Here is a 57,671-nt window from a genome sequence, read left to right on the forward strand (position 1 = left end):
TATCGTCCGGGGACGTTAAGAATCCATGTCACTTTGAGTGCCCACACAGATTGTCTGATAAATTGTTAAAGAGCAGTTGCAACGCGGCTTTCGCTCACCGTTGCGAGGTGGCGTATATTACGCTTTCCTCTTTCAGAGTCAACCCGTTATTTCAGGATTTTTTCTCTTCAACCGACCGGGTTGTTTGTGAAGTGATTCACATCTGCCGTGTCGATGGAGGCGCATTATAGGGAGCCGCCGAGGAATGACAAGCGGAAAAATGCATTTTTATTTCAACCGCTCACCTTTTCATCAAAAAGGTTATTTTTGGTGCTTTTTGATCTCTTTCGGCAGCTCAGCCAGGCTATTAATCACCCAATCTGCTGCATTCTCTGCTTCTGGCGTCACTGGCTTACCGGTGCGTACTAATATTTTGGTGCCTACACCAGCTGCGGTTGCCGCCTGCATGTCTTCCAGTTTATCGCCCACCATAAAGGAAGCAGCCATATCAATGTGCAAAAATTCCTGCGCAGAGATAAACATCCCCGGATGCGGCTTACGGCAGTCGCAGGTCTGCCGATACTCTTCGACGGTACCTTGCGGATGATGCGGACAATAATAAATACCGTCGAGATCAACACCGCGATCGGCCAGCGACCAGTCCATCCATTCTGTCAGCGTTTCAAACTGCGCTTCGGTAAATTTACCGCGAGCAATACCAGACTGGTTGGTGACAACCACCAATGCATAGCCCATCTCTTTCAGCTGACGCATTGCATCTATTACGCCTTCGATAAACTCGAACTCATCAATCTCATGGACATAACCGTGATCTACATTAATAGTGCCATCACGATCGAGGAAAATTGCGGGTACTGATTTTGCCACCGGTTTGCTCCTGAAAAAGGCATGTACGGCTAGTATCTCATGAATCGCAGCGCAATAAAGTGCTCATCGTACAGAGTTGGATTGATTTAGACGTCTGGATGCCTTAACATCCATTTTGTTTACGGTCATCACCCGTATCTGGCAGAAGAAAATGCCACGGCTAACTTACATACGATAAAAATAATCTAATGATTAAACTTTCCAATATCACCAAAGTGTTCCAGCAGGGGAACCGAACCATTCAGGCGCTGAACAACGTCAGCCTGCATGTACCTGCTGGTCAAATTTATGGCGTCATTGGCGCATCAGGTGCGGGTAAAAGTACGCTGATTCGTTGTGTTAACCTGCTTGAGCGCCCAACTCAGGGCAGCGTAGAAGTTGGCGGACAAGAACTTACCGCCTTATCGGAGAAAGAACTCACCAAAGCGCGACGTCAGATTGGCATGATTTTCCAGCACTTTAACCTGCTGGCATCCCGCACCGTTTTCGGCAACGTCGCCCTACCACTTGAGCTGGATAACACGCCAAAAGAAGAAGTGAAGCGTCGCGTCATCGAACTGCTCGACCTCGTGGGTCTGGGCGACAAGCATGATAGCTACCCGGCCAATCTGTCCGGTGGGCAAAAACAGCGTGTGGCCATTGCCCGTGCGCTGGCCAGTAATCCAAAAGTACTGCTGTGTGATGAAGCCACCAGCGCATTGGATCCCGCCACTACACGTTCAATTCTGGAACTGCTGAAAGACATTAACCGTCGTCTGGGCCTGACAATTCTCCTTATTACGCATGAAATGGACGTGGTGAAACGCATCTGTGACTGCGTCGCAGTGATCAGCAACGGCGAACTGATTGAGCAGGATACGGTAAGTGAAGTGTTCTCTCATCCGAAGACACCGCTGGCACAGCAATTCATCCAGTCCACACTGCATCTGGATATTCCGGAAGATTATCTGGAACGCTTAAAAACAGAACCGACGGTAGATAGCGTCCCGATGCTGCGCATGGAGTTCACGGGTCAATCTGTCGATGCTCCCCTGCTTTCCGAAACTGCGCGTCGATTTAACGTGAACAACAACATCATCAGCGCGCAGATGGATTACGCCGGTGGTGTGAAATTCGGCATCATGCTGACGGAAATGCATGGGACACAAGAGGAAACCCAGGCGGCAATTGCCTGGTTGCAAGAACATCACGTAAAAGTAGAGGTACTGGGTTATGTCTGAGCCGATGATGTGGCTGCTGGTTCGCGGCGTTTGGGAAACGCTGGCAATGACCTTTGTATCTGGCTTCTTTGGGTTTGTGATTGGTCTCCCGGTCGGCGTGCTGCTGTATGTGACACGTCCGGGGCAAATCATTGAGAACGCGAAACTATACCGCACGCTCTCTGCGCTGGTGAATATCTTCCGTTCTATCCCGTTCATTATTCTGCTGGTATGGATGATTCCATTCACCCGCGTGATTGTCGGTACCTCTATCGGTCTGCAGGCTGCCATCGTTCCCCTGACTGTCGGCGCTGCGCCGTTTATCGCGCGTATGGTTGAAAACGCCCTGCTGGAAATCCCGACAGGTTTGATTGAAGCCTCCCGCGCAATGGGGGCCACACCGATGCAGATCGTACGCAAGGTTCTGCTGCCGGAAGCACTGCCAGGCCTGGTCAACGCGGCAACCATTACGCTTATCACCCTGGTGGGTTATTCCGCGATGGGTGGTGCAGTTGGCGCTGGCGGTTTAGGTCAAATTGGTTACCAGTACGGCTATATTGGATATAACGCTACCGTGATGAATACCGTTCTGGTATTGCTGGTTGTGTTGGTTTACTTAATCCAGTTCTCTGGCGATCGCATCGTCCGGGCTGTTACGCACAAATAACGTTACACACAACACAAACTCTACGAGTTAAGGATAAAACATGGCGTTTAAATTAAAGACCTTTGCAGCAGTAGGCGCGCTAATCGGCTCTCTGGCACTGGTGGGTTGCGGTCAGGACGAAAAAGATCCAAACCACATTAAAGTGGGCGTTATCGTGGGTGCAGAACAACAGGTTGCTGAAGTCGCGCAGAAAGTAGCAAAAGAGAAATATGGCCTCGACGTTGAGCTGGTGACCTTCAACGATTACGTTCTGCCGAACGAAGCGCTGAGCAAAGGCGATATCGACGCTAACGCCTTCCAGCATAAACCGTACCTGGATCAGCAGATCAAAGATCGTGGCTATAAACTGGTAGCTGTGGGTAACACCTTCGTTTATCCAATTGCGGGTTACTCCAAGAAAATTAAATCACTGGACGAACTGCAGCCAGGCTCTCAGGTTGCGGTACCTAACGACCCAACCAACCTTGGACGCTCTCTCCTGCTGTTGCAGAAAGTGGGTCTGATCAAACTGAAAGACGGTGTTGGCCTGCTGCCGACTGTTCTCGACGTGACCGAGAACCCGAAAAATCTGAAAATTGTTGAGCTAGAAGCACCACAGCTGCCACGCTCTCTCGACGATGCGCAGATTGCACTGGCTGTTATCAACACGACCTACGCCAGCCAGATTGGCCTGACTCCAGCGAAAGACGGTATCTTCGTTGAAGATAAAGACTCCCCATACGTTAATCTGATCGTGACTCGCGAAGACAACAAAGACGCGGAAAACGTGAAGAAGTTCGTTCAGGCCTATCAGTCTGATGAAGTTTACCAGGAAGCGAACAAAGTGTTTAACGGCGGCGCTGTTAAAGGCTGGTAATCTCACCTCAGTGTAATATCATCAGGACGGGCTTATGCCCGTCTTGTCATTTGTGCAGTCAACTGATTCAATATCTGACGTTTTGATTATCCATTGAGGAACTATTATGCGTGCTTTACCGATCTGTCTTTTAGCACTCATGTTGAGCGGCTGTTCTATGCTAAGCAGATCTCCCGTTGAACCTGTTCAAAGCACGGCAACCCCGCCAAAAACAGAGCCTGCGAAACCGAAAGTGGTTCGTCCTGCACCGGTTCGCATTATCACTAAAGCTGATGAGCTCGTCGGTAAACCGTTCCGCGAACTGGGTGAAGTGAGCGGCGAATCCTGCCAGGCGACCAACCAGGACTCTCCACCGAATATCCCGACAGCACGTAAACGCATGCAGATTAATGCCGCAAAAATGAAAGCTAACGCTGTTCTGCTGCACAGTTGCGAAGTGACCAGCGGCACACCGGGCTGCTATCGTCAGGCAGTATGCATCGGTTCTGCGCTGAATATTACGGCGAAATGAGTGTATTTCAGTTCGAGCAGATAGGCGTTATCCACTCGCCTTATAAAGAGAAGTTCGCCGTACCTCGCCAGCCGGGTCTCGTCACCAGCGGAAGTGGCGAACTTCACCTGATTGCACCTTACAATCAAGCCGATGCGGTACGCGGACTCGACGCATTCAGCCATTTATGGGTGGTCTTCGTGTTTCACCAGACGATGGAAGGTGGCTGGCGTCCTACCGTGCGCCCTCCCCGGCTTGGTGGAAATGCGAGAATGGGCGTATTTGCGACTCGCTCAACCTTCCGTCCAAACCCGGTTGGAATGTCGCTGGTCGAACTGAAAGGTATACGTTGCCAGAAGGACCAGGTGATACTGGAGTTAGGCAGTCTTGATCTTGTGGATGGCACACCAGTCATCGACATCAAACCCTATTTGCCTTTCGCCGAAGCTCTTCCGGATGCGCGCGCAAGTTATGCTCAGGACGCCCCACAGGCGGACATGCCGGTATATTTTACGCCTGAGATAGCAACGCAACTGAGCCAACTGGAGAAACACTATCCTCGTTTGCAGAATTTCATCAGCGAAGTTCTGGCACAGGATCCCCGTCCCGCTTATCGCAAAGAAGAGGAAGCCGGGAAAACCTACGCTGTCTGGCTGCTGGATTTTAACGTTCGCTGGCGCGTCACAAAGGCAGGTTTTGAAGTGTTTGCCCTGGAACCCAGGTAATTTTAATCTCCTCTCTTTTGGCATCTTTGCCACACTGGTAAACTAAACCACTTTTTTTGTGTCAGGTTGACCTTTCAGCCTGTCTCACTAGTCGAAACGGAACCGTAACAACATGCGTACTAGCCAATATCTGCTCTCTACTCTGAAGGAGACGCCTGCCGACGCCGAAGTGATCAGCCATCAGCTGATGCTGCGCGCCGGGATGATCCGCAAGCTGGCCTCCGGGTTATACACCTGGCTGCCGACCGGCGTGCGCGTCCTGAAAAAAGTCGAAAACATCGTGCGTGAAGAGATGAACAACGCCGGTGCTATCGAGGTGTTAATGCCGGTTGTTCAGCCCTCTGAGCTGTGGCAAGAGAGTGGTCGCTGGGAGCAGTACGGTCCGGAACTGCTGCGTATTGCCGATCGCGGCGATCGTCCGTTTGTCCTCGGCCCAACGCATGAAGAAGTCATTACCGACCTGATCCGTAATGAGCTGAGTTCATACAAACAGTTGCCACTGAACTTCTTCCAGATCCAGACAAAGTTCCGTGACGAAGTTCGTCCACGTTTCGGCGTCATGCGTTCTCGCGAATTCCTGATGAAAGATGCCTACTCTTTCCATACCTCTCAGGAATCTCTGCAAGAGACCTACGACAAAATGTACGAGGCTTACAGCAAAATCTTCTCCCGTATGGGCCTGGATTTCCGTGCTGTGCAGGCTGATACCGGTTCTATTGGCGGTAGCGCATCCCATGAGTTCCAGGTACTGGCGCAGAGCGGTGAAGACGATGTGATCTTCTCTGACTCCTCAGATTACGCGGCAAACATCGAATTTGCAGAAGCGCTGGCACCAAAAGAGCCACGTGCTGCTGCAACACAAGAGATGACGCTGGTTGATACGCCAAACGCAAAAACCATTGCCGAGCTGGTTGAGCAGTTCAATCTGCCAATCGAAAAAACAGTGAAAACGCTGCTGGTGAAATCCACCGAAGGCAGTGCTTATCCGCTGGTAGCCCTGCTGGTACGTGGCGATCATGAGCTGAACGAAGTGAAAGCAGAGAAGCTGCCGCAGGTTGCCAGCCCGCTGACGTTCGCTACGGAAGCTGAAATCCGCGCTGTGGTCAATGCTGGTCCAGGCTCTCTGGGCCCAGTAAACATGCCTGTGCCTGTTGTTATTGACCGTACTGTAGCGGCAATGAGCGATTTCTCTGCAGGTGCCAACATCGACGGTAAACATTACTTCGGCATCAACTGGGATCGCGATGTGGCGACACCTGAAGTGGCTGACATCCGTAACGTCGTTGCTGGCGACCCAAGCCCGGACGGACAGGGTACGCTGATGATCAAACGCGGTATCGAAGTCGGTCACATCTTCCAGTTGGGTGATAAATACTCTCGTGCGATGAACGCTGCCGTTCAGGGCGAAGATGGTCGTAACCAGATCCTGACCATGGGTTGCTACGGTATCGGGGTAACACGTGTTGTGGCCGCAGCGATTGAGCAGAACTATGACGAGCGTGGTATCGTCTGGCCGGACAACATTGCACCATTCCAGGTCGCGATTCTGCCAATGAACATGCACAAGTCTTACCGTGTGCAGGAACTGGCTGAGAAGCTGTACGCTGAGCTGCGTGCTCTGGGTATCGAAGTGCTGATGGATGACCGTAAAGAGCGTCCAGGTGTGATGTTTGCTGATATGGAACTGATTGGTATCCCACATACCATCGTCATCGGCGACCGTAACCTCGATAGCGACGAAATTGAATACAAATACCGTCGTAACGGCGAGAAACAGATGATCAAGACCGGCGATATTCTTGATTACCTGGTGAAAGCCATTAAAGGTTAAGAAACAAAAAACCCCGCTCCGGCGGGGTTTTTTAATGGGGCTATGTCGGCTTACTTGCTGTTGCAGTCTTTACCCGCGACAAACTTCGCGTCTTTATCTGCCACCAGCGTTTTCACCATCTCTCCGCTATCCGGGTTTGGCTCCAGCGTAAAGTGACCGTCGACCGTCAGCAATACCGGCTTACTGTCATTTCCGCGCGCAACAGCGTAATCACGTTCTAGTTGTGCGTTGTTCGCCACGCTGACTTTTCTGCCGGTTGCACAGTCGGTAAAGATCGCCGCATCAGCCATATAGAAATACATACCCCGCATTGCCATCGGCGTGGCAGGCAGGGCCGCCTTTACCGGTGCCAGCGTGTAGTTGAACTGGGACTCAATCGGATTACCTTCGCGGTCGAGCATCTCCATCCCCTCGCCCTTAGCGCGGAAATAGGTTTTCTCACCTGTGCTATCCGTCAGGACCAGCTTCTCAGCCGTACGCGCCCATGTCCCGTAAGTCGCAAAAGAAGACGGTTCTTTAGCGCCCTGATACCGCTGATTCATCACCCAGGTACCGTCTTTTTGCAGGAACAGAGACGTTTCAATGCCCTCACAGTCTGCGCAAGGCAATACGCCGCGCCAGCTCTGTTGCATGGGCTTTAACTCTTCATTCTGCGCGGGTTGCAAAACCTGCGTTTCAGAACGGTTGTTACACCCGAAAAGCGCAAACAGCGTACTCACTGCCAGCGCTGATAATAATGCTTTTTTCACAATGAATTCCTTCTGAAAATTGTGTTCCTTTTCGTCACTCCATGGGGCGACGAACTTTACCGCGTAGTGCTTTCACTGTGGATTTTTGGGCCTTCGACGACAGCCGACGCTCTTTCGATGCGCGAGTGGGCCGTGTTGCCCGACGGCTCTTTTGTACCGCGGTTAATTCTTTGATTACCGCCACCAGCCTGGCTATTGCCGCTTCCCGGTTCAATTCCTGGCTACGGTACTCCTGGGCTTTAATCACAATGACACCATCGCTGGTGATCAGGTGATGGCTGGCTGCAAGCAGACTTTCTTTATAATACTCTGGCAGGCTTGAGGCCCGAATGTCAAAACGCAAGTGGATAGCCGTGGAAGCCTTATTGACGTGCTGTCCACCGGCACCCTGAGCACGAATGGCGGTTATCTCCAGCTCATTGTCAGGAATGCTGACGTTACGGGACAAGACGATCATGAGGCGGGTTGCCACGCCGTCAAATGAATTTCCAGATTATTCTGAGAATCAGAGAGCCAGATTGCGCCATCCTGAATCGTCGCCTGCAGGATCATGGTCCGGCTGGCAAACTCACTCAACTGCGCCAGTTGCTCATCATCCAGATACCAGACGGTAAGATTGGCAAACTGCCTGCATTTGCTCTTATTTTGCTGCCACCAGATCTCCGCAGCACGCTGATTATACGCAAATAATGCAACTTCAGCAGACTGAGTGCAGGCCTTTTTAATACGACGTTCATCCGGCAGACCAAGTTCAATCCACAGATCGATACCCAGATGATCATTGCGCAGCCAGGCTTCTGGCTCGTCCTCTGCACTTAAGCCTCGGGTAAATTGCAGTCGCTCGTCAGCATACTTAATCCACGCCAGCAGGCGCAGCATCATGCGTTCCTGGGTTTCTGAGGGGTGGCGTGCCAGAGTAAGCGACGCATCCAGGAACTGGTTGCGATCAAGATCGGCCACATTGACCACTGCTTTATAAATTGTCGCTTTCAGCGCCATGAGAGAACTCCATTCGAATCAGGCGCACATTGTAGCGAAAACAGCGGCAAAAGGCTGTTACGAGGTGATAAATACACCACTATCAAGGCTCTGATATTGCTTAAATGAGTATGGTATAGTCACCTTGCTAAACCGAGTTTATCTTCGTAGGCTTAATGATATCTCACAGTAAGTCAGTGCGCTGGCGGGAGGGGATGTGAATAATTATTGTGAGTTAATTCGCAAACGGTATGCGGAAATCGCCAGCGGGGATCTGGGGTATGTCCCGGACGCGTTGGGCTGTGTATTGAAAGTGCTTAATGAAGTGGCCTCTGATGAGAGCCTTTCAGAGTCGGTCAGGGAGAAAGCAGCGTATGCTGCGGCGAATTTACTGGTGAGCGATTATGTCGATGAATGATACTTATCAACCCATCAATTGTGATGACTATGACAACCTCGAACTCGCCTGCCAGCATCATTTAATACTGACGCTGGAGCTAAAAGATGGCGAAGTGTTGAAGGCGAAAGCCAGCGATCTGGTTTCGCGTAAGAATGTGGAATATCTGATCGTGGAAGATGCCGGTGCGACGCGTGAGTTGCGTCTGGACAAAATAGCCAGCTTCAGCCACCCACAAATCGGCACCGTTGTGGTGAGCGAGTCCTAATCATACTAACGGGCAGTCAAACTGCCCGTTACGCTTTCTGCCATTCAAAACTGCCCCCCTCTTCTGCCCATCCCTCTTCCGTGATGAAAACCCCTGCAGCAGCAATCAGTGTTTCGCCGTAGAAAAGGAGTGGTGTTGTATCGCGCAGCCACGGTGGCACGTTACACTCCTGCCATATTTTCTTCAGCTTCCGCCCCCCGTTGCGCCCGACGATATGCAGCATGCCGCCAGCCTTAAAGCGCACGGTGATCTGTTCACCGGGCTCCGGTAGGCGCACATGGCCAGACGGTACCAGAGAGACTCGTCCTGCATCACAGGGTAATATCAGCGGTAATTCGGGTGACGCCCAGTTGAGTACGACATCGGTAAAAGAGGGGGTAGATTTTATCCACCAGAGCTTCCCTTTATAGCGCCTTACATCAAAACCATTCAGATGTACGCACGGGGACGCATCCTCCCGCGACTGAGCAACTTCGTCCCAGATACGGCTCAGCATTGCCCGCGATGGCATCGCTGCGCGATGAGTAGCCAGCCAGCGTCGTAGCAGTGCCGCCCGACGCATTGGGCTCATCGCTTCCAGCGGCGCGATCGCCAGTGCTCCGTCTTCAGAGATCAGTTCAGCCAGATCTTCACTCAACAACTCATCAAGCAATGCTTCCTGTTCGGCGCACAGCATGGCGCTTCTTGCTGTCGCGTCAGCAAAATGCGGCCAGCGCTCGCTCAACAGCGGAAGGACACGCAGACGCAGAAAATTACGGTCATAGCTGTCATCCTGATTGCTCTCATCTTCAATCCAGCTCAGCTGATATTCCCGTGCCCAGGCCTCCAGCGACGCGCGTGTCTCACCCAACAGCGGACGAAGTAATGTCGTCCCGGCAAATTCAGCTCGTTCGGGCATGGCAGAAAGCCCCGCAGGCCCGCTGCCCCGCTTAAGCGCCAGCAAAAAGGTTTCGCACTGGTCATCCAGATGCTGCGCCGTAACCAGCGCTTCGCCAGGCTGTAATACGCTGGTAAAAGCGGCATAACGCGCTTTACGCGCTTGTGCCTCAATCCCCAGCCCTTCATCCTGAAGCGTGACGCGTTCAGCAATGAACGGGATTGCCCACGCGGCACACAGCGCCTCGCAGTGTGCCACCCAGGTATCGGCATAAGAACTCAATCCGTGGTGGATATGTATCGCCCGAAGCTGAACATCAGGCTCCAGATCACGCCAGAGCTTCAAACGATGGAGCAGAACGGTAGAATCCAGGCCACCGCTAAACCCCACCAGCAGCTGGCGGTACGGTGAAACGGCTTGCGCGATAGCGGGTAAGGTCATAGGTGATTACACATAAAAAATGCCCGAACTGAGCGGGCATTATCACACAGGAAAATCATTACTGCTGATAAAGCTCCAGCGGCAGGCCGTCCGGGTCGCTGAAAAAGGTGAAACGCTTGTCGGTGAATGGATCGACGCGTATCGCTTCGCACGCCACACCGTGCACTTCCAGATGTTTTACTGCGCTGTCCAGGTCATCTACGCTGAAGGCAAGATGGCGCAGACCACAGGCTTCCGGGCGTGACGGGCGCGCAGGTGGGAAAGGAAAGGAGAACAGTTCTATCACATATTGCCCGTTTAACGCGAGATCCCCCTTCCAGGAGTCACGCTCCTCGCGGTAGGCCTCGCTCAATAGCGTAAAGCCAAGGATATCGCAGTAGAAAGCCTTACTTTTCGCGTAATCGGTCGCAATGATCGCAATATGGTGAACCTGTTTTAAACCCAGCATAGCTTCTCCTTTTTATGATCCCTGAACGTTACAACCGAAAACCCACACCTGGCAAGTGGCCATCTTTATTTTAGGACTCGCACCCAGTAAACGCCGTTCTCATCGCGCTTCGCACCGTGGATATCCGTCTCAAATCCGGGATAGTGGCGTCCTACCGAACAGAGCATCAGCAGGAAATCGAGCACGGCCCGACTCTCCTCGGTGATCATCTCTCCTGGCATCAGGAGCGGGACACCCGGCGGATAAGGCAGGATCATATTGGCTGAAACGCGCCCGACCAGATTTTCCAGCTCAACGGTTTCGACCTCCCCTTTCACCTGGCGCTGCCATGCCTTGTGCGGGGTAAATTTCATCTCTGGCAACACATCAAACGCCTGCAGCATCAGACGCGGCAGATCGTGCTGCCGAATAAGCCGATGGATCCCCTGAGCGAGATCCTGAATACGCATATTGCGATAGAAGTCAGGATCCTCCGCATAGAGATCCGGCAGCATGTTTTTCACACGCAGGTTGAGATCATAAGCGCGCTTAAACTCCATCAGGCCGCGCAATAGCCCCATCGCCCGGGTTTTATCAATGCCAATGCTGAACAGGAAGAGCAGGTTATAAGGACCCGTTTTTTCAACCACCACACCCCGTTCATCAAGAAATTTCGCGACCAGCGCGGCCGGGATACCTTCATCGCTCATCTTGCCTTGTTCATCCATACCCGGCGTCAGGATCGTGACTTTTACCGGGTCGAGAAACATATGATCGCTATCCGCTTCGCGGAAACCATGCCAGTTTTCACCGGGTGAGACGGGCCAGCATTCTGCTTCATCAATCTCTTCCGGTTGCCAGATATCGAAGAACCAGCCATCAGCTTCATCTTTAAGTCGCTGAACTTCTTTACGGAAATGCAGTGCTCGTTCAACCGAGCGGTTAATCAAACGCTTACCCGGATTGCCACGCAGCATCGCCGCTGCCGTTTCAATGGAGGCCACCAGCGGATAACTCGGCGAGGTCGTGGTATGCATCATAAAGGCTTCGTTAAATGTCTCTTCGTCGTACTCGCCTTTTATGTGAATCAACGACGCCTGAGAAAACGCTGCCAGCATTTTGTGCGTCGACTGCGTTTCAAAAAATACTTTACCCGGCACACGTTCACCACTCATCCCGCTTTTCCCTGCGTAAATCGGGTGGAAATTGGTGTACGGCACCCAGGCGGAATCGAAATGGATCGAGGGAACGTCCAGCGCCTGTTTGATCCAATTGGTGTTGTACAGCAAACCGTCATAAGTGGAATTGGTGATCACCGCGTGGACAGGCCAGCTTGCGCCTGGAACAGCCCCAACCTTTCTTTCAATGGCTTCATGTGCAAACTCCCGGCGTGGAATACCGCCGAGGATACCGAGCGCGTTACGCGTAGGTGAGAGCCAGAGCGGAACGACGTCGCTCATCATGAGCAGGTGCGCCAGCGACTTATGGCAGTTCCGGTCAATCAACAAGGTGCTGCCAGACGGTGCGGCGTACATCCCGACAATTTTGTTCGAGGTCGAGGTGCCATTGGTCACCATATAGCTTTGCTCAGCGCCGAACGTGCGGGCAATGTACTCTTCGGCTTCCAGATGCGGGCCAGTATGGTCAAGCAGAGATCCCAGCTCTGTGACCGAAATCGACACGTCCGCTTTTAACGTATTGCCACCGAAGAAATCATAGAACAGGCAGCCCACTGGACTTTTTTGATACGCCGTTCCCGCCATATGTCCGGGTGTACAGAAGGTATATTTGCCTTCTTTCACATAGGTAAACAGCGCACGGGTAAACGGTGGCGTGATGTTATCGAGATATTCACGTGTGTACTGCTGAATACGGGTCGCAATATCGTCCGCGACGCCAAGCGAATATTCAAAGAACCAGAGCGCCATACGCATATCATGGGCGCTGACGTCCATCGTCGAATGGGTATTGATAAACGCGTACAGCGGGAGATATTCGTTCAGCTTGTTGATATCGCTGCACAGCTCGAGGTCGTACTCATCCCAGTCGAAGATTACCCCACAAATACGCGGGTTGTGCTCAATAAATTTCAGCAGATCGGCGCTATTGTGTGGCCAGATCAGCTGATACCCGCGCGACTGCAGGGTTTGTTCCAGCTCCTTGATGGGCTCGTCTTTATAAAAGACGCCGTGCGGCCCCATAATGGCAATAATGTTCACGGTTTACCTCCTTGAAAAATATTAGCTAAGCATAGTTAAGGTAAACGGCAGGTATAAAAAAAGCCGCAACATTGTGCGGCTTTTCAGATAATTGTGAAGCTTATGCGTAACCGTAGGTCATCAGGCGCTGATAACGACGGTTCAGCAAATCTTCTTTGCTCAGTACATCGAGGTCCGCCAGGTCTGCCAGCAGCTGTGCTTTGAGGGAAGCCGCCATCACTTCAGGCTTGCGATGCGCACCACCCAGTGGTTCCGGGATAACGGTATCGATCAGTTTCAGCTCTTTCAGACGTGGGGCAATAATACCCATCGCCTCTGCGGCCAGTGGCGCTTTGTCGGCGCTTTTCCACAGAATAGACGCACAGCCTTCCGGAGAGATAACGGAATAGGTGCTGTATTGCAGCATGTTAACTTTATCGCCAACACCAATCGCCAGCGCACCACCAGAACCACCTTCACCGATAACGGTACAGATGACCGGCACGCTCAGGCGAGACATCTCACGCAAGTTACGTGCGATAGCTTCAGACTGGCCACGTTCTTCCGCGCCCACACCCGGATATGCACCCGGCGTGTCGATAAAGGTGATGATTGGCATGTTGAAACGCTCAGCCATCTCCATCAAACGCAGGGCTTTACGGTAGCCTTCTGGTGCTGGCATACCAAAGTTACGACGGATTTTCTCTTTGGTTTCACGACCTTTCTGATGACCAATGATCATCACCGGACGCCCATCCAGACGAGCAATACCACCGACGATAGCTTTGTCGTCGGCATAAGCGCGATCGCCAGCCAGTTCGTCAAATTCATCAAACGCCAGGCGGACATAATCCAGGGTGTACGGACGCTGTGGGTGACGCGCCAACTGGGCAATCTGCCATGCGCCGAGATCGGCAAAGATTTTGCGCGTCAGCTCTACGCTTTTTTCGCGCAGACGATGCACTTCTTCGTCGATGTTAATATCCAGTTTTTCATCCTGACGGCTTACCGCTGTCAGAGAATCGATTTTCGCTTCCAGCTCAGCAATCGGCTGTTCGAAATCAAGGAAATTCAGACTCATAGTATTCCTGTATTAGTCAAACTCCAGTTCCACCTGCTCCGAACCAATGAGGCCACGGAGATCGTTAAGTAAACGATCGCTCGGAGAGACACGCCACGTTGCACCAAAGCGCAACCGCGCACGTGCATCCGCCCTCTGATAGTAGAGATGTACTGGAATTGTCCCCGAGCGGTGGGGTTCCAGAGACTGACGGAGTCGGTTTAAAAGCTGGTCATCAATTTGCCTGTCCGTCAGCGAGATAGCAAGCCCGCGAGCATATTTTTCCCGGGCTTCGTCAATGTCCATCACTTCGCGGGCGGTCATTTTAAGCCCCCCGCTGAAGTCATCAAAGCTGACCTGTCCGCTGACGATAAGTATGCGGTCTTTTTCCAGCAATTGCTGGTATTTATCCAGCGCGTCGGTGAACAACATCACCTCCAGACGCCCGGAACGGTCATCCAGCGTACAGATGCCGATACGATTGCCGCGCTTGGTGACCATTACCCTTGCAGCAATCACGAGCCCCGCAGCCGTGGTGATTTTACCACGTTCTGTCGGATGCATGTCTTTCAGCCTGTAGCCTCCGACATAGCGCTCAATTTCTTTGATGTACTGGTTGATCGGGTGTCCTGTCAGGTACAAACCTAACGTTTCACGCTCGCCATCCAGCACCACCTGTTCTGGCCACGGCAGGCAGCTGGCGTATGACTGCTCGATCTGCTCTGGCTCTTCTGCCAGCACACCGAACATATCCGCCTGGCCAATGGCTTCCGCTTTCGCATGTTGATCAGCTGCTTTCAGCGCATCGCCGAGCGAGTTCATCAGTGCGGCGCGGTGCGGCCCCAGCCTGTCGAATGCGCCGGACATGATCAATTTTTCCAGCACGCGGCGGTTCAGTTTTTTGGTATCCGTACGAGCGCAAAGATCGAACAGCTCACGGAAATAACCACCGTTGTTACGGGCTTCGATGATCGCTTCGATCGGACCTTCACCCACACCTTTGATCGCGCCGATCCCGTAAACGATTTCCCCGTGTTCGTTAACGTGGAAATGGTACAAGCCGGAATTGATATCCGGCGGCAGGATCTTAAGCCCCATGCGCCAGCACTCATCCACCAGGCCAACCACCTTCTCGGTGTTGTCCATATCAGCAGTCATTACCGCCGCCATAAACTCGGCTGGATAATGCGCTTTGAGCCACAGCGTCTGATACGAGACCAAAGCATAGGCGGCAGAGTGAGATTTGTTAAATCCGTACCCGGCGAATTTCTCCACCAGGTCGAAAATTTTCATCGCCAGTTCGCCGTCAACGCCGTTCTGTTTCGCCCCTTCCTCGAAGGTGCCGCGCTGCTTGGCCATCTCTTCCGGCTTTTTCTTACCCATCGCACGGCGCAGCATGTCCGCGCCGCCAAGGGTATAACCAGAGAGCACCTGGGCAATCTGCATAACCTGTTCCTGGTACAGAATGATGCCGTAGGTCGGCTCCAGTACTGGTTTCAGGCTTTCATGCTGCCACTGAACGTCCGGATAGGAAATCTCTTCGCGCCCGTGCTTACGGTCGATAAAGTTATCTACCATCCCTGATTGCAGCGGACCCGGGCGGAACAGCGCCACCAGTGCGATCATATCTTCGAAACAGTCAGGTTGCAGACGTTTAATCAGATCTTTCATGCCGCGGGATTCAAGCTGGAAGACAGCAGTAGTCTCCGAGCGCTGCAGCATGTCGAAACTTTTCTTATCATCCAGCGGGATAGCGGCAATATCCAGCGGCGGCTCACCGTTCTTCTCACGGCGGGCGTTGATCATCTCCAGCGCCCAGTTGATGATGGTCAGCGTACGCAGGCCGAGGAAGTCGAACTTCACCAGCCCGGCATATTCCACATCGTTCTTGTCAAACTGGGTAACCGGATGCTGACCTGCTTCATCACAGTAAAGCGGCGCAAAATCAGTGATTTTGGTTGGAGCGATAACTACCCCACCCGCATGCTTACCGGCGTTACGCGTGACGCCTTCCAGCTTACGCGCCATATCGATCAGCGCTTTGACTTCTTCGTCAGCTTCGTAAATTTCCGGCAGTTGCGGTTCAGCTTCGAACGCTTTAGCCAGCGTCATCCCCGGATCGGGCGGGACCAGTTTCGAGATACGATCAACAAAGCCGTACGGATGTCCCAGCACACGGCCTACGTCGCGGATAACCGCTTTTGCCGCCATGGTACCGAAAGTAATAATCTGCGATACCGCATCACGGCCGTACATGTCCGCCACGTGCTCGATAACCTGGTCACGTTTCTCCATGCAGAAGTCGACGTCGAAGTCGGGCATTGAGACACGTTCCGGGTTAAGGAAACGTTCGAACAGCAGGTCGAATTCCAGCGGATCGAGGTCGGTAATTTTGAGCGCGTAAGCAACCAGTGAGCCCGCACCGGAACCACGTCCCGGACCTACCGGCACGCCGTTGTCCTTCGACCACTGGATAAACTCCATAACGATCAGGAAGTAGCCCGGGAAGCCCATCTGGTTTATCACCTGGAGTTCTATATCCAGACGTTCGTCATATTCAGGACGACGTTTTTTGCGTTCTTCTTCATCCGGGAACAAGAATTCCAGACGCTCTTCCAGACCCTCTTTGGATTTCATGACCAGGAAATCCTCCGTGGTCATATCTCCCGTCGGGAACTGAGGCAGGAAGTATTCGCCAAGGCGCACAGTAACGTTGCAGCGTTTTGCAATCTCGACGCTGTTTTCCAGCGCTTCCGGAATATCGGAGAAGAGTTCGCACATCTCCTCTTCGCTGCGCATATATTGCTGCGAGGAGTAATTACGCGGACGCTTTGGATCGTCGAGGGTGAAGCCATCGTGGATAGCGACGCGGATTTCGTGCGCGTCAAAATCACCAGACTCCAGGAAACGCACGTCATTCGTTGCCACCACCGGCAAGCCGCGCTCTTCAGCCAACGCGACAGCAGCGTGCAGATAATTCTCTTCGTCAGGGCGGCCAGTACGAATCAACTCCAGATAATAGCGATCAGGGAAGTACTCTTCATAAAACGAGATGCACTGATCCACCAATGCACTGTTACCACGCAGCAGGCATTTACCGACATCACCCATACGGCCGCCAGAGATCAGCAGCAGCCCTTCATTTAGCTCAGCCAGCCAGTCGCGGTCGATCCACGGCCCCAGCGCGCCATAGCCGCGTTGATAGGCTTTTGAGATAAGCAGTGTGAGGTTTTGATAACCCGTGTTGTTCATCGCTAACACGGAGATTTGCGTCATTTCATCGCCGATGAGATCGCTCTGCACATGAAAATCTGCACCGACGATAGGCTTCATTCCCGCGCCATGCGCCGTTCCGTAGAACTTCACCAGGCCACACAGGTTGGTAAAATCGGTGATCGCCAGTGCAGGCATGCCAAGTGAGGCCGCCTTTTTAACCAGCGGCCCGGTCTTCGCCAGCCCATCGATCATGGAGTAGTCGCTATGCACCCGCAGGTGTACGAAACGTGGTTCAGCCATCTTCAGATTCCGCGTTACTTAATTGCTTGCGTATTGATTCAGGACACCAGTCCCAGCGCGCGTTTCACCGGGCCAAAGCTGCGCCGGTGATGTTCGGTTGCGCCATGTTCAGCCAGCTTTTCCAGATGGAAAGCTGTTGGATACCCCTTGTGCTGGGCGAAACCATACTGAGGGTAAGTGAGATCCAGCGCGGCCATTTCGGCATCGCGTGTCACTTTGGCAATAATAGAAGCGGCACTGATTTCTGCGACGCGACTATCGCCTTTGACCACGGCCATCGAAGGCATCGGCAATGACGGGCAGCGGTTGCCGTCAATCAGGACATATTCCGGGGAAATGTTCAGCCCCGCCACCGCACGCTGCATCGCCAGCATCGTGGCGTGCAAAATATTCAACTCGTCAATTTCATGTGGTTCAGCGCGCCCCAGGCTCCAGGCCAGCGCCTTCTCCTGAATTTCACTAAACAGCGCCAGTCGACGCTTTTCGGACAATTTTTTAGAGTCGTTCAGTCCAATAATCGGGCGAGCCGGATCGAGGATCACCGCTGCGGTAACTACTGCCCCAACTAACGGGCCACGCCCCACTTCATCCACACCTGCCACAAGGTGGGTGTGAGGATAAACAAATTCCATCATTTTGCTAACTCCAGCACCGCATCAGCCGCTTGCTCATCGGCATTACAGCGGATCTGCTGATGCAGTTCACGGAACGTATTATGCATCTGGTGGCTGGTCTTGCCATTGGTAAGCAGCGGCAGCAACGCATCGGCAAGCAGCTGCGGCTGGCACTCATCCTGCAGAAGCTCTTTCACCAGTTCGCGCCCGGCAAGTAAGTTCGGCAGAGAGACATATTCCGTTTTCACCAGACGTTTAGCCAGCCAGAAGGTAAATGGCTTCATGCGATAGCCGACCACCATCGGGCATTTCGCCAGCATACACTCCAGTGCTGCCGTGCCGGAGGCCAGCAGCGCGGCGTCGCTCGCGATCATCGCCTCCCGGCCTTTCCCGTCCAGAAGATGAATCTGGAGGTCTGGAGCCACTTCGGCCTTGATGCGCTCAAATTGTTCGCGGCGCTTAGCATTCACCAGTGGCACAACGACTTCCAGATCGGGATACGTCTGGCGAAGAATTTGCGCTGTTTTCAGGAAATCAGCGCTCAGCATCTCAACTTCTGCACCACGACTGCCTGGCAGCAATGCCAGACAGTGCGCATCATGAGGAATACCCAACACGTCGCGCGCTGCGTTTTTATCCGGATCCAATGGCATCGCATCTGCCATGGTATGACCGATAAAGCGGCACGGAACATTAAATTTGTCGTAAAACGCTTTTTCGAAAGGCAGGAAAGCCAGCACCAGGTTGGTAGACCGTCCAATTTTGAAAACGCGTTTCTGTCGCCACGCCCAAACGGACGGACTGACGTAATGAATGGTTTTTATGCCCTGCTTTTTCAAATTCCCTTCGAGGGTAATGTTGAAATCAGGTGCATCAATACCGACGAACACATCGGGTTTCAGTTCGGTAAAGCGGCGAGTAAGATCGGCGCGAATATGTAACAAACGGCGTAGCCGCCCCAGCACCTCAACGATGCCCATCACAGCCAGCTCTTCCATTTCATACCAGGCTTCACAGCCTTCGGCCTGCATCAGCGGGCCAGCAACGCCAACAAATCGTGCATTGGGTACACGCGCCTTAAGCGCACGGATGAGACCGGCACCAAGAATATCGCCGGAGGTTTCTCCGGCGACCAGGGCTATCGTAAGCGGACGACTGTCGACCATTAACGAATCAGACCCCTTGTTGAACGGTCAAAGAATTCCATGAACGCGTTCACTTCCGGGTACTTATTCGCCAGCTCGGCAATTTCCGGCTTCGCCTCTTCCAGCGTTTTGCCGCTACGGTACAGCAGTTTGTACGCGTTGCGGATAGCGGTAATCGCTTCGCGGCTAAAACCACGACGCTTGAGGCCTTCGATGTTCACGCCAAACGGCGTGGCATGGTTGCCCTGCGCAATCACATACGGTGGGACGTCCTGCGCCACACCGGAGCATCCGCCGACCATCACGTGTGCACCAATAATGCAGAACTGATGGACTGCGGTCATGCCGCCAATAATTGCGAAGTCATCAACCGATACGTGTCCTGCCAGCGTTGCGTTGTTGGCAAGAATACAGCGGTCACCCACAGTACAGTCGTGCGCGATATGCGCATTAACCATAAACAGGTTATCGCTGCCCACCTTCGTCAACCCACCACCCTGTACTGTTCCACGATGAATGGTGACGCTTTCGCGAATACGGTTACGATCGCCAATTTCCAGACGGGTCGACTCACCAGCATATTTCAGATCCTGGTTAACTTCGCCGATGGAAGCGAACTGATAGATCTCGTTATTGCAGCCAATGGTCGTGTGACCATTCACCACAACGTGAGATTTCAGTACTGTACCCTCACCAATTTCGACATGGGGTCCAACAATACAAAACGGGCCAATGTGGACGTTAGCGCCAATGATGGCACCGGTTTCCACAATCGCGGTAGGATGAATAAAGGCAGATTTATCAATCACGTATCAGGACTCCCGGCTACGAGCACACATCATCGTCGCTTCGCAAACAACTTTGCCGTCAACCAGCGCTACGCCTTTGAAGCGAGTCAGGCCACGACGCGTTTTTTCAAAAGTGACTTCCATGATCATCTGATCACCAGGCACGACTGGGCGCTTAAAGCGCGCTTCATCAATACCCGCGAAGTAATACAGCTCGCCTGGCTCCAGTTTACCAACGCTTTTAAACGCCAGAATACCGGTAGCCTGAGCCATCGCTTCCAGAATCAACACACCCGGGAAGATAGGCTTACTAGGGAAGTGCCCCTGGAAAAACGGCTCGTTCACGGAAACATTTTTCACTGCGCGCAGAAAACGACCTTCTTCAAAATCCAGCACACGGTCTACCAGCAGAAACGGGTAGCGGTGCGGCAGAAGTTCTAAAATCTCTTCAATATGCAGAGTATGAGTGTCAGTAGTCAAAATACTCTTCCTGTCAAAATGTACTGATAACAATAATAACACGGCCTGCCGGTTTATTAGAAAGCCGACAGGCCGGGAAAAATAGCGTTAAACGAGTGACGTTTAGTCTTGTTGATCGATCTTGCGCTCAAGAGACTTGAGACGCTTGCTCATATCATCAATATTCATCACCAGAGCTGCTGTTTTACGCCATACCTTGTTGGGTTGCAGCGGGATGCCGGAGGAATAGACGCCAGGTTCAGTGATAGGGCGCATTACCATGCCCATTCCGGTCACTGTGACTTTGTCGCATATTTCCATATGGCCATTAATCACGCTCGCGCCGCCGATCATGCAGTAACGGCCAATTTTCAGGCTGCCAGCCATGATGACGCCCCCCGCTACCGCGGTATTGTCGCCAATCACAACGTTATGCGCAATCTGGCACTGGTTATCGATGATAACACCATTGCCAATGATCGTGTCGTCAAGTGCGCCACGGTCAATAGTGGTACAGGCCCCGATCTCCACACGATCGCCAATAATCACGCGACCAAGTTGTGGGATCTTAACCCAATTACCACGATCGTTAGCGTAACCAAAACCATCAGAACCAATCACAGTACTGGACTGGACGAGGCAGTTTTCGCCAATTTCAACTTCATGATAAATGGACACATTGGCCCATAAACGGGTCCCTGCGCCAATTTTCGTATTTTTCCCAACAAAGCAACCTGGTCCGATAACAACGTTATCACCCAGCACTACGCCAGATTCGATAACGGCATTCGCACCAACCGCTATGTTGTTACCCAACTGAGCCGTCGGATCAATCGCTGCACTGGCAGCAATGTTCTGGGCCGGCTGCGGCGTGGTATCAAGAATTTGAGCCATGCGTGCATACGTCAGGTAGGGATTTTTCACTACCAGTGCAGCGCTAGTGGCAAACGGAAGATCGTCCTGCGTCAGAACAACAGCTGACGCCTGGCATTGAGCCAGTTGTTCACGGTACTTAGGGCTTACCATGAAAGTAATAGTGCCAGCTTTAGCAGATTGCATGGACGCAACAGCGGTGATGACGATATCGCCATCACCGTGTAATTCTGCATCCAACTGCTGAGCTAAATCAGCCAGTCGAATTGAAGGCATTACTTATTTAACCTGTTTCAGAACATCAGCGGTGATGTCTTTAACATCGCTGCTGTTGAAAGCTACGGCGTTCGCATCAACAACCAGATCGATGCTCTGATCGGCAGCTACTGCTTTAACAGCAGTCTGAATGCGAGTCACCAGCTTGCCACGTTCTTCGTTAGAACGACGCTGACGATCCTGCTCGAAAGCCTGCGCTTTCTGGGAGAACGCCTGGCGCTGAGCCATTAAGTCTTTTTCCAGTTTGCTACGGTCGCTTGCTTTCATGGTAGAACCATCACGCTGCAGACGCTGCATTTTGGACTGAAGATCGTTTTCCATACCCTGCAGTTCGCTTGCACGGCCTTTGAATTCGTTTTCCAGAGTCGCAGAAACGCCAGTTTTCTGTGCAACCTGCTGGAACAAATTACCCATGTTGACGATTGCAATTTTGTCTGCTGCCTGAGCAGAAGTTGCCATCGCTAAACCGAGACCTGCAGCTAATAACCACTTTTTCACAATTAACTCCTTACCATCCCATTGGCACCAGAAGGTACCGTTCTTTGCGTGGCAAGGCGACCGTTTTACTGATCGCCAGTTGTCAGCGCTACACTGCCAACGCATTCCTTTGCAGCGGATTATTACCAGGTTTTACCAATGTTAAACTGGAATTGCTCCGACTTATCTCCATCATATTTCTTAAACGGCTGGGCGTAAGAGAAGACCAACGGCCCCAGCGGTGACATCCATTGTAATGCGATACCGGCAGACATGCGAATATTGCTCGGATCGCTATAATCTGGAACACCTGCCGCACGCATCTGGGCAGTATTCTGCCAGTTGGTATCCCACACAGTACCGGCATCCCAGAAGAAGGACGTACGGACTGAGTTTGCATATTTATCACTGATAAACGGCGTTGGTGTGATGAACTCCAGACTGGCCACCGCCATCGCGTTACCGCCCACCGCATCATCAGAACTACAGACTTCAGAAGAGGAAGACTTGTCGCAGTTATCCTTGTCGTTCCCACCGTAGTAGACCGCTTTCGGACCAATGTTGTTGGACTGGAAACCACGAACGGTGCTTGAACCACCAGCGTAGAAGTTTTCATAGAATGGCATTTCTTTGCCACCCAGACCATCACCATAACCCCAGCGGGTACGACCCAGAACCACCCACTTGTGGTCGTCATCAATCGGGAAGTAAGACGCAGTATCCAGCGTGACCTTATAGAACTCGTTATCGGAACCCGGTACGGTGACTTTACCGTTCAGGTTGACACGAGAACCTTCCGTCGGGAAGTAACCACGGTCAAGACGGTTATAGGTCCAGCCGTAGTTAAAGGTGAAGTCATCCGCAGCGAAACCGTTGTTATCACTGGAGGTACTTGCCGACTGGCCAATAGAGTCCAGGTAACGCCACATCGCCACCTGCGGTTGCATGTTGGACAGGTCGTTATGCACATAACCTAAGCCCGCACGCAGAGTGTTGTATTCATTAACCGGGAAGCCAAGCGTACCGTCTACACCGTAACTCTTGTTGGTGTAAGAGGACAGATCCGCGTCGTCAGCTTTAAAGTCGTTATAGAAGATACGACCGCCCAGACTCACACCGTCTACGGTGAAGTATGGGTTAGTGACAGAGAACTCAGAATAGGTCTGGTAGTCGTTTTTGGTACCATTAATACCAACAGAGTAACCCGTACCCAGCCAGTTATCCTGCTGTACACCAACCTGGAAGCTCACGCCGCTTTCAGTACCGTAGCCCACACCGAAGTTGAAGCTACCGGTGTTACGCTCTTTCACTTTATAGACGACATCAACCTGATCCGGGCTACCTGGTACACGCTGGGTATCCGTATCAACAGTTTCAAAATAGCCCAGACGGTTCAGACGCTCTTTCCCCTGGTCAACGAGATCGCTGCCTAACCAGGCTCCTTCCATCTGACGCATTTCGCGGCGCAGAACGGAATCTTTAGAGGTGTCGTTACCGACGAAGCGGATCTTACGCACGTAGAAACGGTTACCCGCATCAACGTTTACGTGCAACTTAACGGTTTTATCCGCGTCGTTGATTTCCGGCTGTGTTTGTACGCGCGGGTAGGCATAACCATAACGGCCGAGCAGCTTCTTAATGCTGTCTTCCATTTTGGTGACTTTGGAACCACTGTACAGATCGCCTGGCTGAATTTTGGTCAGCGATTCGATCTCAGCAGAATGCCCTGCCAGGTTACCACTTACTTCAACACCAGAAAGCTTGTACTGATCGCCTTCAGTGATGTTAATCGTAATGTAGATCCCTTTCTTGTCCGGTGTCAGACTCACCTGAGTAGAGTCGATGTTGAAACGGGCATAACCACGATCCAGATAGTAGCTACGCAGGGTCTCAAGGTCGCCCGCCAGTTTCTGTTTCTGGTATTTACGATCGCCCACCACGTTCCACCACGGCACTTCATCGCGCAGCTGGAAGGTAGAGATCAGTTCGTCGGTGCTAAACGCGTGGTTGCCGACAATGTTGATCTGTTGGATCTTCGCAGAAACACCTTCCTGGAAGACCAGCTTCAGGTCAACACGGTTACGTGGCAGAGGTGTTACCACTGCTTTCACGCTGGCACTGTATTTACCCACGCTGTAGTAGAAGTCTTCCAGCCCTTTTTCAATGTCTGAAAGGGTTGTGCGGTCCAGAGACTCGCCCACACGAACACCCGATGCTTCAAGGTTTTGCTTGAGCATGTCATCTTTCACCGACTTGTTACCGGAGAAAGTGATACTGGCAATCGTTGGACGTTCTTTTACCTGTACCAGCAGCGTATCACCATCGCGCAGGACGCGAACATCCTCGAAGTTGCCAGTGGCAAACAGAGCACGGATGGTGTTACTGATATCATCATCATTGACCGTATCGCCGGGGCGTACAGGCATACTGAGGAGGGCCGCACCAACGGCGACACGCTGGAGGCCTTCGAAATGAATGTCTTTCACTACGAACCCGTCAGCACCGTATACGGTGGCGCTGCTAAACAGCAGCGACGCTATGAGCAACTTTTTCATCGCCATCGTTATTATGCGTTCTTCCTAACACTCTCTTACAACCGAGAGAAATCATTGAAAAGTGCAAGCCCCATTAACAGCACCAGCAAAATCGAGCCAATGCGATAACTAAAGTCTTGAACTCGCTCGGATACCGGTCCGCCTTTTAGCTTTTCAATCGCTAAAAACAGCAGATGACCCCCGTCTAAAACGGGAAGCGGGAACAGGTTGATTATCCCAAGGTTCACGCTAATCAGCGCGAGGAACATGAGATAGTAAATCACCCCGAATTCCGCTGACATCCCAGCCCCCTGAGCAATCGAAATTGGCCCACTGAGGTTGTTCAGTTTCACATCACCGGTTATCAATTTCCCCAACATGTTGACCGTCAGCTTCATCAGTTGCCATGTTTTATCCGTGGCTTCAAGGATGGCGCTGAAGGGCCCATACTGGCGTATTGTCTTGTACTCATCTGGCAGCGGGATCACTTTTGGCACAACGCCTGCAAACCCTTCTGCCTTTTTGCCGACCGACTTCGTATCCGGGATCAGCGTCAGCGAAAGCGGACTACCTTGCCTCTCAACTTCCAGCGCGAGAGACGTTCCCGGATTATCGCGCACCAGAGTAACAAAGGTCATCCACTCTGTTAATGGTTGACCATCGACTTTAACGATCCTGTCGCCCGCTTGCAAACCCGCTTTGCTCGCCGCCGAATTTGCCTGTACTTCGGCTAATACCGGCTCAATCTGGGCACCGCGTGGACGAATGCCCAGTGCAGCGACGGGATCTTCTTTGTCTGGCTCGAAACGCCAGTGACGTAAATCGAGTACTTTGTCCTGACGCGTGTCGGAACCAAACGGCGATACGCTGATTGTTGTCTGCGGATCACCAATTTGGGCTACCAGTTGCAGTCGCACGGCATCCCAATCAGGGGTTTCGATACCATCAATCGCTTTAAGTTCCATCCCTGACGTAATTTGCGCACTCGCCGCGATGGAATTGGGGGCAATTTCACCCACAACTGGACGCACGCCGGGGACGCCAATGATAAACACCAGCCAGTAAGCGAAAATAGCAAAGATGAAGTTAGCTACCGGTCCGGCAGCGATGATGGCGGCGCGTTGTCCAACCGTTTTGTTGTTGAATGCGCTGTGTCGTAATTCAGGGGCGACAGGCTCAACGCGCTCGTCGAGCATTTTAACGTAGCCGCCCAGCGGGATAAGAGCGATGACAAATTCAGTACCGTGGCGGTCAGTGCGCGTCCAGAGTGATTTTCCGAAACCGATGGAAAATCGCTCTACCCGCACACCACAACGGCGAGCAACCCAGAAATGGCCAAATTCATGCACGGTAATCAGTACACCCAGTGCAACAATGAACGCCGCCAGATTCCAGAGAATGCTCAGCATAAAACCTTCCGTTAAATCGTCCCAAATACCAGTAAAAGCAAGCAAGCAAATACCGGAACAGCCGCTGTCAGGCTATCAATGCGATCCAGTATACCGCCATGCCCTGGAATCAGGTGTCCGCTGTCCTTAATCCCTGCTTCTCGCTTGAACATACTCTCGGTTAAATCACCGAGCACTGAGGCAAGCGCAGCAAAAATCGAGCACACCAACAGTATTGACGGTGCCACTTCCAGATTAGCCCAGACGCCATAGCCCCAGGAGATAATCGCTGCCGTAAACAAGCCACCGATGAAGCCTTGCCAGGTTTTACCCGGGGAAACCTTCGGAGCCAGTTTATGCTTGCCAAACAGTTTACCAAACATATAGGCCCCGGAGTCAGCCCCCCAGACGAGAATCATCACATAAAGCAGCCAGATCGCACCGCTGTAGTGGTTTTCGTCATAGTGCCAGGCACGAAGTGCGACCATACCCCAGAAAAATGGAACAATGGTGAGCAAACCAAAAATAAGCCGCAGTACTTTTGAATTACGCCAGATTGCAGCAGAACCGGGGTAGAAAAGCACCAGCAGCAGAGCAGCAACCCACCAGGCCAGCGATATCCACAGAGAACCGGCAACCAGCGGTTGATGAATATCATGGTGATATTCAGGCAACATAAACAGCATCATGGCCAGGATCAAACCACAGAGTACCGCAAGCCATACTCGCTGACTGCGTGAGGTAAAGCCGCTAAATTGACCCCATTCCCACGCAGCGAGCATACAGACCACCAGCGTAACAATAGCGAATCCCACTGGGGGCAGTAAAAACAGCGCCGCAATGACAATGGGTATTAATACAAAAGCGGAAATCAGGCGATACTTCAGCAAAAGCTACCCCCATCAGGCTTTGTCGCCACCAGGCTCGGTGCCGCCGAAACGACGCTCTCGATTGGCAAAGGCATGCAGCGCACCTTCAAAGTCTTGTTCATCAAAATCGGGCCAAAGAACATCCGTAAAGTAAAGTTCGGCATAGGCAATTTGCCATATCAAAAAGTTACTTATGCGATGTTCCCCCCCTGTCCTAATTACCAAATCCACAGGTGCCTGTTCATTCATGCAGATTTGCTTGTTCAGCGCCTCTTCATCAATTTGGTCGGGTCTCAACAGCCCTTCCTGAACCTGTTCAGCCAAATGCCGAACGCCCTGGATAATATCCCAGCGTCCGCCGTAATTCGCCGCAATATTGAGCGTCAGACCTGTATTATTCTCAGTCAGCGCTTCTGCTTTACGAATCCGTTCCTGCAAACGTGAGTTAAAACGACTGGTATCGCCGATGATACGCAGGCGAACGTTGTGGCGGTGCAGGCTTTTTACTTCGCTGTCGAGCGCCCACACAAACAATTCCATCAACGCAGTCACTTCCTGCGGAGGTCGATTCCAGTTTTCACTGCTAAAAGCATAGAGCGTTAACGCATCAATGCCGTTATTGGCGGCAAAAGAAACGGCGCGGCGAACAGATTTCGCCCCAGCTTTATGCCCAAAGGCTCGTATCTTCCCTTGTCTTTTCGCCCAGCGGCCATTGCCATCCATAATGATTGCTACATGACGACAGCCATGAGCTGGCAAGTTTTCGCTTATTGGTTGATTCGCAGACAACATAACGCGTTTTTAGTCCCTGAAAAGGATTTAACGGTACTCAGGAATACTGAAGCCTATACATAAAAAAGCCGTGTCAAACCACGGCTTACCTGACCACATTAAGTCAAATACCTGCGATCAGGTGGCGCAGACTATATCACTGAAGCCCAACGCTAACAAATAGCACGACGACTAGTGCTTGCTTTATCACCAGCTTGCGGGGCGTGTCACCTGTTGGCGCGCAATTTCGCGTGCAGCTGTATCGACCACCAGCACCTCTTCCACACTTTGTGGTTCACGCAAATCCATCTTTTCCAGTACCGATAAATTCAACGCCGCAATATCGGTAAAGCGGATCTGCTGATTCAGGAATGCTTCAACGGTAATTTCATTGGCTGCATTCAGTGCCGTTGTCGCCGCCTGCCCCTGGTCAAAGGCATGCATCGCAAGCTTCAGACACGGATAGCGATCGTAATCTGGTTCACTGAACGTCAGAGAACTTAGCTTGCAGAAATCAAGCGGCTTCACGCCAGATTTCACTCGGTTCGGCCACGCCATGGAATGGGCAATTGGCGTACGCATATCCGGCTCGCCCAACTGTGCCAGCACACTGCCATCCTGATAGCGCACCATCGAGTGAATCACCGATTGCGGGTGGATCAGTACTTCCATCTGTTTCGCTGACGCATTAAACAGCCAGCGCGCTTCAATGTATTCCAGACCTTTATTCATCATGGTGGCAGAGTCAACGGAGATTTTACGCCCCATTGACCAGTTCGGATGACGGCACGCCTGATCCGGCGTCATTGCGCTCAGTTCAGACAGTGGCGTTTGACGGAACGGACCACCAGACCCGGTAAGCAGAATTGACACCACGCCATTCTGCTCGAGGTCAGCGTACCCCAGGTTCTGTTGAAAAGGTTGCGGTAAACTCTGAAAAATCGCGTTGTGCTCGCTATCGACCGGTAAAATACGCGCCCCGCGCTGCTTCACCGCCTCCATAAACAAGCGTCCGCAGGTAACCAGAGACTCTTTATTGGCTAGCAGAACATCTTTACCAGCATCAATTGCGGCAAGGGTTGGCAACAGCCCAGCGGCCCCAACGATGGCCGCCATAACCTGATCAACCTCATCCAGCGCAGCCATCTCACAAGCCGCCTGCTGTCCACTCAGAACCTCGGTTCGACAGCCCTTTTCACGCAGTTGCACTTTCAGCAGACGCGCACTCTCTTCGTCATCCATCACCGCATAGCGGGGCGCAAACTCCAGGCACTGCTCGACCATTCGCTGCACATTCTTACCGGCCACCAGCGCTGTCACGGTGTAAAGTTCAGGATTATGGCGAACGACGTCGAGAGTACTGCAACCGATAGAGCCGGTTGAGCCGAGGAGTGTTAAATGCTTCATGAGATGCCCGAAAAAAGTTAGACCAGATAAAAGCAAAACGCCGCCAGCAAGACCCGAAGTCCCTCTGAACGGCGTTTATCAGTGTACGACAGAAATCAGAACTGCATCAGTTCCGCTTCTTTATCTGCCAGCGCCGCATCAATTTTCTTGATGGCAGCATCAGTCATTTTCTGAACATCGTCCTGGGAACGACGATCATCATCTTCACTGATCTCTTTTTCTTTCAGCAGCGCTTTGACTTTATCGTTCGCGTCACGACGTACGTTACGCACAGAAACACGCCCCTGCTCAGCTTCACCACGAACGACTTTGATCAGGTCTTTACGACGCTCTTCCGTCAGCGGAGGCAGTGGAACGCGGATGTCAGCGCCCGCAGAGCTTGGGTTCAGACCGAGGTCAGACGCCATGATCGCTTTCTCAACAGCCGGGCCCATAGAACGATCGAATACGTTGATTTTCAGCGTACGGGTATCTTCAACCGTCACGCTCGCCAGCTGACGCAGAGGGGTTGGCGTACCGTAGTATTCTACGATGATGCCATCCAGCAGGCTTGGGGAAGCACGGCCAGTACGGATTTTGCTGATTTGGGTTTTGAACGCTTCTACGCATTTTTCCATGCGTACTTCAGCATCTTTTCTGATGTCGTTAATCACGTTACGAATCCTTGGAAACTTGTCTCAGGCAGACTATCCGCCAGCACAGCGCTACAGGTGTGCTAAGTATAGTCGCGTTTAATTCATGACAACGCCAAAGGCGCGCCTTGGTAAGATACCACTACAAAATAAAGCGGAATCTTACCTGTATTTAGCGTCAACGGAAATTATTCCGTGATCAAAGTGCCTTCTTTTTCACCCATGACCACGCGACGCAGTGCGCCTGGCTTGTTCATGTTGAAGACACGGATCGGCAGTTTGTGGTCGCGAGCCAGCGTGAAGGCGGCAAGATCCATCACTTTCAGCTCTTTATCCAGCACTTCGCTGTAGCTCAGCTGATCGTACATGGTCGCAGAAGGATCTTTTGCCGGGTCGGCAGTAAACACGCCGTCTACTTTGGTCGCTTTCAGTACCACATCGGCTTCGATCTCGATACCGCGCAGACAGGCAGCGGAATCGGTTGTAAAGAACGGGTTACCCGTACCGGCGGAGAGGATCACCACGCGGTTGTTGCGCAGCAGGCTAATCGCTTCTGCCCAGCTGTAATTATCGCATACGCCATTCAGTGGAATCGCGGACATCAGGCGGGCATTCACATAGGCGCGATGCAGTGCATCACGCATTGCCAGGCCATTCATGACGGTTGCCAGCATACCCATGTGGTCGCCCACAACGCGGTTCATCCCCGCTTTCGCCAGACCAGCACCACGGAAAAGGTTGCCACCGCCAATGACCACGCCAACCTGGATACCCAGTTCGACCAGTTCTTTGATTTCCTGTGCCATGCGATCAAGGATGCTTGCGTCAATACCGAAGCCTTCCGATCCCTGCAGCGCTTCGCCACTCAGCTTAAGCAGAATGCGTTTGTACACGGGTTTTGCATTGGTAGCCATGTTTCTTTCCTGAGACTGTCAACGATTAAGATGGGGGTTAATTCTGGCGACATGATATGCCGCAAATCAGCACAGCGATACTGGAGCCTGTCTGATTTCCTGTGACGGGTGACAAAAAGAAGCCGCCCTCAGGCGGCTCCTTTTCAATCATTAAGACTGCTTGGACATTGCAGCAACTTCTGCTGCGAAGTCAGTCTCAACTTTCTCGATGCCTTCGCCCACTTCGAAGCGGATGAAGCCAGTTACGTCAGCGTTGTGCTCTTTCAGCAGCTGAGCAACAGACTTGCTTGGATCCATTACGAATGGCTGGCCAGTCAGAGAAACTTCGCCGGTGAATTTCTTCATGCGGCCTTCAACCATTTTCTCTGCGATTTCTTTTGGTTTACCAGACTGCATCGCGATGTCCAGCTGAACCTGGTACTCTTTCTCTACCACTTCAGCAGACACGTCTTCTGGCTTAACGAATTCTGGTTTGCTTGCAGCGATGTGCATAGCCAGCTGTTTAACCAGCTCTTCGTCAGCGCCTTTAGCAGCAACCAGAACGCCGATACGCGCACCGTGCTGGTAAGAGCCCAGAACGTCACCTTCCAGAGAAGCAACACGACGGATGTTGATGTTCTCACCAATTTTAGCAACCAGCGCAACACGTTCTTCTTCGAACTGTGCTTTCAGAACTTCAACGTCAGTGATTTTGCCAGCAACTGCAGCGTCCAGAACTTTGTTAGCAAATGCCTGGAAACCACCATCTTTAGCAACGAAGTCAGTCTGGCAGTTAACTTCCAGAATGATGCCGTAGGTGCCGTCGATTTTAGTGATGATCACGCCGTCAGCAGCAACGTTGCCTGCTTTTTTAGCTGCTTTGATCGCACCGGATTTACGCATGTTTTCGATTGCCAGCTCGATGTCGCCGTTCGCTTCAGTCAGCGCTTTTTTGCAATCCATCATGCCTGCGCCAGTACGCTCGCGCAGCTCTTTTACCAGGGATGCGGTAATTTCAGCCATTCTTAAATCCTCGGGAGATGTGAACTGCCCGGCCTGCGGCCAAACAGTGTAAATTGAAAAAAGGGGCCGATAATGGGCCCCTATTCATACACGGTACTAATAAGGGGTGAAACCTTATTATTCAGCTTCTACGAAGCTTTCTTCCGCCTGAGAAGCCAGATCCTGGGAACGGCCTTCACGAACGGTAGCAGCTACAGCGCTCAGGTACAGGCTAACAGCACGGATTGCGTCGTCGTTACCCGGGATAACGAAGTCAACACCGTCCGGATCGGAGTTGGTATCAACGATAGCGAATACCGGAATACCCAGGTTGTTAGCTTCTTTGATTGCGATGTGCTCGTGGTCTGCATCGATTACGAACAGCGCGTCTGGCAGGCCGCCCATATCTTTGATACCGCCCAGGCTGTTTTCCAGCTTGTCCAGCTCACGAGTGCGCATCAGCGCTTCTTTCTTAGTCAGCTTGTCGAAAGTACCGTCCTGAGACTGGGTTTCCAGATCTTTCAGGCGTTTGATTGACTGACGAACAGTTTTCCAGTTAGTCAGCATGCCGCCCAACCAGCGATGGTTCACGAAGAACTGGTCGCAGCTGTTAGCAGCATCTTTCACAGCTTCGCTTGCAGCGCGCTTAGTACCAACGAACAGAATCTTACCTTTACGGGAAGAGATCTTGTTCAGCTCAGCCAGGGCTTCGTTGAACATTGGTACAGTTTTCTCAAGGTTGATGATGTGAACTTTGTTACGTGCGCCGAAGATGAAAGGCTTCATTTTCGGGTTCCAGTAACGGGTCTGGTGACCAAAGTGAACACCAGCCTTGAGCATGTCGCGCATGGAAACAGTTGCCATGTTTAAAACCTCTATATTGAAAGTTGGGGTTATGCCTCCACGTATCCCATATTACCGACCCCGAAGGGCACCCCGGAATATGTGCCGATACGTGTGTGTTGTTACACAAAGTGAGATTTGTCGCTTCCGTCCAGCTTGTGTATCTGAGATGGATCGGAAGTCCGGCGCGCTTTATACCACAAAACACGACCAGAAACCAACAGTTGTTGGCGGAGTGTGCTGTTAATGATTCTCAATTTGGCACGAGGTGTGCCTGACTGATACCATTGGCGACACTTAGACTAGTATTGTCGAAAAAATCGACACCGATGGACAGATTACATGGCTATCTCTATTAAGACACCTGAAGAAATTGAAAAGATGCGCGTCGCCGGTCGTCTGGCCGCGGAAGTGCTGGAAATGATCGAGCCGTTCGTGAAGCCGGGCGTCAGCACCGGTGAACTGGACCGCATCTGTAACGACTACATCGTGAACGAGCAGCACGCGGTATCCGCGTGCCTCGGCTACCACGGTTTCCCGAAATCCGTCTGCATTTCTATTAATGAAGTGGTTTGCCACGGTATTCCGGACAACGAAAAAATGCTCAAAGATGGCGACATCGTCAACATCGACGTGACGGTCATTAAAGATGACTACCACGGTGACACCTCTAAGATGTTCATCGTTGGCAAGCCAACCATTCTGGGCGAGCGTCTGTGTAAAGTGACGCAAGAGAGCCTGTACCTGGCGCTGAAAATGGTGAAACCGGGTATTCGCCTGCGTACCATTGGTGCCGCAATTCAGAAGTTCGTGGAAGCGGAAGGTTTCTCCGTCGTTCGCGAATACTGCGGTCACGGCATTGGCCGTGTGTTCCACGAAGAACCGCAGGTTCTGCACTATGATGCAGATGATGGCGGCGTAGTGTTGCAAAAAGGCATGACCTTCACCATCGAGCCGATGGTCAACGCTGGCGACTACCGCATCCGCACCATGAAAGATGGCTGGACGGTGAAAACCAAAGACAGAAGCTTGTCTGCGCAGTACGAGCATACTATTGTGGTAACAGACAACGGCTGCGAAATTATGACGTTGCGCAAGGATGACACTATCCCGGCGATACTGACGCACGATGAATGATAAAAAAGCCGGCAAATGCCGGCTTTTTTAATGGCTATAGTTTTTTCTTATGGGTGGCGCACGATGAGTAATCTTTTACCCGAACAGTATGCTAACACAGCACTTCCCACCCTCCCCGACCAACCCGATAACCCGGGTGTCTGGCCGGCGCACGAGCTGACCTGCGCGCATATTAAAGCCCATATGGATGTTTTCCATCGCTGGCTGGGTAGTGCGTTCGACGCAGGCGTGTCGGCCGAGCAACTCATTGAAGCGCGCACCGAATTTATCGACCAGTTGCTGCAGCGACTGTGGATCGATTACGGTTTTGGGCAAATTAGCGATGTTGCACTGGTTGCCGTTGGGGGCTATGGCCGCGGTGAGCTGCATCCACTTTCCGACATTGATTTACTGATCTTAAGTCGCAAAAAACTGCCGGACGAACAGGCGCAAAAAATTGGTGAACTGCTGACTCTGCTCTGGGATGTGAAGCTGGAAGTCGGCCATAGCGTACGCACTCTTGAAGAGTGCCTGCTGGAAGGATTATCTGACCTGACCGTCGCCACCAACCTGATTGAAACCCGCCTGCTGATAGGCGACGTGGCGCTGTTCCTGGAGCTGCAAAAACACATTTTTAGTGACGGTTTCTGGCCGTCAGAAAAGTTCTTCGCTGCGAAGGTTGAGGAACAAAACCAGCGCCACCAGCGTTACCACGGCACCAGCTATAATCTGGAGCCTGATATCAAAAGCAGCCCCGGCGGTCTGCGCGATATCCACACCCTGCAGTGGGTAGCCCGTCGCCACTTCGGCGCGACCTCGCTGGATGAGATGGTGGGCTTTGGTTTTTTAACCGAAGCCGAGCGTAACGAATTAAATGAGTGTCTGCACCTGCTGTGGCGCATTCGCTTTGCCCTGCACCTGGAACTTAATCGCTATGATAACCGCTTGCTGTTTGACCGTCAGCTCAGCGTAGCTCAGCGTCTGAATTACCAGGGCGAAGGCAACGAGCCGGTTGAACACATGATGAAGGATTTCTTCCGTGTCACCCGCCGCGTTACCGAACTGAACCAGATGCTGTTGCAGCTATTCGATGAGGCAATCCTGGCCCTGACGGCGGATGAAAAGCCCCGCCCTATCGACGACGAGTTCCAGCTGCGCGGCACGCTTATCGATCTGCGCGACGAAACGTTATTTATCCGCGAGCCGGAAGCGATCCTGCGCATGTTTTACACCATGGTGCGTAACAGCGCGATCACCGGGATCTACTCCACCACTCTGCGCCATCTGCGCCATGCGCGCCGCCATTTGACGCAGCCGCTGTGCTATATCCCGGAAGCGCGATCGCTGTTTCTGAGTATGCTCCGCCACCCGGGTGCAGTCAGCCGCGGCTTACTGCCGATGCACCGCCACAGCGTGCTTTGGGCCTATATGCCGCAGTGGTCACACATTGTCGGGCAGATGCAGTTCGATCTGTTCCACGCCTACACGGTAGATGAACACACGATCCGCGTGATGCTCAAGCTGGAAAGCTTTGCCAGAGAAGAGACGCGATCCCGCCACCCGCTGTGCGTAGAATTGTGGCCGCGCCTTACCCACCCGGAATTGATCCTGATTGCCGCCCTGTTCCACGATATTGCCAAAGGTCGCGGCGGTGACCATTCAGTGCTGGGTGCCCAGGACGTGCTCAAATTTGCCGAACTGCACGGTCTGAACTCGCGTGAAACACAGCTGGTCGCCTGGCTGGTACGCCATCACCTGCTGATGTCGGTCACCGCGCAGCGTCGAGATATTCAGGATCCTGAAGTGATCAAGCAGTTCGCGGAAGAGGTGCAAACGGAAAACCGTCTGCGCTATCTGGTCTGCCTGACGGTGGCGGATATTTGTGCCACCAACGAGACGTTGTGGAACAGCTGGAAGCAGAGCCTGCTTCGCGAGCTGTACTTTGCCACCGAAAAACAGCTGCGTCGTGGGATGCAAAACACCCCGGACATGCGCGAGCGTGTGCGCCACCACCAGTTGCAGGCACTGGCGCTGCTGCGGATGGATAACATTGATGAAGAAGCACTGCATCAGATTTGGGCGCGCTGCCGTGCTAACTATTTTGTTCGCCACAGCCCAAATCAGCTGGCCTGGCATGCGCGGCATCTGCTGCAACATGATTTGTCGCAACCAATGATCCTCCTCAGTCCGCAAGCCACGCGCGGTGGTACGGAGATTTTCATCTGGAGCCCGGATCGACCTTATCTGTTTGCCGCAGTCTGCGCCGAACTGGACAGGCGTAATCTGAGCGTTCACGACGCGCAGATTTTTACGACCCGCGACGGCATGGCGATGGATACCTTCATTGTGCTGGAACCGGACGGCAGCCCGCTGTCATCGGACAGGCACGAAGGAATACGCTTCGGTCTGGAACAGGCCATCACCCAGCGCAGCTGGCAGCCTCCGCAGCCGCGTCGTCAGCCTGCAAAATTACGCCACTTTACCGTCGATACCGAGGTCAATTTCCTGCCGACCCACACCGACCGTAAATCGTTCCTGGAGCTGATCGCGCTCGACCAGCCAGGGCTGCTCGCCCGTGTCGGCCAGGTTTTTGCCGATCTGGGAATTTCGCTTCACGGGGCCAGAATTACAACCATTGGCGAGCGAGTAGAAGATTTATTTATAATCGCCACTGCAGACCGGCGTGCCCTTAATAATGACCTGCAACTTGAAGTGCAACAACGGTTGACAGCAGCCCTCAATCCAAACGATAAAGGGTGACGTGTTTTTTAGTGAAATGGAAAGAGTAAACAATGCAGCAGTTACAGAACGTTATTGAGTCCGCTTTTGAGCGTCGCGCCGAGATCACCCCGGCCAATGTGGATACCGTTACCCGTGAAGCGGTAAACCAGGTCATTTCCCTGCTGGATTCCGGCGCATTGCGTGTGGCAGAAAAAATCGACGGTCAGTGGGTCACTCATCAATGGCTGAAGAAAGCCGTGCTGCTCTCTTTCCGTATCAACGATAACCAGGTTATCGACGGAGCAGAAAGCCGCTACTTCGATAAAGTGCCAATGAAATTCGCTGATTACGACGAAGCGCGTTTCCAGAAAGAAGGTTTCCGCGTGGTTCCGCCAGCGGCGGTTCGTCAGGGCGCATTCATCGCACGCAACACCGTGCTGATGCCATCCTACGTGAACATCGGTGCCTACGTTGACGAAGGCACCATGGTAGATACCTGGGCTACCGTTGGCTCCTGCGCGCAGATCGGTAAAAACGTTCACCTGTCTGGCGGCGTCGGTATCGGTGGTGTTCTGGAACCACTGCAGGCTAACCCAACCATTATCGAAGACAACTGCTTCATCGGCGCGCGCTCTGAAGTGGTTGAAGGTGTCATCGTTGAAGAAGGCTCCGTGATCTCCATGGGCGTTTACATCGGCCAGAGCACCCGCATTTATGACCGTGAAACCGGTGAAGTGCATTACGGTCGCGTTCCGGCGGGCTCCGTAGTGGTTTCCGGCAACCTGCCGTCAAAAGATGGCAAATACAGCCTGTACTGTGCGGTTATCGTGAAGAAAGTCGATGCGAAAACGCGTGGCAAAGTTGGCATCAACGAACTGCTGCGCACCATCGATTAATCGGGTATAACAAAAAGCGGGGGCAACCCCGCTTTTTTTATATCTGAGGGTGGCGAAAATAGATTTTTTCGTTAATTATTCAAAGGTTATGTTGAGATCAAGGGTACCGCTATGTACGATAATTTGAAAAGTCTGGGCATTACCAATCCTGATGAAATTGATCGTTACAGCCTCCGTCAGGAAGCCAATAACGATATTCTGAAAATCTATTTTCACAAGGACAAAGGAGAGTTTTTCGCCAAGAGCGTGAAGTTTAAATATCCACGCCAGCGTAAGACCGTCGTCGCTGACGGTGTAGGGCAAGGGTACAAAGAAGTTCAGGAAATCAGCCCTAACCTGCGCTATGTGATCGATGAACTCGATCAGATCTGCCAGCGCGACCGCACTGAAGTCGATCTCAAGCGTAAGATCCTCGACGATCTGCGTCACCTTGAAAGCGTTGTGACGAATAAGATCAGCGAGATTGAAGCGGACCTTGAGAAATTAACGCGGAATAAATAAGTCAGGTGTGGCCTGTTGCCCTCACTCCAGCCCTCTCCCACCGGGAGAGGGTGAAATTCTTATCTCTGCTCATCCAGCTGCAGCGCCACATACAGCAGCAGCCTGTCGTCAAAACTCCCCAAATCCAGCCCTGTCAGCTCCGAAATCCGGTTAAGCCGATATTCCAGAGTATTACGATGAATAAACAGCGCTTTCGAGGTCGCCAGCGGCTGCACGTTATGACGAAACCACGCCTGTAGCGTCCGACGCAGCAACCCGTTGTTGTCCATGGCTTTCAGGCGCGCTAATGGTCGTGCCAGCTCATTGGCCTGCCAGCCCCCACGCAGGCTATCGAGCAGCACCGGCAGCATCAGATCCTGATAAAAATAACTGCGGCTTTCCGGCATCCGCTGTTTACCCACCATCATGGTGGTGCGAGCAGTACGCCAGGAACGGGCAATACTGCCCGGTCCGGTAAAGTAATTGCCGAGCGCAACGCGAAAACGCAGTTGACCATTTTCCTTCATCCGGGAGATCAGCAGCTCCACGCGACGACGATGATCGTCCGCATCCCAGCGGCCGAATGCATTGAGCGCCGGTTTGAGCACCACCATTTCCGTCAGAGACACGATTGCCACCAGGTTATCGCGCTCCGGTGTCGCCAGCGCATTTTGCAGTTGCTGCAGTTCGGCCATCGCGCTGTCGACGCCAAGCTGGCCGCTATCGACCTCAATCACCGCCACCACGCGCGGCTGGTTCAGATCGATCCCCAGACGCTGCGCCCATTCGCTCAGTGCCGGCGTATGCTCTTCCGCCTGGATCAGGTTCATCACCAGCTCTTCACGCAGGCGGCTGTCCTGAGCCAGCAGGTGCATCAGGCGCGACTGCTCCAGCATCATCTCTGCCGTCATGCAGACCAGCTCGCCATATTTGCGCAAGGATCCCGGCTCGCCTGTCAGGCCAATTACCCCCACAATTTCGCCTTCAATGCGCAGCGGCAAATTAATGCCCTGACGAACACCGTGCAGATGTTTTGCCACTGCATCGTCGATATCCACGACCCGCCCCTGGGAGAGCACCAGCAACGCACCTTCGTGCAATTCACCAATACGCTCACGATCGCCGCTACCAATAATGCGCCCGCGGGCATCCATTACGTTGATATTGGTATCAATGATTCGCATGGTGCGCGCCACAATATCCTGCGCCATTTTGGTATCAAGGTGCCAGCCAGCCATGTAACCCTCCTCTGAGCAGAGCTCAAGCATAGGGAAGTTCAGTGACGGCTGCATTGTGCGAATGCACAAAGAGAGAGGAAGATGTATGGAGTTGTGGTAAGAGTCACAGAAAAGAGAAAGCCCCTGCGTACAGGGGCTTTAGAGGATTACTGCATCAGCAGATAGAGAGAGGTATCACCACGCTGGATATTCAGCGCCAGCACGGAAGGCTTGCTATCGAGAATTTTGCGCAGTTCAGCAATGTTTTTCACCGGCTGCTGGTTAGCACCCATGATGACATCACCTTTTTTCAGGCCGATACGGGCTGCCGGTGAATTCGCTTTCACGTTGTTCACCACCACACCTTTATCTGCACCTTTATTGCTCATCTCGGCACCTTCAATACCGCTGAAGATGGTGCTGGAATCGACCTGATTCTGGCTGCTCTGCTGCAGCTCCAGGCTCACGTTAACCGGCTTACCGTCACGCAGCAGGCCAAGGGTCACTTTGCTGCCAATCGGCATAGAGCCCACTTCCGCACGCAGGGCGGCAAAGCTGCTGATCGGTTTACCGTTCAGAGAGGTGATCACATCCCCCGCTTTAATACCCGCTTTTGCCGCAGAGGAGTTAGGCATCACCTGGCTGACGAATGCCCCACGCTGAGCATCAACTTTCATCGCCTTAGCCAGTTCGGAGTTCAGTTCCGTACCGAGGATACCCAGCTCACCACGTTTCACCTGGCCATACTGCACCATCTGCGCGGTCAGGTTTTTCACCATATTACTTGGGATAGCAAAGCCGATACCGATGTTGCCACCGTCCGGTGCCAGGATCGCGGTGTTGATCCCGATCAGTTCGCCGTTCAGGTTCACCAGCGCACCGCCGGAGTTACCGCGGTTGATCGCCGCATCCGTCTGGATGAAGTTTTCGTAGTTTTCCGCATTCAGACCGCTACGCCCCAGAGCGGAAACGATACCTGAGGTTACGGTTTCACCCAGACCGAACGGGTTACCGATCGCCACGGTGTAGTCACCCACGCGCAGCGCGTCGGAGTCGGCAATTTTAATCGCCGTCAGGTTTTTCGGATCCTGAATCTGGATCAGCGCAATATCAGAGCGCGGATCTTTACCCACGACTTTTGCATCGAATTTACGGCCATCACTCAGCTGAACTTTGATGGTGCTGGCGTTATCAACAACGTGGTTGTTCGTCACCACGTAGCCTTTCGCCGCATCAATAATCACCCCTGAACCAAGCGCCATGAATTTCTGCTGCTGGCCGCCGCCCTGGCTGTCATCCCCTGCGCCACCGCCCTGACAGAACGGAGAGCTCTGGAAAGGAGAACCGTCCTGACAGAACGGTGAGTTGTCACCAAAGAACTGCTGGAAGTTACGCGGCATACGCGGCGTGTTGACGGTCGTGCTACCCTCAACGTTGATACTCACCACCGATGGCATCACTTTTTCGAGCATCGGTGCCAGGCTTGGCATCTGCTGCGCGGTTGCCGACGACGACGCGGTCTCGGCTGCAGTAGCAGTCAGAGGAGACAGCGCTAAACCTAAACTCAGAGCCAGTGCACTCATTGCTAATGTGGTTTTTTTCATGTTTCTCAATCTCGATTTACAGGTAACGCAAAATTGCTGTGTAACTCAGATTCGTTTTATACCGCTTAGTTCCGGCGATAAGTTTATGGAAAAGGTAAAAATTTATTGGCCGTCTTTACAAAACTCAGCGCTTATTCCACAGCCATGAGCTTGCGGTATTCATCCCAGGCATACAAATCTGTCATACCGCTGATATAGTCCTGGATAAGACGACAGCGATAATAATATTCCATCACTGGCCATTGGGGAGAATGGCGATCCAGCTTACCGATCGCTTCAACATACGCCAACCGATGACGGGTTGAGAGTTTCTGATAAAGCCGGGATTCGATGGGTATTCCACGCACGCGTTCTTTTTCCACCAGTTCACTGAACTCATCGACCGATAACTGAAGCAATGGGGAATAAATTTCCAGTAACCCACTGATTACCCGGTATCCCTGTAGCTCTAACTGTTCGACATCCGGATGGCTGAATACATGCCGCATTGCCACATGCTTATAAAGCTCAAGGAGTTGACTGAAACTGCTGTCATCTTCCAGCAGCGCGTGATTGAATTCCCCGCTGTAAATCAGCGGCAAATTATCAATAAAACGCGACGCAGCATATGGCACCAGTTTATTTAGTGTATTGACCCGCAAATACATAAAGAACTGATCTTCAGTGCTGCGGCTTAATGTATTTGATCGCGATTTCTCCCAGGCATTTTCGACAACCTGAGCAAACAGCGACCCTTTTTCATGCGTTCCCCAGGCAGTATAAAGATGCTGATAAAGCTCCTCGACGCTGAATATTCTTTTCTCAACGGCATCTTCCAGGTCAGCCACACAATAGGAAATATCGTCGGCGGCTTCCATAATCCACGTTAATGGAAAACGGCCGTTTGGCGTCAATGAGAGTTCTTTACGTAGCCGTTCAATATAGGCTTCTTCAGAAAGGTAATAGCCCGGCTTTTTCATCAAATAGCTGTGGGATGCGGGCGTCTCTCCCATCCACCAGGCGGGACGCGTATATTTCAGGATACAGCCGACCTGCGCCCAGGTCAGGTTCATACGCATCAGGGAATGGACCAGTCTGATCCCCTGCGCATTACCCTCGAAGTGACACAGATCCTGGCGCACTTTGCGACGCAGATCGTTCAGCCCCTCTTCGCCTTCGCGCAGACGTAAATCGCGTACGATGCAGCGGTCATCGCTGAGCGGCTGGCTTACCGCATCCGAAGGGTAAAGTCGTTGTTTAAACCAGTCATTGATTGCCGCTTCGCCAAAGTGACCAAAAGGCGGGTTGCCAATGTCATGCATCAGGCAGGCCATCTCAACGATACTCTCAAAGGGGCCTGTCAGTTCGTCCAGACCATAGGTTTCCAGCAAACGTTGCTCTTTGAGACGGCTCAAAATCTCTTTGGCAATGTAACGGCCAACCTGCTGCACTTCCATTGAGTGGGTTAAGCGCGTGCGCACTGCAGCGTTACGTTCAAGCGGAAATACCTGGGTCTTTTGCTGCAGACGACGAATGGCAGGCGAGTTAATGATCCGCCCACGATCGCTTTCGAAGATACGCAGGATCTCATGCTCGCTCTTGTCGCCCTGCGGCGAACGGAAACGTCGGTGCCAGTTAATTTTGGTGCGAAAATCGATCTGCGCCATGTGCTCCCCCGCGTGAGAAATGCGCTTCCACTAAAGCCCATGATAGACTATGCATCTTAACAAGGCACATCGCGAGTAAATCTATGAAAATCGGCATTATTGGTGCAATGGAAGAAGAAGTTACGCTGCTGCGTGACAAAATTGAGAACCGTCAGACGCTCTCTCTGGGGGGTTGTGAGATCTACACCGGCCAACTGAACGGTGTTGACGTGGCTCTGCTGAAATCAGGCATCGGTAAAGTGGCTGCTGCACTGGGTGCAACCCTGTTGCTTGAGCGCTGCAAGCCAGACGTGATCGTTAACACCGGCTCTGCGGGCGGTCTGGCACCGTCGCTGAAAGTGGGTGATATCGTCGTCTCCGACGAAGCACGTTACCACGATGCTGACGTCACCGCGTTCGGTTATGAGTACGGCCAACTCCCGGGATGCCCGGCAGGGTTTAAAGCGGACGATAAACTGATTGCGGTGGCAGAAACCTGCATTGCCGAGCTGAACCTCAACGCTGTGCGTGGTCTGATTGTGAGCGGTGATGCCTTCATCAATGGTTCTGTTGGCCTGGCTAAAATCCGTCATAACTTCCCGCAGGCCGTTGCCGTTGAGATGGAAGCGACCGCGATCGCTCACGTCTGCCATAACTTCAATGTACCGTTTGTGGTGGTACGTGCCATCTCTGACGTAGCAGATCAGCAGTCTCACATCAGCTTCGACGAGTTCCTGACCGTTGCGGCAAAACAGTCCACCGTGATGGTGGAACGCCTGGTGCAGAAACTGGCACGTGGCTAAACATATCGTCAGGGCGCTGGCCGCCCTGCTTCTGCTTGCACCGGTATGGCTCTATGCTGTGCCACGTGTGATTACACTCTCTCCCGCCAACACCGAACTGGCGTTTGCCGCCGGGATCACGCCCGTTGGCGTGAGTAGCTTTTCGGATTACCCCCCACAAGCGGCAGGTATTGAACAGGTTGCATCCTGGCAAGGAATGAACCTTGAGCGCATCATCGCACTTAAACCGGATCTGGTGCTGGCGTGGCGTGGTGGTAATGCCGAGCGACAGGTCAACCAGCTCACCTCGCTTGGGATCAACGTCATGTGGATTGATGCCGTGAGTATTGAACAAGTCGCTCAGGCGCTACGCTCTCTCGCCCCTTATAGCCCAACGCCCAAAAAAGCCGAGAGCGCGGCGAAACAGATGCTCAGCGACTATGCCGCGCTAAAATCGCGATACGACACCCCAGTTAAAAAGCGCATCTTCCTGCAGTTTGGTAGCCAGCCGCTGTTCACCACCGGGAAAGGCTCAATTCAGAACCAGGTGCTGGAAGTTTGCGGCGGTGAAAATATCTTTGCTGCCAGCCGGGTACCGTGGCCTCAGGTCAGCCGTGAACAGGTACTGGCACGCCAACCACAGGCCATTGTCGTGGTCGGAAATGCGAGCGAGATTCCTAAAATTGAACAATTCTGGCGAAGCCAGCTAAAAATTCCGGTGATCCCACTCAACAGTGACTGGTTTGAACGCGCCAGCCCGCGTATTATCCTCGCCGCAAAACAGCTCTGTGCCGCGTTGGCAGAGAGTCACTAACATAAGACCCCGTTCGAGGATTTAACGATGCTCGTGTATTGGCTGGATATTCTTGGCACAGCCGTTTTTGCTATCTCCGGTGTCCTGCTGGCCGGGAAACTACGCATGGATCCATTTGGCGTGCTGGTGCTTGGCGTGGTTACCGCCGTTGGTGGTGGGACTATCCGCGATATGGCACTGGCAAATGGCCCCGTGTTTTGGGTAAAAGATCCCACCGATCTGGTGGTAGCGATGGTCACTTGCCTGTTAACCATCGTTCTGGTGCGTCAGCCCCGCAGATTACCAAAATGGATACTTCCCGTGCTGGACGCCGTCGGTCTGGCCGTATTCGTAGGCATTGGGGTCAACAAAGCCTTCAATGCGGGAACGGGCCCGATGGTGGCAATCTGTATGGGGGTCTTAACCGGCGTCGGCGGCGGGATCATTCGCGATATTCTGGCGCGTGAAGTGCCGATGATTCTGCGTACTGAAATTTACGCAACGGCCTGCATAGTGGGCGGGATTGTTCACGCTACCGCGTACTACACCTTTGCCCTCCCGCTGGAAAACTCCGCGATGCTGGGGATGGTGGTCACGCTGGTGATACGTTTAGCGGCGATACGCTGGCATCTGAAGCTGCCGACGTTTGCGCTGGATGATAACGGAAGGTAAAAGCAAAACGGTAACCGCCAGGTTACCGTTTTTTGGTCATCAGATGCTGAACGACGAACCGCATCCGCAGGTGCTGGTTGCGTTCGGGTTAGTCACAACAAAGCGTGAACCTTCCAGACCTTCAGTGTAATCCACCGAACCGCCTACCAGATATTGCAGGCTCATCGGGTCAACCACCAGTGCAACGCCCTGCTTCTCGATAGTCATATCACCATCGTTAACCTGGTCGTCAAAGGTAAAACCATACTGGAAGCCGCTGCAGCCGCCACCGGTAATATAGACACGCAGTTTCAGATCCGGATTGTCTTCATCGGCAATCAGGGTTTTCACTTTGTTGGCTGCTGCTTCGGTAAATTCCAGCGGCAGCGCTACGTCATCACTCATCTTATGCTCCCATGAATACTGCTATTGGGCAAAATTCACCCAATTCTTTATGTCATTATCTAATACCCTGGTATTTCATTCAAGTATTCTGCGTGGCCGCCCGTTCAGCCTCTTGTTTTGCCAGGGTACGTGCAAGGATGGTGGAGTATAGCGGTTTTCCACCCAGGAATTGGGCTAATAGTGTCGCGCCGAGACAGGTAATGATCATTGGCAAAATGAGCTGGTAATTATCCGTCATTTCCAGCACCAGTACGATGCCAGTCAACGGCGCGCGCAAGGACGCGGCCAGCAGCGCGCCCATTCCGGCCACCGCAAACGTCCCGGCGTCCAGATGATAAGCCGGGAAACCCACTTCAGCCGCCATCCCAAACGCGGTCCCCAGCAGCGTGCCCAATGCCAGCATTGGCGCGAAAATCCCGCCGGGTGCACCGGAGGAGAAACACAACACCGTTGTGATGACGCGTGAAATAAACATAAACAGCAGAAGACCCACGCTGAAATTGCCCGCCGCCGCGATGGGAATCAGCCCGAAGCCACCGCCAGCGGCATTGGGCTCAATAAAACCGAGTAGACCACACATCCCACCCAGCAGGCCGCCCATCAGCACCCATTTGGTAGTATTTCCGCCGTGAATGCGCTGGAACATATCCTGAGCGCGGAGGATAAAGGTGTTAAATAGCGGGCCAACCACGCCGAAAATCATACCGAGGATCAGGTAAAGCCACAGGGTATTCACCGGGGCATTGGTGAGTTTACCGACCTCAATCACCGCGCCTTCGCCATTAAAGATGCGAAAAACAATGCTCGACATAATGACGCCGGTAAACACCGCTTTGATAGAAATCAGGTTGTAGCGAAACTGCGCGCGCATCTCTTCGATGATAAACAGGATCCCCGCCAGCGGCGCGTTAAACGCGGCCGAAAGTCCCGCCGCTGCGCCCGTGGCCAGCAGGGTATGGCGCGCTTCGGCGCTACGCATCCGAAACAGATCGCCCACCATGCGCCCGACGTTCCCGCCCAGTTGTACGGTTGGACCTTCTCGCCCCAGAACCATGCCCGCCCCGAGCGTTCCCATACCGCCGATAAATTTTACCGGGATGACGCGCCACCAGCGCACCGGGCGTAACTCCTCCAGCGCACCTTCAATTTCCGGGATCCCTGAGCCGCCAGCTTCCGGTGCAAACTTGCGCACCAGAAAGTATCCCACCATGGCAAACAGCGCCGACAGTCCGAACGCCCATACCCAAACCAGCCACCGACTATCGGCGAAACCGGCTACAGTGCCAACTCGCCAGTTCAGTACCGCATTGACCGCTTTTTCGAATAGTACGCCCACCAGCCCGGCGACTGTACCGACCACGGCGGCAGCCAGCAGAATAGCCAGAGGGGTTTTATCGCGATTGAGCAAACGCCGAATACTGATACGGTGCTGTATGCGTCTGAACTGTTGTTCTTCAAAAGTGGGGATGTTTGCTTTCATTACCATTTCTTATCGTCATACAAATAGCCCCGTGGATTCTACCAGACTGCGTCATGTCATCCCGTGAAAAATACTTAACAATTGTTCAGGGAAGAAAGAGGCAAAAATTTCATTACCTTCCGCGGATCACTTAGAATAGTGTGCTTAATCATTTTATACGAACCAGGAACGACGCCATGAGCAAGTCTGAAAACCTCTACAGTGCAGCCCGCGAGCTTATTCCGGGTGGCGTGAACTCACCTGTACGCGCCTTTACCGGGGTAGGCGGCACGCCGCTGTTTATCGAACGTGCTGACGGCGCGTACCTGTTTGATGTCGATGGCAAAGCCTATATTGATTATGTCGGTTCCTGGGGACCGATGGTACTTGGGCATAACCACCCTGCTATTCGTAACGCGGTGATTGAAGCAGCTCAGCGTGGTCTGAGCTTCGGCGCGCCAACCGAGATGGAAGTGAAAATGGCGGAGCTGGTGACTGAACTGGTGCCCACCATGGACATGGTGCGCATGGTGAACTCCGGTACCGAAGCCACCATGAGCGCTATCCGTCTGGCGCGTGGTTTTACTGGCCGCGACAAAATCATCAAGTTTGAAGGCTGCTACCACGGCCACGCGGACTGCCTGCTGGTGAAAGCGGGCTCCGGCGCGCTGACCCTCGGCCAGCCAAACTCTCCGGGTGTACCGGCTGATTTCGCAAAGCACACGCTGACCTGCACCTATAACGATCTGGATACCGTTCGCGCAGCGTTCGAGCAATATCCACAGGAGATCGCCTGCATTATCGTTGAGCCCGTTGCGGGCAACATGAACTGCATCCCACCGCAGCCTGATTTCCTGCCGGGTCTGCGCGCACTGTGTGATGAATTCGGCGCGCTGCTGATCATTGACGAAGTGATGACCGGCTTCCGCGTGGCGCTGGCGGGTGCCCAGTCTTATTATGGCGTTGAGCCTGATCTGACCTGCCTCGGCAAAATCATCGGCGGCGGCATGCCAGTCGGTGCATTCGGTGGCCGTAAGGATGTGATGGAAGCCCTGGCACCAACAGGCCCGGTTTACCAGGCGGGTACGCTCTCCGGTAACCCGATCGCGATGGCTGCGGGCTTCGCCTGCCTGACCGAAGTGGCTCAGCCAGGTATTCATGAAACCCTGACTGACCTGACCACTCAGCTGGCAAACGGTCTGCTGGAAGCCGCTGCAGAAGCGGGGATCCCTCTGGTGGTGAACCACGTGGGTGGGATGTTCGGGATTTTCTTCACCGACGCGAAAACCGTCACCTGCTATCAGGATGTGGTGAAATGTGATGTCGAGCGCTTCAAGCGCTTCTTCCATCTGATGCTGGAAGAAGGGGTATACCTGGCTCCGTCTGCGTTCGAAGCAGGCTTTATGTCCGTGGCGCACAGCGAAGACGATATCAATAACACCATCGACGCGGCGCGTAAGGTGTTCGCGAAGTTGTAAGGGCATTGCCGGGTGGCGCTAACGCTTACCCGGCTTACCTGCTCTGCTTTCTCAACAGATAAATAAAGTACGGCGCGCCAATAAAGGTCGACAGCAGACCTGCCGGGATCTGATACGGGAACAGCACCATTCTTCCGCACCAGTCCGCAAACACCAGCATTATCCCGCCCGTCAGGGCCGACATGACAATATGCGGCATGGTCCGACGAAAACCCATCATTCTGGCGATGTGCGGCGCCATCAACCCCACAAAACTTAGCGGTCCTATCGTCATGGTGGCCGTCGCCGTCAGACACGCAGCCAGCAGAAGAAGCGCCACGCGCGTTGGTGTTAGCGCTAACCCGACCGCACGTGCGGTTTCACCACCCAGCGGCAGGATGGTCATCCAGCGACGACACAGCGGCACAACCGCCAGCAACACGATCATCACGATCCCGGTATGAACAACCTGGCTGCCGGTAGCACTGTACGTTGAGCCGGAAATCCAGGTCAGGATCTTCGCCATACGCGGATCGCCACTCGCCTGCAACAGCATCAGTAACATGGTAAATGCCGTACTGAGCGCCATCCCGGCCAGCAGCATTCGGTGCGGGGAAAAACCACCGCGACCAGAGGCAATCAGGATGATTAACAGCGTCACCGCCGCACCAATACTCCCGGCAGGCATTAACCAGCCGAAGGCATTTCCCGGCACGAAGAACAGCATCAGCACCACACCAAATGCCGCGCCAGAACTAATCCCCAGCACTTCCGGGCTGGCCATCGGATTGCCGGTCAGGCGCTGGATAATACAACCCGCGACAGCCAACATGACACCGGCAATTAACGCAGAAAGAACACGCGGCCAGCGCCACTGCAGCAGTTCATGGAATAAATCGCCCGTCGCCCAGTGCCAGCCCGCCGCATCACGCCCAAAAGCGAATGCGGCAAACGAGGCAATAATCAGCAACACCAGACCGGCAAGGCTAAACCACAGTACTGACTGACGTTCAGCATGAACCTTATCGCCGACATCCATCGCCGGTGCGCTAATACTGCGCAGACGCGGGAGCAGCCACAGCAGCAGCGGCGCACCAATAAGCGCGGTCACCGATCCCGTTGACACTTCCCTCCAGACTTGCGCCAGCCAGAGAATGATCTGATCGGAAAGCCAGAGGATCAGCGCGCCAATTAGCGGCGCCAGCATCAGACGCGCCAGAAGACGCCGTGCACCGAGCATTTTTGCCAGCAGCGGAGCAAAGAGGCCAATAAACCCGATGATGCCAACAGCGTTTACCAGCAAAGCGCTCAATACAATCGCCAGCGTCAGCGCTGCAAGACGAGCCAGCGACAGCGCCAGCCCCAGGTTACGCGCCACACCATCATCCAGCCCCATTAACGTTAACGGACGCAGGAGCAGCAGGGTCAGCAGTACTCCGCCAATTAGCTGCGGCCACAGACGCTCAACACCGCTCCAGTCAGTCTGGGTAAGGGTTCCGGTACTCCACAGGAACATGCTTTGCAGTTGATCGTGATGGAACAGCACCAGTAGTTGATTAATCGCGCCACAATAGAGACTGACCACCAGCCCGGCCAGGATTAGCGTCACAGGGGACAGGCGTTTACCCCAGGCCACGCCAAAGACCAGTGCCCCCACCACACATGCCCCCACGAGAGCTGCAAACTGTGTGGTTAACGCGCCGGGCAGCGCCCACAGCGTGGTAATGGTGATCCCAAGCTGCGCACCTGTTGCAACACCCAGCGTTGTCGGCTCTGCCAGAGGGTTACGCAGTACCTGCTGGAACAACACCCCCACCAGGCCTAACCCGGCCCCGACCAGCAGCGAAATCGCCAGACGCGGTAGCAGGCTGTAGTGGAACACCATCTGCTGAATGTTGTCGATATCCGGGGCTGTCAGCGCCGCGCCCCACTGCCCGCGCGGCAATGCCGTCGACAAGTTGAACCAGGTTAAGACCAGCGCAGCAAGGAAGAGTAAGGACAACAGCAGTGCCGGGAAGCGTGCAATACGCGTACTCATGCTTTACCTCCCAGCGCATTATCCAGCACGCTGGCAAAATGCATAGCCGACAGCGTCGCGCCGTAGAACCATACCGCTGGCACGCGCTGGAAGCGCTGCTCACGCACAAACGGCATCGCCTGCCAGAGCGGAGTGGCCATCAGCGTTTGCATATCCCGTTCATTGCCATGGTCGAAACACAGCACGTCGACATCACGAAATGCCGCCAGGCGGTCAATACCCACGGTCGTACTGCCCCAGAAGTTCATCTCACCTTCCCAGGCATTGCGAATACCAACACTGTCGAGCACGTCCTGGAACAGACAGTTTTTGCCGAAGACCAGCATATGGCGGGCATCCAGTAACGTCATCATCAACAGCGGGCGATCGCCCCGGTGGGTAAAGCGCGGTTTCAGGGAGTCAATCAGGGCGTCGAATTCGTCGAGATGCTTTTTGGCCTCCGCCTCTCGGTTGAGGAGATGCGCCATCTCGTTAATAGAGTGTTTCGCCATGGTCAGCGGTTTTTTACCGTCACTGAAGGAGAAACCTCGACCGGGCGCAATGCGGGCCATGGTCTCTTCTGACGGACCGTACCCCGCTGACCAGAACAGGAATGACGGTTTCATCTGAGTGAGCAGCTCAAGGTTTGGCTCAGTACGCAGGCCGACGTCGATTACCGAGTCCGGCAGCTTCGGCTCGCTCACCCAGAGGTTATAGTTGGGAATGTCCGCTACGCCATAAGGCGTGACGCCGAGCGCCATCATCAACTCGACTGGCAACCACTCCAGCGCCACGATACGGTGCGGATCGACGGCGGCGGCATGCGCCGTATTCATTTTTAATAACAACGGTGATAGCGCCATTGCCGTCAGCAGGCGACGGCGGCTCAGTAGCATTGAATCCAGCATCAGTATACAAAGCTCACCGGTGCAGCCCCGGCCGGGTGAGGCAGAATACCCATTGGAATTCCGTAAATGTGTTCCAGCGTTTCGCTGCACATCAGTTCGGATGGTGTGCCCTGCGCAATCATTTCCCCGCCACGCAGCGCGACAAGGTAGTCACAATAACGCGCGGCCATGTTGATATCGTGCAGGACCGCAATCACCGTCAACCCACGCTGCTGGCTTAAGCGATGCACCAGCGCCAGAACGTCAACCTGATGGGCAATATCCAGCGCAGAGGTGGGTTCATCCAGCAGCAGGCAACGGCTGTCCTGCGCCACCAGCATCGCAATCCACGCGCGCTGACGTTCGCCCCCGGACAGGCTATCCACCAGACGGTGTGCCAGTGGTTTTAATCCCACCAGCGAAATCGCCTCTTCCACTTTTTCTCTGTCGGCGACACCGAAACGCCCAAGCGCCCCGTGCCACGGATAACGCCCAATCGCTACCAGTTCACGCACCGTCATCCCCTCCGCCTGCGGCAGTTGTTGCGGCAAATACGCGACTTTGCGGGCAAAGGCTTTACTGCTCCAGCTCTCCAGCGGTTGGTCATCCAGCAGAATATCGCCTTCTGAAGGCGGCTGATGGCGGCCCAGCATCTTAAGCAAAGTCGATTTACCGGAACCGTTGTGACCAATCAGGCCAGTGACTTTACCGGCAGGGAATGTCAAAGAGAGCGGATGCAGCAAGGTGCGCCCGGGTACGCGAAAGGAGAGATTGCTGAGCGTAAAAGTGGTGTCGGATTGCGTTTTATTATCCTGCATGTCAGCCAACTTAAATAAAAAGGGCACGGCGAACCGTGCCCAAAGAGAGATTAGAAGCGGAAGGTCGCCGTGGCCACAACCTGACGTTCAGCACCCCAGAAGCAACCGTAGGTGTTGAAGCAGCTGGCAACATATTCACGATCGAACAGGTTGTTCACATGAAGCGCGACATTTGAGCCTGCCATCCCCACACGCGCCAGATCATATCTGACAAGTGCATCAACCACGGTGTAGCTACCTACCGTGAAGGTGTTCGCCGCATCGCCCTTGCTGGAGCCGGTGTAACGAACACCGGTACCCAGCGTCAGGCCAGACAGCGCACCGTCATACAGCGTGTAGTCGCCCCACAGCGATGCCATGTGTTTTGGCACCTGCGCTGGCGTGTTGCCTTTGTAGTTGGTGTCCGTGGTGTATTCCGCATCGGTATAGGTATAAGAACCTACAACGTTAACACTCGCAGACAATGCCGCTTTCGCTTCCAGCTCTACGCCACGGGCACGGATCTCACCGCCTTCAACGGAGAAGAATGAACCCGCTGGGTCAGCCATCAGGTTGTTGGTTTTAGTCAGCTGGTATACCGCACCGGTAATTACGATCGGACGATCGTTCGGCACGTATTTCACGCCCGCTTCGTACTGTTTGCCTTTAGACGGCGAGAACAGTTTGCCCTGGGCATCGGTCTGCGAAGCGGGCTCAAACGATTCACTGTAACTAAAGTACGGGGTTACGCCGTTATCAAACAGATAGTTAACGCCACCGCGCCAGGTGAACTGGGTATCATTACGTTTGGAAGTGGTATTATACACGCGGTTATAGGACTCTTGATCGGCCCAGTCATAACGGCCGCCAAGGGTTACCAGCACTTTATCCCACTGCGCCTGATCCTGAACGTACAGACCTGTCTGTTTCTGGCGGTTGAGAATTTGATAAGGACCAGAGGTTGCAGGATCTTTCGAGCCGAAATCAAAATCGCTGTTCACCGGATGGTAGAGATCCAGCAGCGGTACAGAATCGTCATAACCAAACCAGGAGTTGATGTCATTACGCATACGCATAAAGTCAACGCCGGTCAGCAGAATGTGGTCCACCTCACCGGTAGAGAATTTGCTCTGCAGTTGAGTATCAACGGTGAAGTTCTGCAGTTTTTCATGATCGACAACGTATTTACGCGCCAGGTAATGGCCTTTGTCAGCAGGTGCTAACGCTGCACACTGCTTGTTGCCGACATTCGCCGGGTCGGAACAAACGCCATAGCCGTAAACGCTGTTTTGCGAGGTTTTATTCTCGGCAAAACGCAGGTTCTGACGCACGGTAAAGGTATCGTTGAATTCGTGATCGAAGCTATATCCCACCATTTTCTGGTTACGGGAATAGGTGTTGTTCTTCGCACCCTCGTTGAAATCAGTCGGCAGACGATCGCCGTTTGGCAGCGGATCAACCGTTCCCTCTTTTGGCAGCCAGCCGTAATAGCCCGTTTCAGGCTCGTTCTGGAAATAGGAGAGGAACGTGAAGGTGGTTTTATCATCCGGACGCCAGGAGAACGATGGCGCGATAGCATAACGCTGTTCTTCCGCACGTTCCTGCTGGGCATTATTAGAACGCGCCACGCCGGTTAAACGGTAGGAGTAAACGCCGTCGTCGTCGAGCGCATCGCTAAAGTCAAAGCCAGTCTGGAACAGGCTGTCAGTACCCACTTTGAACTGGATCTCTTTCAGCGGCTCAGTCGTTGGGCGCTTACTCACCATATTCAGCAAGCCACCAGGGCTGCTTTTTCCGTACAGAACAGAAACCGGACCACGCATGATTTCAGCGCGTTCCAGCATATAAGGGTCAATCACCGCGTCGTTATAGAAGTTGCCCTGCATCTTCATACCGTCGAGGTAGTTATTCTGGCTCTGACCATCGGCCGCGAAACCGCGAATGACCAGGTAGTCATAGGTATTGGAGGCACCACGCGTGCCGACCGCAACGCCCGGGGTATAACTCAGCGCTTCTTTAACAGAGCGTGGTTGATGCAATGCCATCTCTTCGGCAGTCACTACCGAAATGGACTGTGGAACCTTTTGAATCGGGGTATCCGTTTTCGTTCCGGTCGCAGATTGCCTTGCAGCGATAGTCGCAGCAGGCCCCCAGGCACTTTCCTGTGCAGCCGGAGCGGCAGTAACGGTGATGGTTTCTTCTTTTTTCGGTGTTTCGGCAGCGTGGGCATAAGCAGACATGCCAGCAACCGCGGTGGCGACGACAACTGCGATTTTATGCAGCGACGTTTTGCCTGGCTGAGCAGTATTGGAAAGCGCCATGTTTAATCTCTGATGGAAAAGTGAATGATAACGTAAACGAGAATTATTATTATGAGCGCCAGAATAATATGCGAAACACTGACTGCATAGCAAGCAATAAGCGGCCCTACAAGATTTAAGGGTTTAAGAATTAAACAAGAGAAAACGAAGGGTTAATCTGAATTAAATTTTCAGTTAAGGAAATGAGACGGGCTGGTGAAAAAATATCCCCTTCCGAAGAAGGGGATATTAAGGAGTTAGTTACCGCCGAACATATCTTTAATCCAGCCTGCGACACCGTCGCTGTCTTTCTTCTCATTCTGCTGCTGCGGCTGTTGTTGCTGCGGCTGCTGTGGCTGAGAAGACGAATCAAACGGATTGCCCGATGGTTGTTCTGGCTGACTTTGCTGACACAGCGCGTCCGGGTTGGTCGTCCAGACCGGCAAGGTACGCATCCCGCCGCCACAGACAAAGTTACCGGAACCATCCACGCCCATATCAACAATGTCTTCCGGCGCGACCAGATTCAGCGGTACAGGAGACTGATTCGCCAGATAACGCTGGTAAATCGACATTGCCCCGCTTGCGCCGTACAGTTTGGTCGGCTGGTTGTTGTCGCGACCTACCCAGGTGATCACCACTTCACGGCCGTCGATACCGGCAAACCAGGTATCGACGTTGTTGTTGGTGGTCCCGGTTTTACCCGCCAGATGCAGACCCGGATACTTCGCTCCCAGTTGACGCCCGGTACCACGCTGCACAACCTGTTGCATCGTCCACAGCGTCATATAGGCGGCCTGAGCGGGCACCGCACGTTCAGCTTGCGGGAAGCTCTGATACAGCACAGAGCCATCTTCAGCTATCACTGAGCGCAGCGCAGACAGCTGTGCGCGGTTCCCGCCGCTGGCAATGGTCTGGAACGCCTGTGCCACTTCGATTGGCGTCAGGTTAAGCGCACCCAGAATCATCGCCGGTACAGGATTCAGCTGATCTTTCGAAATACCCAGTTTCTGCCAGGTATCAACAATCGCAGGCAGGCCCAGTGACATCCCCAGATTAACCGTTGGTACGTTCATGGAGCGGGTTAACGCATCCACCAGCATCACCTGGCCGCTGAACTGTTTATCATCGTTCTGCGGTGACCATACCTGGCCGTTAGGCTGACGCAGGGAAATTGGCGCATCTGCAATCCAGGTATTCAGGCGATACTGGTTTGGCTGGCTCAGCGCAGTAAGATAGGTCGCTGGTTTTGCCAGAGAACCAATCGAACGACGCGCCTGCATAGCGCGGTTGTAGCCCGCAAACTGTGGCTCAGCCCCGCCCACCATCGCGCGAACTTCACCAGTGTTACGGTCAACTACCACCATCGCGGTTTCAAGATCGGAGAGCTTACGCTGTTTCTTCAGCGCCGGAATGCCTTCCACTGCCGCTTTTTCCGCGGCATCCTGCGCTACGGAGTCAAAGGTGGTGAAGATCTTCACGCCGGAGAGATCTTTAACCTTATCACCGAGCTTACTTTGCAGTTCCTGACGCACCAGTTGCATAAACGCAGGCTGAGGCGAAATCACGCCACCGCGCGGCTGCACGCCGAGTGGGCGAGCGCTCAGCATCTCGTACAACTCCTGATCGATCACCTGCTGTTGTTGCAGCAAACGCAGCACCAGATTACGACGCTCAAGCGCCAGTTTTGGGTTACGCCACGGGTTATAAATGGACGCCCCTTTCACCATGCCGACCAGCAGCGCCTGCTGGTCAAGGCTCAGCTCTTCAACCGGGCGACCAAAGTAGTACAGACTTGCCAGCGGGAAACCACGGATTTCATTATCACCGCTTTGACCGAGGTACACTTCGTTCATGTACAGCTCAAGGATACGATCCTTGCTGTAACGCGCGTCCATCAGCACGGCCATGTACGCTTCGTTGGCTTTACGCCAGTAAGAACGTTCGCTGGAGAGGAACAGGTTCTTCACCAGCTGCTGGGTGAGCGTACTCGCCCCCTGCACCGTGCGCCCTGCTGTCAGGTTCGCCAGTACTGCACGCCCGATGGAGTAGAGGCTGATACCGTCGTGCTCGTAGAAGTGACGGTCTTCGGTTGCCAGCAGCGTATCCACCAGCAGATCCGGGAAGCCATTACGCGCCACAAACAGACGCTGTTCACCGTTTGCCGACGAGAGCATGGTGATCAGGCGAGGATCAAGGCGGAAGAAACCGAACTGGCGGTTGTTATCCATGTTCTCGATAGTGTCCAGACGATCGCCGTCAAAGGTCAGACGCGCCCGCACCTGTCCCTCTTTGCTGTCCGGGAAATCAAACGGACGGCGGATCATCTCGATGCTGTTCGCCTGCACGGTGAATTCACCTGGGCGCGTCATCTTAGACACCTGACGATACTGGGTGGCTTCCAGCAGTTTCACCATCTCGTTCTTACTGATGGACATATCTGGCTCAAGGTTCACCATGCGGCCATATACTGCCGCAGGCAACTGCCAGACTTTACCGTCGATACGGCTGCGGATCTTCTGATCCAGATAGACGCCGTAAATCGCCATCAGCACAACAAAAATAATGAACAGCTTCAGCAGCAGCCAGAACCAGCCGCGTTTACCCCGAGGCTTACGCCCTTTGCCTTTCCCTTTACGCGGCATCGGTTCTTCATCCTCATAATCGTCTTCATAGTCATCGTCATAGTCCTCATCTCTGAGGCGACGACGGCTTACCTTTTCTTTCGCCGGACGCGTTGGTTTTCCCTTACGTCCTATTGGCTCGCGGTCATTCCCCGCCATGCTTTTTCTCCGCAACTTTCAGGCGCAAAGGCCCGATTCTCTTTTCTTCCACATCACCGTGAAAGAAGAAATCTCTCAATTAAGAATATTTCTTCGTACGCCGTGTCGGCGCGGTATTCGCCGGATCGTCCGGCCAAACGTGTTTGGGATATCGCCCTTTCATCTCTTTTTGTACTTCCCGGTAGCTTCCCGCCCAGAACGCCCCCAGATCGCGGGTGATTTGCAGCGGACGATGAGCAGGCGACAACAGTTCAAGCACCACCGGCACACGTCCTTCAGCGATGGATGGCGTGGTCGCCTCACCAAACATCTCCTGCATGCGTACCGCCAGCGCCGGTGGATTATCCTCGTGATAACGAATGGCAATCCGGCTTCCGGTCGGCACAGTGTAATGCCCTGGCAGTTCACTATCCAGACGTTGACGTAATGACCAGTCCAGTAAATTCTGTAACGCGACCTTAACATCAAGGGCTTTTAGTGCCCGCAGCGAGTGTACACCGCGCATTTGCGGCAGCAACCAGCTCTCCAGAGAGGCAAGCAACGTCTCATCATCCACCGCAGGCCAGGCATATTCTGGCAGCCAGCGCGCGGCACAGTGCAGACGAATACGGTATTGCTCCGCCTCTGGCGTCCAGTTCAGTACGTTCAACCCTTTTTCCCGAATACCGTTCAGCATCGCCTGATGCATCTCTTCTTCTGACGGCTTCGCCAGTGGCTTCGTGCTGAGGGTCAGTTTGCCAATCTGGCTACGCCGAAACGCCTTCAGGGTGCCCTGGGTGTCATCCCATTCGACGATATCAGATTGCTGAAGCAGTTGCGGACATGCACGTGTCAGGGCCTCAATATCGACAGCTATCGCCTGTAATATCCGCGCATCCGGCGACTGGCTGCCCTGCAGCAGGAGCGGCGCGATCAGCCACTCATGGCGCGTCATGGCATCGTCGCTGTCCAGCATCGCGCCCATGCCATTTGCCAGCTGATATCGACCGTCCAGCCCACGTCGGCGCGCAATTCGGTCCGGAAATGCTTGTGCCAGCAACTGCGCGGTAATATCGCTGTCTGGCAAGCCGCCACGGCTGTTTAGCCGTTTGCTGAGCTGCTGCGCCCGTTGCTGCCAGTTCCCCTGATTACGTGAAAATGCCTGCGCCAGATCGCTGCTGCCAC

Annotated in this window: 51 protein-coding genes (1 of these 51 running past the window's edge); 16 read left to right on the forward strand and 35 right to left on the reverse strand. The window is 53.4% G+C overall.

The window, feature by feature from the left end; translation table 11 throughout:
- Positions 1-300: 300 nt before the first annotated feature.
- Positions 301-867 carry a D-glycero-beta-D-manno-heptose 1,7-bisphosphate 7-phosphatase gene (gene gmhB / locus V6E55_RS17325; protein ID WP_129323887.1) on the reverse strand — a complete coding sequence of 189 codons (567 nt, stop codon included), beginning with the start codon at positions 865-867 and terminating at the stop codon, positions 301-303.
- Between the two features lie 188 nt (positions 868-1,055).
- Here gmhB and metN point away from each other — a divergent pair, with 188 nt between their 5' ends.
- The 6 genes from metN to proS all read left to right on the forward strand — a co-directional run bounded on the left by metN (position 1,056) and on the right by proS (position 6,635).
- On the forward strand, positions 1,056-2,087 hold the full coding sequence (gene metN, locus V6E55_RS17330) for a methionine ABC transporter ATP-binding protein MetN (RefSeq protein WP_129996639.1): 1,032 nt from the start codon (positions 1,056-1,058) through the stop codon (positions 2,085-2,087).
- The gene (locus V6E55_RS17335) at positions 2,080-2,733 is read left to right on the forward strand and encodes a methionine ABC transporter permease MetI (protein WP_003856130.1); all 654 of its coding nucleotides are present in this window, start codon (positions 2,080-2,082) and stop codon (positions 2,731-2,733) included. Before metN ends, V6E55_RS17335 begins: the two co-directional genes overlap by 8 nt.
- Positions 2,734-2,773: 40 nt before the next feature.
- On the forward strand, positions 2,774-3,589 hold the full coding sequence (metQ, locus tag V6E55_RS17340) for a methionine ABC transporter substrate-binding lipoprotein MetQ (RefSeq protein ID WP_114980164.1): 816 nt from the start codon (positions 2,774-2,776) through the stop codon (positions 3,587-3,589).
- A gap of 106 nt (positions 3,590-3,695) precedes the next feature.
- Entirely contained in the window at positions 3,696-4,100 is a 405-nt protein-coding gene (rcsF, locus tag V6E55_RS17345) for an Rcs stress response system protein RcsF (protein ID WP_008501883.1), read from the forward strand.
- Positions 4,097-4,804: a tRNA (N6-threonylcarbamoyladenosine(37)-N6)-methyltransferase TrmO gene (gene tsaA, locus V6E55_RS17350; protein WP_114980163.1), complete on the forward strand. Its 708-nt coding sequence runs from the start codon at positions 4,097-4,099 to the stop codon at positions 4,802-4,804. The genes rcsF and tsaA overlap by 4 nt, the downstream gene beginning before the upstream one ends.
- Positions 4,805-4,916: 112 nt before the next feature.
- Positions 4,917-6,635, forward strand: a complete 1,719-nt coding sequence (gene proS, locus V6E55_RS17355) for a proline--tRNA ligase (protein ID WP_129996640.1) — start codon at positions 4,917-4,919, stop codon at positions 6,633-6,635.
- 50 nt (positions 6,636-6,685) lie between these two features.
- On the opposite strand, the gene nlpE is transcribed toward proS, so the two are convergent.
- The 3 genes from nlpE to V6E55_RS17370 are packed head-to-tail and all read right to left on the reverse strand — an operon-like array spanning position 6,686 to position 8,383.
- Positions 6,686-7,384 carry an envelope stress response activation lipoprotein NlpE gene (gene nlpE / locus V6E55_RS17360; protein ID WP_114980161.1) on the reverse strand — a complete coding sequence of 233 codons (699 nt, stop codon included), beginning with the start codon at positions 7,382-7,384 and terminating at the stop codon, positions 6,686-6,688.
- A gap of 34 nt (positions 7,385-7,418) precedes the next feature.
- Entirely contained in the window at positions 7,419-7,841 is a 423-nt protein-coding gene (gene arfB / locus V6E55_RS17365; RefSeq protein ID WP_114980160.1) for an alternative ribosome rescue aminoacyl-tRNA hydrolase ArfB, read from the reverse strand.
- Positions 7,838-8,383 carry a YaeQ family protein gene (locus V6E55_RS17370; RefSeq protein ID WP_114980159.1) on the reverse strand — a complete coding sequence of 182 codons (546 nt, stop codon included), beginning with the start codon at positions 8,381-8,383 and terminating at the stop codon, positions 7,838-7,840. The genes arfB and V6E55_RS17370 overlap by 4 nt, the downstream gene beginning before the upstream one ends.
- A gap of 196 nt (positions 8,384-8,579) precedes the next feature.
- Between V6E55_RS17370 and V6E55_RS17375 the strand changes: the two genes are divergently transcribed.
- Both V6E55_RS17375 and rof read left to right on the forward strand, forming a co-directional pair.
- Positions 8,580-8,780 (forward strand): YaeP family protein, encoded by a 201-nt coding sequence (locus V6E55_RS17375; RefSeq protein WP_008501889.1) that lies wholly within the window; start codon positions 8,580-8,582, stop codon positions 8,778-8,780.
- Positions 8,767-9,027 (forward strand): Rho-binding antiterminator, encoded by a 261-nt coding sequence (gene rof / locus V6E55_RS17380; RefSeq protein WP_014830722.1) that lies wholly within the window; start codon positions 8,767-8,769, stop codon positions 9,025-9,027. Before V6E55_RS17375 ends, rof begins: the two co-directional genes overlap by 14 nt.
- 28 nt (positions 9,028-9,055) lie before the next feature.
- Here the strand turns inward: rof and tilS are convergent, their stop codons facing one another.
- The 20 genes from tilS to rpsB all read right to left on the reverse strand — a co-directional run bounded on the left by tilS (position 9,056) and on the right by rpsB (position 32,538).
- Positions 9,056-10,345, reverse strand: coding sequence for a tRNA lysidine(34) synthetase TilS (gene tilS, locus V6E55_RS17385; protein ID WP_316943489.1), 1,290 nt, complete (start codon positions 10,343-10,345; stop codon positions 9,056-9,058).
- A 58-nt stretch (positions 10,346-10,403) separates the two neighbouring features.
- Positions 10,404-10,793, reverse strand: coding sequence for a VOC family protein (locus V6E55_RS17390; RefSeq protein ID WP_316943490.1), 390 nt, complete (start codon positions 10,791-10,793; stop codon positions 10,404-10,406).
- 65 nt (positions 10,794-10,858) lie between these two features.
- Positions 10,859-12,991: a lysine decarboxylase LdcC gene (locus tag V6E55_RS17395; protein WP_114980156.1), complete on the reverse strand. Its 2,133-nt coding sequence runs from the start codon at positions 12,989-12,991 to the stop codon at positions 10,859-10,861.
- Between the two features lie 100 nt (positions 12,992-13,091).
- Positions 13,092-14,051 carry an acetyl-CoA carboxylase carboxyl transferase subunit alpha gene (accA, locus tag V6E55_RS17400; RefSeq protein WP_006810033.1) on the reverse strand — a complete coding sequence of 320 codons (960 nt, stop codon included), beginning with the start codon at positions 14,049-14,051 and terminating at the stop codon, positions 13,092-13,094.
- A 12-nt stretch (positions 14,052-14,063) separates the two neighbouring features.
- A complete protein-coding gene (dnaE, locus tag V6E55_RS17405) occupies positions 14,064-17,546 on the reverse strand; it encodes a DNA polymerase III subunit alpha (RefSeq protein ID WP_316943491.1) in 3,483 nt (1,160 codons plus the stop codon).
- Between the two features lie 38 nt (positions 17,547-17,584).
- A complete protein-coding gene (rnhB, locus tag V6E55_RS17410; protein ID WP_114979153.1) occupies positions 17,585-18,181 on the reverse strand; it encodes a ribonuclease HII in 597 nt (198 codons plus the stop codon).
- A complete protein-coding gene (gene lpxB / locus V6E55_RS17415; RefSeq protein ID WP_316943492.1) occupies positions 18,178-19,326 on the reverse strand; it encodes a lipid-A-disaccharide synthase in 1,149 nt (382 codons plus the stop codon). The genes rnhB and lpxB overlap by 4 nt, the downstream gene beginning before the upstream one ends.
- Positions 19,326-20,114: an acyl-ACP--UDP-N-acetylglucosamine O-acyltransferase gene (gene lpxA, locus V6E55_RS17420; protein ID WP_049005315.1), complete on the reverse strand. Its 789-nt coding sequence runs from the start codon at positions 20,112-20,114 to the stop codon at positions 19,326-19,328. The genes lpxB and lpxA overlap by 1 nt, the downstream gene beginning before the upstream one ends.
- 3 nt (positions 20,115-20,117) lie before the next feature.
- Complete coding sequence (fabZ, locus tag V6E55_RS17425) at positions 20,118-20,573, reverse strand: 3-hydroxyacyl-ACP dehydratase FabZ (protein ID WP_316943493.1); 456 nt, start codon at positions 20,571-20,573, stop codon at positions 20,118-20,120.
- A 102-nt stretch (positions 20,574-20,675) separates the two neighbouring features.
- The gene (lpxD, locus tag V6E55_RS17430) at positions 20,676-21,701 is read right to left on the reverse strand and encodes a UDP-3-O-(3-hydroxymyristoyl)glucosamine N-acyltransferase (RefSeq protein WP_316943494.1); all 1,026 of its coding nucleotides are present in this window, start codon (positions 21,699-21,701) and stop codon (positions 20,676-20,678) included.
- Positions 21,702-21,704: 3 nt separating this feature from the next.
- Positions 21,705-22,199 (reverse strand): molecular chaperone Skp, encoded by a 495-nt coding sequence (skp, locus tag V6E55_RS17435; RefSeq protein WP_316943495.1) that lies wholly within the window; start codon positions 22,197-22,199, stop codon positions 21,705-21,707.
- A gap of 122 nt (positions 22,200-22,321) precedes the next feature.
- Positions 22,322-24,739 carry an outer membrane protein assembly factor BamA gene (gene bamA, locus V6E55_RS17440; RefSeq protein ID WP_316943496.1) on the reverse strand — a complete coding sequence of 806 codons (2,418 nt, stop codon included), beginning with the start codon at positions 24,737-24,739 and terminating at the stop codon, positions 22,322-22,324.
- 29 nt (positions 24,740-24,768) lie between these two features.
- Positions 24,769-26,121 (reverse strand): sigma E protease regulator RseP, encoded by a 1,353-nt coding sequence (rseP, locus tag V6E55_RS17445; protein ID WP_316943498.1) that lies wholly within the window; start codon positions 26,119-26,121, stop codon positions 24,769-24,771.
- An 11-nt stretch (positions 26,122-26,132) separates the two neighbouring features.
- Positions 26,133-26,990 (reverse strand): phosphatidate cytidylyltransferase, encoded by an 858-nt coding sequence (cdsA, locus tag V6E55_RS17450; RefSeq protein WP_114979148.1) that lies wholly within the window; start codon positions 26,988-26,990, stop codon positions 26,133-26,135.
- A 12-nt stretch (positions 26,991-27,002) separates the two neighbouring features.
- A complete protein-coding gene (ispU, locus tag V6E55_RS17455; protein WP_028018298.1) occupies positions 27,003-27,761 on the reverse strand; it encodes a (2E,6E)-farnesyl-diphosphate-specific ditrans,polycis-undecaprenyl-diphosphate synthase in 759 nt (252 codons plus the stop codon).
- A gap of 186 nt (positions 27,762-27,947) precedes the next feature.
- Complete coding sequence (ispC, locus tag V6E55_RS17460; protein ID WP_316943499.1) at positions 27,948-29,147, reverse strand: 1-deoxy-D-xylulose-5-phosphate reductoisomerase; 1,200 nt, start codon at positions 29,145-29,147, stop codon at positions 27,948-27,950.
- A 95-nt stretch (positions 29,148-29,242) separates the two neighbouring features.
- Positions 29,243-29,800 (reverse strand): ribosome recycling factor, encoded by a 558-nt coding sequence (gene frr / locus V6E55_RS17465; protein ID WP_028018300.1) that lies wholly within the window; start codon positions 29,798-29,800, stop codon positions 29,243-29,245.
- Between the two features lie 167 nt (positions 29,801-29,967).
- Complete coding sequence (gene pyrH, locus V6E55_RS17470) at positions 29,968-30,693, reverse strand: UMP kinase (RefSeq protein WP_008501910.1); 726 nt, start codon at positions 30,691-30,693, stop codon at positions 29,968-29,970.
- A gap of 150 nt (positions 30,694-30,843) precedes the next feature.
- Positions 30,844-31,695, reverse strand: coding sequence for a translation elongation factor Ts (gene tsf, locus V6E55_RS17475; protein WP_014830708.1), 852 nt, complete (start codon positions 31,693-31,695; stop codon positions 30,844-30,846).
- Positions 31,696-31,812: 117 nt separating this feature from the next.
- Positions 31,813-32,538 carry a 30S ribosomal protein S2 gene (gene rpsB, locus V6E55_RS17480; RefSeq protein ID WP_003856207.1) on the reverse strand — a complete coding sequence of 242 codons (726 nt, stop codon included), beginning with the start codon at positions 32,536-32,538 and terminating at the stop codon, positions 31,813-31,815.
- A 321-nt stretch (positions 32,539-32,859) separates the two neighbouring features.
- Between rpsB and map the strand changes: the two genes are divergently transcribed.
- From map to V6E55_RS17500, 4 genes are all read left to right on the forward strand, one after another.
- The gene (gene map / locus V6E55_RS17485; RefSeq protein ID WP_316943501.1) at positions 32,860-33,654 is read left to right on the forward strand and encodes a type I methionyl aminopeptidase; all 795 of its coding nucleotides are present in this window, start codon (positions 32,860-32,862) and stop codon (positions 33,652-33,654) included.
- Between the two features lie 63 nt (positions 33,655-33,717).
- Positions 33,718-36,393 (forward strand): bifunctional uridylyltransferase/uridylyl-removing protein GlnD, encoded by a 2,676-nt coding sequence (gene glnD / locus V6E55_RS17490; protein ID WP_114979146.1) that lies wholly within the window; start codon positions 33,718-33,720, stop codon positions 36,391-36,393.
- Positions 36,394-36,425: 32 nt separating this feature from the next.
- On the forward strand, positions 36,426-37,250 hold the full coding sequence (gene dapD, locus V6E55_RS17495) for a 2,3,4,5-tetrahydropyridine-2,6-dicarboxylate N-succinyltransferase (RefSeq protein WP_008501915.1): 825 nt from the start codon (positions 36,426-36,428) through the stop codon (positions 37,248-37,250).
- 111 nt (positions 37,251-37,361) lie between these two features.
- Positions 37,362-37,751 (forward strand): DUF3461 family protein, encoded by a 390-nt coding sequence (locus tag V6E55_RS17500; protein ID WP_008501916.1) that lies wholly within the window; start codon positions 37,362-37,364, stop codon positions 37,749-37,751.
- 59 nt (positions 37,752-37,810) lie between these two features.
- On the opposite strand, the gene V6E55_RS17505 is transcribed toward V6E55_RS17500, so the two are convergent.
- The 3 genes from V6E55_RS17505 to dgt all read right to left on the reverse strand — a co-directional run bounded on the left by V6E55_RS17505 (position 37,811) and on the right by dgt (position 42,197).
- Positions 37,811-38,968, reverse strand: coding sequence for a CdaR family transcriptional regulator (locus tag V6E55_RS17505; protein ID WP_236920476.1), 1,158 nt, complete (start codon positions 38,966-38,968; stop codon positions 37,811-37,813).
- Between the two features lie 146 nt (positions 38,969-39,114).
- A complete protein-coding gene (degP, locus tag V6E55_RS17510; protein WP_032666893.1) occupies positions 39,115-40,551 on the reverse strand; it encodes a serine endoprotease DegP in 1,437 nt (478 codons plus the stop codon).
- Positions 40,552-40,682: 131 nt separating this feature from the next.
- Positions 40,683-42,197 (reverse strand): dGTPase, encoded by a 1,515-nt coding sequence (gene dgt, locus V6E55_RS17515; RefSeq protein WP_114979143.1) that lies wholly within the window; start codon positions 42,195-42,197, stop codon positions 40,683-40,685.
- Between the two features lie 83 nt (positions 42,198-42,280).
- Here dgt and mtnN point away from each other — a divergent pair, with 83 nt between their 5' ends.
- The 3 genes from mtnN to V6E55_RS17530 are packed head-to-tail and all read left to right on the forward strand — an operon-like array spanning position 42,281 to position 44,423.
- Positions 42,281-42,979, forward strand: a complete 699-nt coding sequence (mtnN, locus tag V6E55_RS17520) for a 5'-methylthioadenosine/S-adenosylhomocysteine nucleosidase (RefSeq protein ID WP_129996650.1) — start codon at positions 42,281-42,283, stop codon at positions 42,977-42,979.
- A complete protein-coding gene (gene btuF / locus V6E55_RS17525; protein ID WP_236920475.1) occupies positions 42,972-43,772 on the forward strand; it encodes a vitamin B12 ABC transporter substrate-binding protein BtuF in 801 nt (266 codons plus the stop codon). The genes mtnN and btuF overlap by 8 nt, the downstream gene beginning before the upstream one ends.
- A gap of 27 nt (positions 43,773-43,799) precedes the next feature.
- Positions 43,800-44,423 carry a TRIC cation channel family protein gene (locus V6E55_RS17530; RefSeq protein ID WP_114979141.1) on the forward strand — a complete coding sequence of 208 codons (624 nt, stop codon included), beginning with the start codon at positions 43,800-43,802 and terminating at the stop codon, positions 44,421-44,423.
- A 39-nt stretch (positions 44,424-44,462) separates the two neighbouring features.
- On the opposite strand, the gene erpA is transcribed toward V6E55_RS17530, so the two are convergent.
- Positions 44,463-44,807, reverse strand: a complete 345-nt coding sequence (gene erpA, locus V6E55_RS17535; protein WP_013095643.1) for an iron-sulfur cluster insertion protein ErpA — start codon at positions 44,805-44,807, stop codon at positions 44,463-44,465.
- Between the two features lie 79 nt (positions 44,808-44,886).
- Complete coding sequence (gene clcA / locus V6E55_RS17540) at positions 44,887-46,287, reverse strand: H(+)/Cl(-) exchange transporter ClcA (RefSeq protein WP_236920474.1); 1,401 nt, start codon at positions 46,285-46,287, stop codon at positions 44,887-44,889.
- 176 nt (positions 46,288-46,463) lie between these two features.
- Between clcA and hemL the strand changes: the two genes are divergently transcribed.
- On the forward strand, positions 46,464-47,744 hold the full coding sequence (gene hemL, locus V6E55_RS17545; protein WP_129996652.1) for a glutamate-1-semialdehyde 2,1-aminomutase: 1,281 nt from the start codon (positions 46,464-46,466) through the stop codon (positions 47,742-47,744).
- A gap of 34 nt (positions 47,745-47,778) precedes the next feature.
- Here hemL and fhuB read toward each other — a convergent pair whose 3' ends face one another.
- The 6 genes from fhuB to hrpB form a co-directional block, all read right to left on the reverse strand.
- Positions 47,779-49,761 (reverse strand): Fe(3+)-hydroxamate ABC transporter permease FhuB, encoded by a 1,983-nt coding sequence (gene fhuB / locus V6E55_RS17550; protein WP_236920473.1) that lies wholly within the window; start codon positions 49,759-49,761, stop codon positions 47,779-47,781.
- The gene (fhuD, locus tag V6E55_RS17555; RefSeq protein WP_316943506.1) at positions 49,758-50,648 is read right to left on the reverse strand and encodes a Fe(3+)-hydroxamate ABC transporter substrate-binding protein FhuD; all 891 of its coding nucleotides are present in this window, start codon (positions 50,646-50,648) and stop codon (positions 49,758-49,760) included. The genes fhuB and fhuD overlap by 4 nt, the downstream gene beginning before the upstream one ends.
- Positions 50,648-51,445 (reverse strand): Fe3+-hydroxamate ABC transporter ATP-binding protein FhuC, encoded by a 798-nt coding sequence (gene fhuC, locus V6E55_RS17560; RefSeq protein ID WP_236920471.1) that lies wholly within the window; start codon positions 51,443-51,445, stop codon positions 50,648-50,650. The genes fhuD and fhuC overlap by 1 nt, the downstream gene beginning before the upstream one ends.
- A 50-nt stretch (positions 51,446-51,495) precedes the next feature.
- Entirely contained in the window at positions 51,496-53,745 is a 2,250-nt protein-coding gene (gene fhuA, locus V6E55_RS17565) for a ferrichrome porin FhuA (RefSeq protein ID WP_316943508.1), read from the reverse strand.
- A 236-nt stretch (positions 53,746-53,981) separates the two neighbouring features.
- Positions 53,982-56,507, reverse strand: coding sequence for a bifunctional glycosyl transferase/transpeptidase (gene mrcB, locus V6E55_RS17570; protein WP_236920469.1), 2,526 nt, complete (start codon positions 56,505-56,507; stop codon positions 53,982-53,984).
- A 79-nt stretch (positions 56,508-56,586) separates the two neighbouring features.
- Positions 56,587-57,671, reverse strand: the 3' end of a protein-coding gene (hrpB, locus tag V6E55_RS17575; RefSeq protein ID WP_316943510.1) for an ATP-dependent helicase HrpB. It continues 1,345 nt past the right edge of the window; the window shows 1,085 of its 2,430 coding nt (coding positions 1,346-2,430); the start codon falls outside the window, past its right edge — the gene reads right to left on this strand; it ends in the stop codon at positions 56,587-56,589.

This window comes from Enterobacter sp. 342 (assembly GCF_036663495.1).
Taxonomy (GTDB): domain Bacteria; phylum Pseudomonadota; class Gammaproteobacteria; order Enterobacterales; family Enterobacteriaceae; genus Enterobacter.

Coding starts and splice junctions, on each gene's coding strand:
- bamA (WP_316943496.1), bottom strand. CDS start 24,739: ATGGCGATGAAAAAGTTGCTCATAGCGTCGCTGCTGTTTAGCAGCGCC.
- metQ (WP_114980164.1), top strand. CDS start 2,774: ATGGCGTTTAAATTAAAGACCTTTGCAGCAGTAGGCGCGCTAATCGGC.
- dnaE (WP_316943491.1), bottom strand. CDS start 17,546: ATGGCTGAACCACGTTTCGTACACCTGCGGGTGCATAGCGACTACTCC.
- map (WP_316943501.1), top strand. CDS start 32,860: ATGGCTATCTCTATTAAGACACCTGAAGAAATTGAAAAGATGCGCGTC.
- V6E55_RS17370 (WP_114980159.1), bottom strand. CDS start 8,383: ATGGCGCTGAAAGCGACAATTTATAAAGCAGTGGTCAATGTGGCCGAT.
- arfB (WP_114980160.1), bottom strand. CDS start 7,841: ATGATCGTCTTGTCCCGTAACGTCAGCATTCCTGACAATGAGCTGGAG.
- mtnN (WP_129996650.1), top strand. CDS start 42,281: ATGAAAATCGGCATTATTGGTGCAATGGAAGAAGAAGTTACGCTGCTG.
- V6E55_RS17500 (WP_008501916.1), top strand. CDS start 37,362: ATGTACGATAATTTGAAAAGTCTGGGCATTACCAATCCTGATGAAATT.
- rseP (WP_316943498.1), bottom strand. CDS start 26,121: ATGCTGAGCATTCTCTGGAATCTGGCGGCGTTCATTGTTGCACTGGGT.
- V6E55_RS17505 (WP_236920476.1), bottom strand. CDS start 38,968: ATGGCTGGCTGGCACCTTGATACCAAAATGGCGCAGGATATTGTGGCG.
- pyrH (WP_008501910.1), bottom strand. CDS start 30,693: ATGGCTACCAATGCAAAACCCGTGTACAAACGCATTCTGCTTAAGCTG.
- ispU (WP_028018298.1), bottom strand. CDS start 27,761: ATGTTGTCTGCGAATCAACCAATAAGCGAAAACTTGCCAGCTCATGGC.
- mrcB (WP_236920469.1), bottom strand. CDS start 56,507: ATGGCGGGGAATGACCGCGAGCCAATAGGACGTAAGGGAAAACCAACG.
- accA (WP_006810033.1), bottom strand. CDS start 14,051: ATGAGTCTGAATTTCCTTGATTTCGAACAGCCGATTGCTGAGCTGGAA.
- fhuA (WP_316943508.1), bottom strand. CDS start 53,745: ATGGCGCTTTCCAATACTGCTCAGCCAGGCAAAACGTCGCTGCATAAA.
- tilS (WP_316943489.1), bottom strand. CDS start 10,345: ATGACCTTACCCGCTATCGCGCAAGCCGTTTCACCGTACCGCCAGCTG.
- proS (WP_129996640.1), top strand. CDS start 4,917: ATGCGTACTAGCCAATATCTGCTCTCTACTCTGAAGGAGACGCCTGCC.
- hemL (WP_129996652.1), top strand. CDS start 46,464: ATGAGCAAGTCTGAAAACCTCTACAGTGCAGCCCGCGAGCTTATTCCG.
- fhuD (WP_316943506.1), bottom strand. CDS start 50,648: ATGCTGGATTCAATGCTACTGAGCCGCCGTCGCCTGCTGACGGCAATG.
- tsf (WP_014830708.1), bottom strand. CDS start 31,695: ATGGCTGAAATTACCGCATCCCTGGTAAAAGAGCTGCGCGAGCGTACT.
- tsaA (WP_114980163.1), top strand. CDS start 4,097: ATGAGTGTATTTCAGTTCGAGCAGATAGGCGTTATCCACTCGCCTTAT.
- rnhB (WP_114979153.1), bottom strand. CDS start 18,181: ATGATGGAATTTGTTTATCCTCACACCCACCTTGTGGCAGGTGTGGAT.
- V6E55_RS17335 (WP_003856130.1), top strand. CDS start 2,080: ATGTCTGAGCCGATGATGTGGCTGCTGGTTCGCGGCGTTTGGGAAACG.
- V6E55_RS17390 (WP_316943490.1), bottom strand. CDS start 10,793: ATGCTGGGTTTAAAACAGGTTCACCATATTGCGATCATTGCGACCGAT.
- ispC (WP_316943499.1), bottom strand. CDS start 29,147: ATGAAGCATTTAACACTCCTCGGCTCAACCGGCTCTATCGGTTGCAGT.
- lpxD (WP_316943494.1), bottom strand. CDS start 21,701: ATGCCTTCAATTCGACTGGCTGATTTAGCTCAGCAGTTGGATGCAGAA.
- V6E55_RS17530 (WP_114979141.1), top strand. CDS start 43,800: ATGCTCGTGTATTGGCTGGATATTCTTGGCACAGCCGTTTTTGCTATC.
- degP (WP_032666893.1), bottom strand. CDS start 40,551: ATGAAAAAAACCACATTAGCAATGAGTGCACTGGCTCTGAGTTTAGGT.
- rof (WP_014830722.1), top strand. CDS start 8,767: ATGTCGATGAATGATACTTATCAACCCATCAATTGTGATGACTATGAC.
- fhuB (WP_236920473.1), bottom strand. CDS start 49,761: ATGAGTACGCGTATTGCACGCTTCCCGGCACTGCTGTTGTCCTTACTC.
- dapD (WP_008501915.1), top strand. CDS start 36,426: ATGCAGCAGTTACAGAACGTTATTGAGTCCGCTTTTGAGCGTCGCGCC.
- rpsB (WP_003856207.1), bottom strand. CDS start 32,538: ATGGCAACTGTTTCCATGCGCGACATGCTCAAGGCTGGTGTTCACTTT.
- erpA (WP_013095643.1), bottom strand. CDS start 44,807: ATGAGTGATGACGTAGCGCTGCCGCTGGAATTTACCGAAGCAGCAGCC.
- metN (WP_129996639.1), top strand. CDS start 1,056: ATGATTAAACTTTCCAATATCACCAAAGTGTTCCAGCAGGGGAACCGA.
- dgt (WP_114979143.1), bottom strand. CDS start 42,197: ATGGCGCAGATCGATTTTCGCACCAAAATTAACTGGCACCGACGTTTC.
- lpxB (WP_316943492.1), bottom strand. CDS start 19,326: ATGGTCGACAGTCGTCCGCTTACGATAGCCCTGGTCGCCGGAGAAACC.
- rcsF (WP_008501883.1), top strand. CDS start 3,696: ATGCGTGCTTTACCGATCTGTCTTTTAGCACTCATGTTGAGCGGCTGT.
- clcA (WP_236920474.1), bottom strand. CDS start 46,287: ATGAAAGCAAACATCCCCACTTTTGAAGAACAACAGTTCAGACGCATA.
- fhuC (WP_236920471.1), bottom strand. CDS start 51,445: ATGCAGGATAATAAAACGCAATCCGACACCACTTTTACGCTCAGCAAT.
- glnD (WP_114979146.1), top strand. CDS start 33,718: ATGAGTAATCTTTTACCCGAACAGTATGCTAACACAGCACTTCCCACC.